52 protein-coding genes and 1 tRNA gene (2 of these 53 only partly in view) are annotated in these 57671 nt (G+C 56.4%); 22 read left to right on the top strand and 31 right to left on the bottom strand.

Annotation, left to right across the window (positions count from 1 at the left end; genetic code table 11):
* Together VJ369_RS10665 and VJ369_RS10660 are read right to left on the bottom strand one after the other, a co-directional pair.
* On the bottom strand, nt 1–480 hold the 5' portion of the coding sequence (locus VJ369_RS10665) for a hypothetical protein (protein ID WP_324092041.1). Its footprint begins 366 nt before the window's first position; only the first 480 of its 846 coding nucleotides appear in the window; the start codon lies at nt 478–480; its stop codon lies off the left edge, out of view.
* Between the two features lie 5 nt (nt 481–485).
* On the bottom strand, nt 486–1037 hold the full coding sequence (locus tag VJ369_RS10660; RefSeq protein ID WP_324092040.1) for a sigma-70 family RNA polymerase sigma factor: 552 nt from the start codon (nt 1035–1037) through the stop codon (nt 486–488).
* A gap of 497 nt (nt 1038–1534) precedes the next feature.
* On the opposite strand from VJ369_RS10660, the gene VJ369_RS10655 reads away from it, so the two are divergent.
* From VJ369_RS10655 to VJ369_RS10640, 4 genes are all read left to right on the top strand, one after another.
* Nucleotides 1535–1876: a hypothetical protein gene (locus VJ369_RS10655; protein ID WP_324092039.1), complete on the top strand. Its 342-nt coding sequence runs from the start codon at nt 1535–1537 to the stop codon at nt 1874–1876.
* 27 nt (nt 1877–1903) lie between these two features.
* The gene (locus VJ369_RS10650; RefSeq protein ID WP_324092038.1) at nt 1904–2386 is read left to right on the top strand and encodes a hypothetical protein; all 483 of its coding nucleotides are present in this window, start codon (nt 1904–1906) and stop codon (nt 2384–2386) included.
* 137 nt (nt 2387–2523) lie between these two features.
* On the top strand, nt 2524–3051 hold the full coding sequence (locus VJ369_RS10645; RefSeq protein WP_324092037.1) for a DUF1648 domain-containing protein: 528 nt from the start codon (nt 2524–2526) through the stop codon (nt 3049–3051).
* 605 nt (nt 3052–3656) lie between these two features.
* Complete coding sequence (locus VJ369_RS10640) at nt 3657–4160, top strand: hypothetical protein (protein WP_324092036.1); 504 nt, start codon at nt 3657–3659, stop codon at nt 4158–4160.
* A gap of 100 nt (nt 4161–4260) precedes the next feature.
* Here the strand turns inward: VJ369_RS10640 and VJ369_RS10635 are convergent, their stop codons facing one another.
* On the bottom strand, nt 4261–4593 hold the full coding sequence (locus VJ369_RS10635; RefSeq protein WP_324092035.1) for a hypothetical protein: 333 nt from the start codon (nt 4591–4593) through the stop codon (nt 4261–4263).
* Nucleotides 4594–4871: 278 nt separating this feature from the next.
* On the opposite strand from VJ369_RS10635, the gene VJ369_RS19185 reads away from it, so the two are divergent.
* From VJ369_RS19185 to VJ369_RS10625, 3 genes are all read left to right on the top strand, one after another.
* On the top strand, nt 4872–5273 hold the full coding sequence (locus VJ369_RS19185; RefSeq protein ID WP_414652646.1) for a tetratricopeptide repeat protein: 402 nt from the start codon (nt 4872–4874) through the stop codon (nt 5271–5273).
* Between the two features lie 694 nt (nt 5274–5967).
* Entirely contained in the window at nt 5968–6612 is a 645-nt protein-coding gene (locus VJ369_RS10630) for an ABC transporter ATP-binding protein (protein WP_324092034.1), read from the top strand.
* Entirely contained in the window at nt 6609–8981 is a 2373-nt protein-coding gene (locus VJ369_RS10625; protein WP_324092033.1) for a hypothetical protein, read from the top strand. The genes VJ369_RS10630 and VJ369_RS10625 overlap by 4 nt, the downstream gene beginning before the upstream one ends.
* A gap of 1315 nt (nt 8982–10296) precedes the next feature.
* Here the strand turns inward: VJ369_RS10625 and VJ369_RS10620 are convergent.
* The 3 genes from VJ369_RS10620 to VJ369_RS10610 all read right to left on the bottom strand — a co-directional run bounded on the left by VJ369_RS10620 (nt 10297) and on the right by VJ369_RS10610 (nt 12206).
* On the bottom strand, nt 10297–10767 hold the full coding sequence (locus VJ369_RS10620; protein ID WP_324092032.1) for a GNAT family N-acetyltransferase: 471 nt from the start codon (nt 10765–10767) through the stop codon (nt 10297–10299).
* A 296-nt stretch (nt 10768–11063) separates the two neighbouring features.
* Entirely contained in the window at nt 11064–11609 is a 546-nt protein-coding gene (locus VJ369_RS10615; protein ID WP_324092031.1) for a VanZ family protein, read from the bottom strand.
* 123 nt (nt 11610–11732) lie between these two features.
* Entirely contained in the window at nt 11733–12206 is a 474-nt protein-coding gene (locus tag VJ369_RS10610; RefSeq protein WP_324092030.1) for a hypothetical protein, read from the bottom strand.
* A gap of 140 nt (nt 12207–12346) precedes the next feature.
* Here VJ369_RS10610 and VJ369_RS10605 point away from each other — a divergent pair, with 140 nt between their 5' ends.
* Both VJ369_RS10605 and VJ369_RS10600 read left to right on the top strand, forming a co-directional pair.
* Nucleotides 12347–12829: a glutathione peroxidase gene (locus VJ369_RS10605; protein ID WP_324092029.1), complete on the top strand. Its 483-nt coding sequence runs from the start codon at nt 12347–12349 to the stop codon at nt 12827–12829.
* A gap of 239 nt (nt 12830–13068) precedes the next feature.
* Nucleotides 13069–14055, top strand: coding sequence for an NAD-dependent epimerase/dehydratase family protein (locus tag VJ369_RS10600; protein ID WP_324092028.1), 987 nt, complete (start codon nt 13069–13071; stop codon nt 14053–14055).
* Between the two features lie 140 nt (nt 14056–14195).
* On the opposite strand, the gene VJ369_RS10595 is transcribed toward VJ369_RS10600, so the two are convergent.
* Entirely contained in the window at nt 14196–15050 is an 855-nt protein-coding gene (locus VJ369_RS10595) for a phosphotransferase family protein (protein ID WP_324092027.1), read from the bottom strand.
* A 215-nt stretch (nt 15051–15265) separates the two neighbouring features.
* Nucleotides 15266–17059 carry an ABC-F family ATP-binding cassette domain-containing protein gene (locus VJ369_RS10590; protein ID WP_324092026.1) on the bottom strand — a complete coding sequence of 598 codons (1794 nt, stop codon included), beginning with the start codon at nt 17057–17059 and terminating at the stop codon, nt 15266–15268.
* Between the two features lie 163 nt (nt 17060–17222).
* Between VJ369_RS10590 and VJ369_RS10585 the strand changes: the two genes are divergently transcribed.
* The 3 genes from VJ369_RS10585 to VJ369_RS10575 all read left to right on the top strand — a co-directional run bounded on the left by VJ369_RS10585 (nt 17223) and on the right by VJ369_RS10575 (nt 19937).
* Nucleotides 17223–17297, top strand: a tRNA-Gln gene (locus VJ369_RS10585).
* Between the two features lie 137 nt (nt 17298–17434).
* Nucleotides 17435–18886: a bifunctional UDP-N-acetylglucosamine diphosphorylase/glucosamine-1-phosphate N-acetyltransferase GlmU gene (glmU, locus tag VJ369_RS10580; RefSeq protein ID WP_324092025.1), complete on the top strand. Its 1452-nt coding sequence runs from the start codon at nt 17435–17437 to the stop codon at nt 18884–18886.
* 70 nt (nt 18887–18956) lie between these two features.
* Entirely contained in the window at nt 18957–19937 is a 981-nt protein-coding gene (locus tag VJ369_RS10575; RefSeq protein ID WP_324092024.1) for a ribose-phosphate diphosphokinase, read from the top strand.
* A 108-nt stretch (nt 19938–20045) separates the two neighbouring features.
* On the opposite strand, the gene VJ369_RS10570 is transcribed toward VJ369_RS10575, so the two are convergent.
* Together VJ369_RS10570 and VJ369_RS10565 are read right to left on the bottom strand one after the other, a co-directional pair.
* Complete coding sequence (locus tag VJ369_RS10570; RefSeq protein WP_324092023.1) at nt 20046–20549, bottom strand: hypothetical protein; 504 nt, start codon at nt 20547–20549, stop codon at nt 20046–20048.
* Nucleotides 20550–20588: 39 nt separating this feature from the next.
* Complete coding sequence (locus VJ369_RS10565) at nt 20589–21014, bottom strand: DUF1801 domain-containing protein (RefSeq protein ID WP_324092022.1); 426 nt, start codon at nt 21012–21014, stop codon at nt 20589–20591.
* Between the two features lie 300 nt (nt 21015–21314).
* Here VJ369_RS10565 and VJ369_RS10560 point away from each other — a divergent pair, with 300 nt between their 5' ends.
* From VJ369_RS10560 to sufU, 4 genes are all read left to right on the top strand, one after another.
* A complete protein-coding gene (locus VJ369_RS10560) occupies nt 21315–21599 on the top strand; it encodes a 50S ribosomal protein L25 (protein WP_188684432.1) in 285 nt (94 codons plus the stop codon).
* Between the two features lie 43 nt (nt 21600–21642).
* Entirely contained in the window at nt 21643–22224 is a 582-nt protein-coding gene (gene pth, locus VJ369_RS10555) for an aminoacyl-tRNA hydrolase (RefSeq protein WP_324092021.1), read from the top strand.
* Between the two features lie 199 nt (nt 22225–22423).
* Nucleotides 22424–23725: a SufS family cysteine desulfurase gene (locus tag VJ369_RS10550; RefSeq protein ID WP_324092020.1), complete on the top strand. Its 1302-nt coding sequence runs from the start codon at nt 22424–22426 to the stop codon at nt 23723–23725.
* Nucleotides 23726–24178 (top strand): Fe-S cluster assembly sulfur transfer protein SufU, encoded by a 453-nt coding sequence (gene sufU / locus VJ369_RS10545; RefSeq protein WP_324092019.1) that lies wholly within the window; start codon nt 23726–23728, stop codon nt 24176–24178.
* A 90-nt stretch (nt 24179–24268) separates the two neighbouring features.
* On the opposite strand, the gene nhaA is transcribed toward sufU, so the two are convergent.
* Nucleotides 24269–25615, bottom strand: a complete 1347-nt coding sequence (nhaA, locus tag VJ369_RS10540) for a Na+/H+ antiporter NhaA (RefSeq protein ID WP_324092018.1) — start codon at nt 25613–25615, stop codon at nt 24269–24271.
* Nucleotides 25616–25774: 159 nt separating this feature from the next.
* Nucleotides 25775–26269, bottom strand: a complete 495-nt coding sequence (locus VJ369_RS10535) for a DUF2505 domain-containing protein (protein ID WP_324092017.1) — start codon at nt 26267–26269, stop codon at nt 25775–25777.
* Between the two features lie 227 nt (nt 26270–26496).
* On the opposite strand from VJ369_RS10535, the gene mfd reads away from it, so the two are divergent.
* On the top strand, nt 26497–30114 hold the full coding sequence (gene mfd, locus VJ369_RS10530; RefSeq protein WP_324092016.1) for a transcription-repair coupling factor: 3618 nt from the start codon (nt 26497–26499) through the stop codon (nt 30112–30114).
* Nucleotides 30115–30131: 17 nt separating this feature from the next.
* Here the strand turns inward: mfd and VJ369_RS10525 are convergent, their stop codons facing one another.
* The 4 genes from VJ369_RS10525 to VJ369_RS10510 all read right to left on the bottom strand — a co-directional run bounded on the left by VJ369_RS10525 (nt 30132) and on the right by VJ369_RS10510 (nt 33309).
* Nucleotides 30132–30614, bottom strand: a complete 483-nt coding sequence (locus VJ369_RS10525; RefSeq protein ID WP_324092015.1) for a tetratricopeptide repeat protein — start codon at nt 30612–30614, stop codon at nt 30132–30134.
* Nucleotides 30615–30868: 254 nt separating this feature from the next.
* Nucleotides 30869–31531 (bottom strand): GDSL-type esterase/lipase family protein, encoded by a 663-nt coding sequence (locus VJ369_RS10520; RefSeq protein ID WP_324092014.1) that lies wholly within the window; start codon nt 31529–31531, stop codon nt 30869–30871.
* Nucleotides 31532–31533: 2 nt separating this feature from the next.
* A complete protein-coding gene (locus VJ369_RS10515) occupies nt 31534–32412 on the bottom strand; it encodes an arginase family protein (protein WP_324092013.1) in 879 nt (292 codons plus the stop codon).
* Between the two features lie 195 nt (nt 32413–32607).
* Nucleotides 32608–33309, bottom strand: coding sequence for a GNAT family protein (locus tag VJ369_RS10510; RefSeq protein ID WP_324092012.1), 702 nt, complete (start codon nt 33307–33309; stop codon nt 32608–32610).
* 296 nt (nt 33310–33605) lie between these two features.
* On the opposite strand from VJ369_RS10510, the gene VJ369_RS10505 reads away from it, so the two are divergent.
* Nucleotides 33606–34118 (top strand): recombinase family protein, encoded by a 513-nt coding sequence (locus VJ369_RS10505; protein WP_324092011.1) that lies wholly within the window; start codon nt 33606–33608, stop codon nt 34116–34118.
* A gap of 240 nt (nt 34119–34358) precedes the next feature.
* On the opposite strand, the gene VJ369_RS10500 is transcribed toward VJ369_RS10505, so the two are convergent.
* The 4 genes from VJ369_RS10500 to VJ369_RS10485 are packed head-to-tail and all read right to left on the bottom strand — an operon-like array spanning nt 34359 to nt 37934.
* Nucleotides 34359–34610 carry a hypothetical protein gene (locus tag VJ369_RS10500; protein WP_324092010.1) on the bottom strand — a complete coding sequence of 84 codons (252 nt, stop codon included), beginning with the start codon at nt 34608–34610 and terminating at the stop codon, nt 34359–34361.
* Between the two features lie 35 nt (nt 34611–34645).
* Nucleotides 34646–35332: a deoxyribose-phosphate aldolase gene (gene deoC, locus VJ369_RS10495; RefSeq protein WP_324092009.1), complete on the bottom strand. Its 687-nt coding sequence runs from the start codon at nt 35330–35332 to the stop codon at nt 34646–34648.
* Nucleotides 35333–35365: 33 nt separating this feature from the next.
* Entirely contained in the window at nt 35366–37096 is a 1731-nt protein-coding gene (locus tag VJ369_RS10490; RefSeq protein WP_324092008.1) for a phospho-sugar mutase, read from the bottom strand.
* Between the two features lie 37 nt (nt 37097–37133).
* Nucleotides 37134–37934: a purine-nucleoside phosphorylase gene (locus VJ369_RS10485; protein ID WP_324092105.1), complete on the bottom strand. Its 801-nt coding sequence runs from the start codon at nt 37932–37934 to the stop codon at nt 37134–37136.
* A gap of 114 nt (nt 37935–38048) precedes the next feature.
* Here VJ369_RS10485 and VJ369_RS10480 point away from each other — a divergent pair, with 114 nt between their 5' ends.
* Nucleotides 38049–39461 carry an NAD(P)H-quinone dehydrogenase gene (locus tag VJ369_RS10480; RefSeq protein WP_324092007.1) on the top strand — a complete coding sequence of 471 codons (1413 nt, stop codon included), beginning with the start codon at nt 38049–38051 and terminating at the stop codon, nt 39459–39461.
* Between the two features lie 360 nt (nt 39462–39821).
* Nucleotides 39822–41210 (top strand): MFS transporter, encoded by a 1389-nt coding sequence (locus tag VJ369_RS10475; RefSeq protein ID WP_324092006.1) that lies wholly within the window; start codon nt 39822–39824, stop codon nt 41208–41210.
* Between the two features lie 615 nt (nt 41211–41825).
* Here VJ369_RS10475 and VJ369_RS10470 read toward each other — a convergent pair.
* Entirely contained in the window at nt 41826–43376 is a 1551-nt protein-coding gene (locus VJ369_RS10470; RefSeq protein ID WP_324092005.1) for an HNH endonuclease signature motif containing protein, read from the bottom strand.
* 226 nt (nt 43377–43602) lie between these two features.
* On the opposite strand from VJ369_RS10470, the gene VJ369_RS10465 reads away from it, so the two are divergent.
* Complete coding sequence (locus VJ369_RS10465; RefSeq protein ID WP_324092004.1) at nt 43603–44361, top strand: SDR family oxidoreductase; 759 nt, start codon at nt 43603–43605, stop codon at nt 44359–44361.
* A 32-nt stretch (nt 44362–44393) separates the two neighbouring features.
* Here the strand turns inward: VJ369_RS10465 and VJ369_RS10460 are convergent, their stop codons facing one another.
* The 7 genes from VJ369_RS10460 to VJ369_RS10430 form a co-directional block, all read right to left on the bottom strand.
* Nucleotides 44394–46166, bottom strand: a complete 1773-nt coding sequence (locus VJ369_RS10460; protein ID WP_324092003.1) for an acetyl/propionyl/methylcrotonyl-CoA carboxylase subunit alpha — start codon at nt 46164–46166, stop codon at nt 44394–44396.
* Between the two features lie 152 nt (nt 46167–46318).
* The gene (locus tag VJ369_RS10455; protein WP_324092002.1) at nt 46319–47617 is read right to left on the bottom strand and encodes a glutathionylspermidine synthase family protein; all 1299 of its coding nucleotides are present in this window, start codon (nt 47615–47617) and stop codon (nt 46319–46321) included.
* A gap of 5 nt (nt 47618–47622) precedes the next feature.
* Nucleotides 47623–48093, bottom strand: coding sequence for a hypothetical protein (locus tag VJ369_RS10450; protein ID WP_324092001.1), 471 nt, complete (start codon nt 48091–48093; stop codon nt 47623–47625).
* Between the two features lie 90 nt (nt 48094–48183).
* Nucleotides 48184–48822, bottom strand: a complete 639-nt coding sequence (locus VJ369_RS10445; RefSeq protein ID WP_324092000.1) for a nucleoside triphosphate pyrophosphatase — start codon at nt 48820–48822, stop codon at nt 48184–48186.
* Nucleotides 48819–52259, bottom strand: coding sequence for an MMPL family transporter (locus VJ369_RS10440; RefSeq protein ID WP_324091999.1), 3441 nt, complete (start codon nt 52257–52259; stop codon nt 48819–48821). The genes VJ369_RS10445 and VJ369_RS10440 overlap by 4 nt, the downstream gene beginning before the upstream one ends.
* A 3-nt stretch (nt 52260–52262) precedes the next feature.
* Entirely contained in the window at nt 52263–52934 is a 672-nt protein-coding gene (locus VJ369_RS10435) for a TetR family transcriptional regulator (RefSeq protein WP_324091998.1), read from the bottom strand.
* Nucleotides 52935–53090: 156 nt separating this feature from the next.
* Nucleotides 53091–54473 carry a dicarboxylate/amino acid:cation symporter gene (locus VJ369_RS10430; protein ID WP_333615170.1) on the bottom strand — a complete coding sequence of 461 codons (1383 nt, stop codon included), beginning with the start codon at nt 54471–54473 and terminating at the stop codon, nt 53091–53093.
* Nucleotides 54474–54769: 296 nt separating this feature from the next.
* Here VJ369_RS10430 and VJ369_RS10425 point away from each other — a divergent pair, with 296 nt between their 5' ends.
* Nucleotides 54770–55159 (top strand): VOC family protein, encoded by a 390-nt coding sequence (locus VJ369_RS10425; protein ID WP_324091996.1) that lies wholly within the window; start codon nt 54770–54772, stop codon nt 55157–55159.
* A 71-nt stretch (nt 55160–55230) separates the two neighbouring features.
* Here the strand turns inward: VJ369_RS10425 and VJ369_RS10420 are convergent, their stop codons facing one another.
* From VJ369_RS10420 to VJ369_RS10410, 3 genes are all read right to left on the bottom strand, one after another.
* Nucleotides 55231–56898: a DUF885 domain-containing protein gene (locus VJ369_RS10420; RefSeq protein WP_324091995.1), complete on the bottom strand. Its 1668-nt coding sequence runs from the start codon at nt 56896–56898 to the stop codon at nt 55231–55233.
* A 132-nt stretch (nt 56899–57030) separates the two neighbouring features.
* Nucleotides 57031–57249: an acyl-CoA carboxylase subunit epsilon gene (locus VJ369_RS10415; RefSeq protein WP_324091994.1), complete on the bottom strand. Its 219-nt coding sequence runs from the start codon at nt 57247–57249 to the stop codon at nt 57031–57033.
* A 44-nt stretch (nt 57250–57293) separates the two neighbouring features.
* Nucleotides 57294–57671: the end of an acyl-CoA carboxylase subunit beta gene (locus VJ369_RS10410; RefSeq protein ID WP_324091993.1), read on the bottom strand. It continues 1233 nt past the right edge of the window; 378 of the gene's 1611 nt are visible here — the last part of the coding sequence; its start codon lies beyond the right edge, outside the window; its stop codon occupies nt 57294–57296.

Here is a 57671-nt window from a genome sequence, read left to right as displayed (position 1 = left end):
CTTCTGTGTTCCAGCTGGCAGGTGGGCGAGACACATACCTGCCATATGCTCGGAAGCGGTGTAAAGCAAGACCACCCACTCACCCCGTCGTTCGGCAAGATCCAACTGAGGGGCAGAGAGATCTAGCTGGCCGCGGCAGGCAGCATCGGCTACGGCCCTATCCTGGTTGCTAATGGAACTTGGCACAGCATTCCATGACGCATACGCCGCATCGTTGTTTCCCGATCCCGGCAGAATCACCGCCGTTGCGGTGATAGCAGCCACTGCGGCCAGAGCGATAGGAGCCGCTATCCGACGTGCAGGTTTGGATCGGCGTCTCCCGATCGTACCGTTCCCCGTATTCCCGTTGTCCGGATCGACGGCGAGAATTTGCTGCAATCTCGCGTTTGCCCTGATCTGTTCGGCCTCGTCAAGATCGCTTCGGGGAGCTGAATCAAGGGGTCCAAATGCGTCTAGTTCCGGGTATTTGTTCTTAACCATGTCAGTCACTCCGTCATGAGAGATCCGGCGAGTGGCGCCGGGAAGGGGGAAGCATCAAGTTCGCGTCGCAACGATTTGCGCGCCCGGTGAAGCCGGATGCGGTAAGCCGCCGATGAAATCCCTAGTACCTGGCCGGCTTGCGACGAGGTCAGATCTTCCCAAATCGCCAGGGCAAGGACTTCTTGGTCGTCGGGGCGCAGCCGTTGCCAGGCTGAGGCTAGATCAATGCGTTGATGGGTCAGCTCGGATTCAGTGTCAGCGAAGGTAGGTGCCCGGGCTGCGATCCTGACCGCCAGCGCTCCTTGGCGTGCCTGTCCTCGTTGGTTGTTGAGCAGGCCGTTCCGCGCTGTTGCGAACAGCCAGGCCCTGGCGTCGTTATGCTTGGCGGGAATCTCATCCAAGCGCCGCCAGGCAACGAGAAAAGCCTCGTGGACGATGTCCTCCGCATGGTCTGGACCAGCCCGACGTTGGATGAACCGCAGGACATCGGTGTAGGCCAGTTCATACAGTCTGGAGAACCGTGCCTTCCGGTTCTGCTTTATTTCTGAGGTGCTCATACCTATACATGTCCAGTCAGGGCAAGTTGTTACCCCGAGGCGGGATCTAATTTATGGTTGTCCAGTTCATGGCTGATCGAAGGACGATGGACTCTCGAAGAGAGTCGCTCATTGTCGAAGTTAACGAAGACCGCCATTTCTCGGACCATCTGGGCCAGAATAGCTGGGTTGCCCCGTATTCCTAGGATCGAACTTGCCAGAAGCCACCGCATTTCTCACTTGTTCATTCCGCTGCGACGTTGCTGTCCCGCGTAGGGTTCCGCTGACGGGCTACGCCTACAGGTGACCCGAACAGCGTAGTGAAAATCTGGGGGTTCGGATTAACACTTCGTATCCTTGCCGTACTCACATTTTCAAAATGTTTCATCGGGACGAATCGTTATCGCTTCGATACGTGCGGTGTCGTTTGAACGTCGTAATTCTTCGGCTGGTGAGGATATGTTTTAAGTAGCAGGTAGCGTTTGCACTACCTGTAACTTTCAACATTCTGAGGACAAATGAAAAAGACTCTCTCGACGACCGTTGCCATTGTTAGCGCTTCACTTCTCGCGGGCACGTTTCTCGTAGCACCTGCGATGGCCGCGCCGACTGGACCTGCTCCTTCTCCCACCGAGCTTTCTGAACTCTTTGGAGCTCAACAGCAGCCTAGCAACGAAGAAATTTCGAAAAACCTCAGTAGTGCTGAACTACAGTTAATCGAGTCCGGTGTACCAGCGGTCATCTACCAAGATGTTAAAACCGGAGAAATTATCAGCGTAGAAAAATGGGTTCAGAGCAGAACCGACGTTGCACATCAGTCCACATGGTTCGTTCCCACGGAACAATCAATTAATGACTGAGAATGACGTATCCGTGAGCGGGTGCGTATGAAAGCTCCAAAGGTAGCCAACTATAGAACTGCTTCGCCTTGGTGGGCGAAACTACTGGGCGTGGTCACCTTTGCGGTAGTAATTGGATCCTATATTCAGCCGATGCTGGGTGGCTCCATGCAGCCTATTTTTATTGCCTTTGTAGTGCTTGGAGCCTACGTTTGCATTGGGGTGATAATCTCATTCAGCTTTATTGGGATGAAAGACGGGCACATTTCCCTTGGGTTGTTCCCTTTTGGAATGAGACGTCTTTCCTATACGGAGATTTCAAGCGTCGAATATGTTGAGCATGTGGACACTTCGGATTATCTCGGCGGTGGGTGGAAACGGGGGCAGGACCGTTCCAGTGTCATCCTATGGAAATCCGGTCCAGCGTTAAAGATCAAATTGACGAGCGGAAAAAGATACATAATCCAAAGTGATGGAGCCGAGATGCTGGTTGAAGCAACCAAGAAAAAGATCGCCACGAGCGGCTCGTGAAAATTTCAACGGGATGAAGACTCTCATAGGGTTCCTCGTATGGATTACTTCGAAATCTCGGAGGGTCTGATGCAACGGCCAAACATCATTTCCTTGTACGTCTGATATTAATCAACTTCAAACTGAAGGAACAGCCAATGATGAGCGTGACCGCACCGATGAGGCCACCTCGCATCTATGCAACCGGGTACTTCGTTCGAGGCCTACGCGTGGTGTCTCTCATCGTCTCAGTCCTGATTTCTGCATGGGTTGTAGCGCAGTATCCATCGATGCCGGACAAGATACCTACGCATTTCGATGTCATGGGTCAGCCCGATAGCTATGGGGAAAAATCAAGCGTACTTTGGATTTCTGGCGTCATGGTTGCAATGGCTGTCCTCACTAGTTGGGCCTCGACCAAACCAGGGTTGCTTAATTACCCCAATTTAATAACAGAGGCGAACGCGCAGTTCATCTATCGTGAAGGCGAACGCATGATGGTTTTCCTAGCAGCTGATTTGCTTCTGCTACATCTGGGTATGGCCTTATCTTGGTCAAGCGGCAACGGGCATGCACTAACGGTCGTGGGAATGATCGGCTTGCTCGTTGTTTTGGTAGTCAGCATTGTGCGCATATTTAGTGCAGGTCGGAAGACTCCTGCACCGACTGGAGACACCATCATCTAGTCCAAGGTTCCGGAAACATTCTGAACCAGAATAGTGCCCAGTTTGGCTTCTGTTCTCCGTGGTCGCAACTGTCTGTGAGTGCTGCGATGTGATTGCCATACCGAGCACGAATCGTCACAGTGTTTTGCTTGCGCCTCGGCTGGAGCTGAAGCTCATTCACATAGAATTTTCTATTTATGGGGCGATGAAGCACCAAGTGAAGCTGTGATTAGATAGAACATGCATTCTTTTCGGAAGCCCATTTACGTTACATTAGGAATCCTGTTCGCACTTTCAGGGGCAGCAGGGAGTTTCGTCATGTTTTTACAGCCGTGGAGAAGCTGCCCGGATGTCGATGATAGTTCTGCGGGCTGCCCAGCGACCTCAACAGACACGGCCGTACTCGGTTTAGCCATTGCAGTTCTGTTCGCAGGAATAATGCTATTGATCATGTCGCTCAAGTCAGAGAGAATTCCGCTCGACTCTGCCGGTCCATGGGGGAAAGTTGGCTAGGGGGCGATAATGCGTCGGCTGGGAAGGCGGAGGTCCTTGCCGGTCCTTTTCCATCCCTTGAGGGGTGTAAGCCGAGGGTGGTTCTGACTGGACTGTGTCGGTAGGATCACAGTATGAATTCTTCGCGTGAGGCTGTGCCTTCAAAGGTGCGTCTGTTTCCGGACTATGCAGACACGGTGCTGTGGTTTACCGAGCCTATTGACTATGCCACGGCGCAGCTATCTCCTGCATTGACACATGAACTCTCGCAGTGGGAACAGTCCTATTATGACGGCTTGAACCGAGATTTTGAGTGGAAATCGCCTAGTTTGGCCCATCGATTCGGTGCTGAGGGTGAACGGTTAGCGCAGCGTGTGGCTGATGAGCTTGGCGACAGGTTTGAAATTGAATTACTCGCGTTCGTGGAAGATGTGCCCGAACGCAAGTTTCGGGCGAGCGGGCCGGCTCTTAACCCTCACGCGGCCAAAGTGTTCAATGCTTTGGCTATTGAGATCAAAGAATTTGAAGAGGAAGTACTGCGCGCACAGGAGGCAACACGACGTGGAGAAAACACTGAATGGTATGCCTATGCGCCGCTATCCAATACCGTATACACGCCTCAACAACCGACCGAATAACAAATCTACTGCTGAGCACAACAAGCCAGCGGTTGAGCTGGTGATGGGCGCCGTCCCGCAGAGGGTTCTGAACAGGACAGTAATCTGTGCATCTCACGGCTTATCGAATTACACCGTGATCCAGTTGATTCCACAACTGGTAGCGCTCGAAACCGGTGACTCTGGTGGCAGTAAAGCTGGTTTCTTGACCATTGCTGGGGTCATCGGTGACGAAATGTCCGTCTCGCAATTCTCTGACTGAGTACCACCCCGGCGCGTAATCCTCCTCCGGTAATTCGTGCTCTCCGTCTAACCAATGCATTTGAGACCACATATTCTCTTGCTTGTCCCAGAAAAACGGGAACGATCGCATAATAGTGATCGAGGTGGTGAGCCACCCTCTGGTCTCTCCGCCGAGCGTGAGCTCCCAAACTGAATCACGGAATTCATCCAAGCCAGGATCCCTCGGCCAGTCAGTTTCGTCGAACCATTTCTCAATCCATCGCATGCATTAGTTCTACCAGAGCGAGTGCTGAGTCTAACTGTCGTTTACGACTGCATGTCCTGCAAGGGGTTCGGCTTATAGGAGGTCTGATCGGCTGCGGTCCGATCGTCACACAGCTTGTCCTCTGTCAGACTGATGCAAGGAATAATGCTTCTTGGGACCAGAAAATCAACGACTTTTACGAGCATACGTTTGGCGAGTCGGACCCTCCCTACGCCCTTGCAGCGATGCAATCGCTCGCTTCTGAACGAGTGCCAGGCGACGCTTCGGCTCTCTTCGAAATGTGCGGAATCCATGACTCACTCGGATTGGAACCTGAAGCAATCCAGTACTGCCGGGCGGCAATAAAGGCAGGGCTCGAAATGGAACGCGCAACACGCGTGTTCATCCGGTTGGCGAGCACTCTGCGCAACATTGGAGAGTCGGCAGAGGCAGTGACTTTGCTTGAGTTCTTTCTCGCGTCAAAGGACGACGAAGGCGCGCTCCAAACCTTAAGCGCACTCGCGTTGGACGACGCTGGCCGTTATGGAGATGCCCTGAGGACCGTTCTGCTGTCCCGTTTAGGGTTGGATTGCAAGACATTTGCCAGTATTGACGGCAGGGCTTGCATCCTTTGTCTAACTGCCTAGGTCTGGCAGGGTTATTTGGGGTAGTCGTTTCCAAGTAGCTCGTGATGGACTAGTTCTGGGCGTCGGAGTCGCGATTACGGATTCCCTGCAATTCTGAGGGAAGGAAGATGCAACGAATCGAGCTTGAGCCGTGTTCCTTGTTTGTGGACTCACATTGCTGCGCACTTAGATTACCGATTCGTTTCAGGGGAGCGTATGTGAGGTCGTAGATATATTTCCAAATGATTTTTGTGATACTTGACCCTCCTAGTCGCAGGCGATAGTCTCCTCCTATCCATCCAGACGAGGAAGTTATTATGAATAAGGTTCTCATGTTAGCGGCAGCTACCGCATCGGATGTTGGGCTCTGGCGGGTGGAGCCTTTGCGGCTGCGCCCGCAACGAATGCTGCGACTGCTCGTACCGTGAATCGTGTACTTGTCGATGACCCCGGCTGGCTTCCAGAAAGTCACAAGACTGCCGGTTGGTGCAGCTCGAATAGCCGCCACAATTAAGCCCGTATAAGCCGTGATCGGATTGCCGATTTTGAGTACCACACCTCATGGTTCACTCGGACTAACCCGACCTATAGCACCAACTTGCCGATGTTGACCCGTGGCGCTTACTACACCGTACGCAACGTCTAAATACAAATTCGTTCGGTGGCCCGCACTGTTGGTCAGTGTGGGCCATCTGTCTGTCCTGAAAGCAGAATTATGCTGACCGTTGACCACGTTTCACTGACTTACCCAGACGGGCACGACGTACTTACCGTACTCAACGATGTCACCTTTGAAGTACCTAGTGGCCTCACCGCAGTTGTTGGCCCTAGCGGAACCGGAAAATCAACGTTATTGAGGGTGATTGCCGGCCTTCAGATCGCTGACCAGGGCATGGTATGCGTCGGGGAATACTGCATTGATTCTTCCAAACATGATGCTGGAACAGCGCAGTCTATTTATGTTCCCCAAGATTTTCAGCTCGTACCTTTTCTCTCAGCAGCGGAAAATCTTCAACTCGCTGCCGAGATGCGTGGACGCCAAGTCGCTGATCCAGAGGTCCTACTGAACATTGTCGGCCTGCAGGGTCTAGCCAAGCGGGTACCTGAAGAACTTTCCGGGGGACAGCAACAACGGCTGGCTCTTGCGCGCGCTCTAACGGTTCAAGCTCCTGTGCTCTTGCCCGATGAACCGACAGGGTCGCTGGATAATGAGACGAGTCGAGGTATTGCCGCTCTTCTCAGGGAAATCGCTCACAGTGATCAGCGATGCGTGATTGTTGCTACGCACGATTCAGCGCTTGTTGATGTCGCGGATTCAGTCCTTGCCATTCGGTGTGGCAAGGTGGAAAAAATTCGATGACGAAGATCTTCACTCCTCGATATTTAGCGATCCGGATCGGCCGATACTACTGGCGATCGCTCATCCCTTTGCTTATCTGCGCATTCGTGTTCTCAGCAGCCATCAGCGCAATATCGATTGCCAAATCTTCGATAGAAAATGCTGCCGCTGCAGGTGTTGCTTCCCATTTCACGAATATGCAACATCTAATGCAGCCCACCTCCACGGAAAGTCTTCAGGCGGGGACGGAGGTCACTGGGTGGTCCCCAATATCTGATTCCAGTGCGTCCTTCAGTACGGACGCAAAGCTGGTTCAAGGAGACGTGCGTTCCTATGAAGATTCGGAACTTTCCTTCGGGCAACTCGTCGAGGGAACCTTTCCTCAAGAAGCTGGACAGATCCTGCTGCCGGGTGGGATTGCTAAAGATCTGGGATTAGCCGTCGGAGATTCTGTATCTGTTCAAGCGGCAGACAATCAACCTTTTGCCGCTAAGGTCAGTGGCCTTGTCCAGGACTCCGCGAAAATCGACGATAAACAAGCCTATCTGCTCACTTCGGTTGCCTTTCCCGAAATCAGCGGATTCCTCAGCGAAACTGATCCCTTCCTTGACGCTTCGACTACATCCTTATTCGAGCAAAAATTGTTCACATACAATTCTCTGGAATCACTGAAGAAAAAAACTATCGCTGATGCTTCCGCAACACATTTCCCGCAGTCAGGTACTTTGCTTATCGGACTATGGCTGGCGTATCTGATCGTTCTGGGGCTTGGCGTATCAGTACTTATGCGAGCTCTCAAGGCGCCTATGAAGGGGCTGGCTTCTTCTGGAGTTACCGCTCGTCAACGAACTACGCTGATACTGCTTCTATTGGGATCATCTGTGGCGGTCGCTTCACTGTTGGGAATATCCACTTCGATATCCGGGCTGTGGATCGGTCGAAGCACAGTGTCCAGCCTATTTTTACAAGCATGGTCTGGCATTAGTCTCGACGCCACCTTGATACTTCTTCCTGTGTCTTCGGTGCTGCTAGCGGCAAGCATCGGAGCTCGCCCGAAATATCGTCACAGGTCTTCCCGAATCCAGGACCTGGCGTTACGCCTCGGCTTCGATCAGCCCCGTGGAGCAGTTCTGACCTCAGTGGTCCTCATAGCGCTTTCTGGACTTGCGGTCCTCGCAGCGGCACAAAGGATGATTCCTCCGGAGTCAGCGGTCTTTATCGTAGTGACCACCCTCGCGGTTTTCCCGTGGGCTTTTTCGTCTCTACTACGTCGCTTTCTGCTCCCTCCGGCTCTAAGAAAGGCTACGAAAGCCGCCGCTGCGCTGACTCTATGCTTCGCTCTATTTGTTTCAACTTTGCTGGCTATGTCAGTCGCATTTACAGCGCGTGCGGTGCACAATGAACGCACCGCAACGGCGCATCAATCGCCGACTCTTCCTCCCGGGAGCATGGCGCTGGATTCTATTCCTGCGGATCAGGCAGACGATGTCACCGAACGCTACTTAGAAAAAGGCGGGAGCCAGCCCATCCGTTATTCCCTTCCCTTGGAAGACGTGGCTGATACTCGCATTACAAGCCCCGCAATGGCCTCGTGCATGAGTGAACACGATGAATCTGATCCTTTTACCGCCACGGACTTGTGTGGTTTAGAACCAGTGCTCAGATACGTTGTGCTCTCTTCGGATATTGGAGAGACAGTTCTAGTTTCCAGTGAACTCGTTGATGCCGGGGAAGCAACTTTCCTTTTATTTCAAGCCGGGGACAGCTTCGCCAGCAAGGAGGTCAATATTGAGAATGCTGCACCTGATGACTCACTTGTTCAGCCGTTAGCGGGGGCCGTTATCGGGAAAGATTCCTCACTTGTGGAAGAGCTGGGCCTAAAGCCTAGCGAACTTCGTCAGCTTGTCTTCACTGATTTTGGGGCCTTAGAGGGGCGCGAGCGAGCCGAGTTGAGAAGCTACATTGCACGTATTGCTCCGGGCGCGGAAATGGTGGAAATCGATGCTGATGGATCTGAGCAGCGGATGAGGTTTCTCCTTGTTTTGTCCATGGGTTCAGCTTTCCTGGCAACGGTGTGCGTTGCTACAGGAATAAGATTTGCTCTTTCGTTGATGCGTGAAACCCGTGGAGTGATGAGCTTATTCTCTGCTTCACAGAGATTGAAAAGACGCCTCACGGCTACCGTTATTAGTTTGTGGGTGGCAGCTATTGCCTCAGGTTCTGCCGGTGGACTCTTTGTCGCATGGCTTGTGAGTGCCAAGGACGGACTGGGCAGTGGATTCATTTGGGCGATCGCCCCTGGCACCGCATTTGTGGCTCTTGCCATCGGTTGGTTCTATTGGCGTTACGTTCTAAGTAACCGATCGCGAATGCAGGAGCGCTATCGTTAGGCAAAATCATTAGACGGGAGTACTTGGAATTGTTGGATTACCGGCGATTTCTTAGTCACGGTTTTCTGCCATTTGCATGATGCGGTACTAAGAGGTAGCTGTGTCGGCTCTGGCGGCCCCCTGCCCGATGTACCAATATTCTCGGAGTGGGTGTAGTTTCGCCACGTAGTTTGGGGCATTGGGTATTAAGGTGCTGGAAGCAAGCGAATGTATTGCATTTTCACCTGTCGAACTTTTCTATCAGGCGTACCCATCGGTGTTTTGATATCTGAACTATTTTGGCACTGGAGCTGAACCTTGAACAATCGGCTGGTTATGACGGGTTCTGCTCCACGGTGGGTAATGGTTTGATGAAGCCTGATCAGAACAGTCAATTGTCCAGTCAGTGTCTGGACAATTGACCATTCTAAGCAGAGGCCAGTTCCGGACCTAGGTACCAAGGCCGTTTGAGTCAGCTGGTATGTCGAAGGATTGCTCCAAAACGGGGTCGAGATGATTTCTTCAGCGTCGAGACGTACTAGCTGTTCTGAACCAGACAAGACTTAGTAGGTTTGCGTAGTTATCGACATCGGGTACTGAGCAGATTCAATACCTGTCGCACTGTGTGGTCAGTGCGGCATCCGCCTCGTTATGCTTCGGCGTTAGCCTCATGCGCAAACACGAACCGAATACCGGGACACTGAGAAACATAATGCCTGCCCGTGAAGATGCGCTTCATACAGGTGCGGACAAATAAACAAGGTATCGGTGGCACCCATGATTTTGTCTGTGGTGGCTCTCGTGAGCCTTTGGTGCCTTGGACTTCCAGGATTGGCAATCTTTACCATGGGTGCTGGGCAAGTTGCATTGAATCATGTTGCGCATTCCGGTGGGAAGGGGCACTGGCTGGCTATCGTCGCATTGATAATCGGGTATGGGACTGGTGAACTCGCGTTGGTCTCTGTCGCCACCGCAATTCCAGCTATGATCCAGTCGTATGTAGCCTGACGGTGTTAGCTATCCACAGGTTTAGGGGCGTTATTGAAGCAATCGCGCAGTTTCGATTGCCCGTCTACGATTGATTCGCTGGCCTGCTTTGCAAGTTACTGTTTGCTTCTACTAGATCTGGTTCTAGGCGCAAACTTCTTAGTCGTGACCGGCATTGGATCGGTGTTAGCTGGTCATCATTTCAGATTGATTTGTTGTGGGAGTAGTTTCACTATTTCTCGGGGACTTGCGTGAACGGACGCCAGAAATTGCACAACGGACGATTGGCTTCATGAATTCAAATTGGACACCACTGATTTAGCCGCGGTTTTCTCGTGGAAGGTTCGGCTCATCGGGCAGGCGCAATTGGGCGAACGAGGATAAGCGTCGGTCCTGACCAGTCGAGGTTGCTGTGTTCTTCCAAGGGGTAAAAGCCAGTTGCTCGATAGAAGGAACGTGTCTGGGCATACGCTTCATTGTCAAATGTCGGTCCCACGGTGTGAACCGATAGGAGCACACATCCGTCATTGGCTAGGTCTGCCGCAATCTTTTCGATGAGTGTTCGTCCAATTCCGTGGCCTCGCGCTTCTGGAGAGATTGCGATCAAGTGTAATTCCGCGGATTCTGAAAAGTGCCGGCGTATCAAAGAAACACCAATGGTAACCCCAGATTCGCGTGCGAGTACGCTCACGAACTTTTCATTGGCGGCGTCGACAATATAGTCGTCAATCGATTCCAGATCACCAAACCACTCCGGAAGTGATTCCAAGACATTCCGGACAGCGTGCGGGTCCCGTGCATATTCAATCTCAATAGGCATGCATTTGATCTTTCCATCTCACGGGTTGATTCAGCCACAAACCCTAAGTCATTGCGATGCAGAAATTTTAGCCAATAGCTCTTCCAACGGTTGCTGCGTTACAGGTCAGGACATCGGCCTTCCAGACGAGAGACCTTCACACTTCTGAGTTGGTTCCTGCCCATGGCACCTTCCCGTGGGGCGCTCAATTGCAGCGCATGCGGCCTTCGACAATCCGTACAGTCTTTTCTGCGATTGACTCTTGACGAGTGGTCAGGTGAGATACAAGGCCTGAAATTCATCTGAAAAGATGAGCTTCAGCTTGCTACTTCAGCTGCCGTGTTACGTGTATTCTGCTTGGCACGCTTCCGTAGGGCAAATGCCCCAATAGCTGTGCCCAAAACGGCCCAAACGACGTCGTCAACGCTACTAATTCTGTTAATTCCCAAGGCAAACTGCCCCGCTTCAACGGCTACCGCTAATATACCAAGCTGGAGAACTGCACGTCCCACGCTTGGCTTCACCGCAAGCATGTAGAGTGCTCCGCCGACTGCAAACAACAAGATGTTGGCGAGACCTTCTTTGATGACCGCGTAGCCAATTCCGGGCCCGTTCAAAATGAGTTCTTGGAAAGGTATTAGTGACAGAGTGCTTTGAGGCTCATTACCGAATGATGCGGGCATCAGAGTAATCAATGCTGTGGCTAAGATCCAGCCGAGGAAGATCCAGCGTAGGAACAATTTTGAGAGCTGCGTTTGTCCAGACTTAACCCGCTCCCAATTGGTGATCGTGAGAACTCCCGCGATTAATACGATTCCGATGAGGAAGAACGGAATGAGGTAGCTGAGAAGTCTGTAGTACATATCGTGCTTTCATGTTTTAATGTGCGCTGATCAAGTGCTAACGGCATTGTGGTCAGCGCTTCGTGCAACTTTGGCAAGCCACATTGAAACAGTACTGATCTTGCACGTGACATATCCATTTTGCTATTTCCCCGCGGAGGCTTTGGTCAACGCCACAGCTAATGCCCCCATACCTATCACAAACGCGATTCCGCTGATCGCATACAGGGGAGCTTCCAGTATGAACGCCGCCCCGGAATTCCAATCGACGTAGGTATCGCCTACAGAGTTCAGGTTGGCGAACGAAAAGAAAAAGTATGCCGGTGCTCCCAACGCCAGGATTCCCGCCCACAGCGACCAAGCAGCAAAATTTGGCATTATGGTCCGGGGCCACACAGTTGCCGCACCCCAAACCAGGGCAAATAATATCCCTAACGCAGCGAAGAACAAGCCGGGAATGATGTTGTATTGCTGGTCAGCTACCTTCATGTCAGCAATGGTCGTGTCCAGCGGAATCCCGCTTGCGGCTACCACTGCCCAGTCATTCATCAAGAATGCACCAAGAACGGAATAGGCGACGATTACAACGATGCCGAGAAGGGTGAGCAGTATCCGCATTAGGAAAGAGTATCAGCGGGCCGTTTATTCCGGAGTCTACGGATAGAGCTCTCGCGGGTCCAGCCCGTGCCGGTCACCGGCAACACCAATCAATCTAGCCCGCCGGGAATGTAATAGAACCGCAGGTTGCTGAATCAGGTATGAACATCAACGCCATTCCCATCGTAAAGATGGACGGAACCACGACCTCTCTGACGGACTACTCCGGGAAGGTTATCCTCGTGGTGAACGTTGCTTCCCGCTGTGGGCTGGCACCCCAATATGCCACCCTCGAAACACTGCAGCGTACCTACAAGGACCGCGGCTTCACCGTGCTGGGATTCCCCAGCAACCAGTTCCTACAAGAACTTGGAAGCAACGAGGCGATTGAGGAATTTTGTTCCACCACTTACGGGGTGAGCTTTCCGGTCTTTGACAGAGTACGAGTCAATGGCAGGAACGAGCACCCGCTGTACACCGAACTAAAGAAGACCAAGGATGCCGCCGGAAAATCGGGCCGCGTGAGCTGGAACTTTGAGAAGTTCTTGATCCTGCCCTCGGGGGAAACAATGCGCTTCCGCCCGCGGACGCTGCCCGATGATCCAGCCATTATTGAGGCTATCGAAGCCAACCTACCTGGCTAGGAGCGCGCCGCCCCAGGGACGTTGATGTCACGATGCTCTCCGGCAAAAAGTGCCCCAAAGTACTCAAATAATTCGGGCTATAGCAGGCATTTTGTCTGTTCAAACCCCAGCAGCTCCCCGTAACGGTCGGCCCGTTGCCTCAACCCGTTGGTGCAAAAAGTCATTTCTTTCTGAATCTGAAATCTGCGCTCCGCGTGAACTTTCTGTGATCGCCGTCGCTTGTGCGATTGACTGGCATCATGACACGGACACTCATCCTTGGTGGCACAGCATGGCTCGGTCGCGAACTAGCAGAACAACTAGTGGACAAAGGCGAAGACGTCACAATCTTGGCTCGCGGTATTTCAGGGACGGCGCCACAGGGGGTCACTTTCGTCGCCTCGGATAGAGACCTTCCCGGCGCGTACGACGAGGTTAAAAACGTTGTTTGGGATGAGGTGATAGAGCTGTCCTACGCACGGGACCTCGTTGCGGGTGCGTTGGAAGCCTTGGCCAATCAATCGAAGCATTGGACACTCGTTTCATCAGTGTCTGTCTATGAAAATAACACTGAACCCGGAGCCTCAGAAGACGCCAAACTCGTTGAAGCCATAGACCAAGACGACTATGCGCACGCCAAAGTTATTGCCGAGCAGATCACTGAGCAAGCAGTCGGCGACCGCTTGCTCATTGCCAGAGCCGGACTTATTGCAGGACCGGGGGACGCCAGCGATCGTTTTTCCTATTGGGTCTCACGCTTGGCCCTTGCTGGAAATGGCAAGGTTCTAGTGCCGCAGACCGATGGCCGTTATGTACAGTTCATTGATGTCCGTGATCTAGCATCCTGGCTCATCGACGCTGGTTGTCGTGGACTCACCGGAATCTACAACGTGGTTGGCAGTGAGCTCAATTTTTCGGATGTTCTGCTTTCGGCTGCGAAGGTCGCGGGGTTTACCGGTGAACTTGTCGCAGCTGACGACGCTTGGCTGAAAGAGCAGGAAGTTACCTATTGGGCCGGGCCACATTCATTGCCGCTATGGCTTCCTTTAGACGATGTTGCCTTTGCCCAGCGTAGTGGTGACCGATTCAGAGCTGCCGGCGGAATTCAACGCAGCGTGACTCAAACTCTTGAGGACGTGCTGACCGATGAACTTGCGCGCGGACTTGCCAGAGACCGTCGCTCAGGTCTCAACAGAGCCGAAGAACTTGCGCTTCTCCAAAAGATCGAGAGGTCTGAAAAGTACTAATCCTGTCCATCTCGCAGAAGATTCAATTTGCCGGACCGGGAAACCACCAACATAACGCTAACGCTTACAGGCAACAGCGTGCCGGTGGGGCAAAGCACCACGAACGACCTTTGCACGATCTACGAAGCTAGCTTTAGTCCTTAGGCGAGATTTTCGGCGAACCATTTATTGGCCCTGTCGATAGCGGCTGAGATTTCCGGTTCTGGCCTTTGAGCGATGATCAAAAAACCGAGTTGTTGGAGTCGAAAGGTATTTCGCCGGATACCGGCCAGATTAACCTGGTGGGGACTGGCGATTTTTGAGAGTTTCTGCCATCCGTGCCACACACCCAAAGACGCGAGGTCGGTGGAGCGACCACTTATGGAGGACAAATCCCAATCGAGAATTCCAGTTGCCTGTCCTCGATGCCACATGACGTTGTATCCGCCTAGATCACCGTGGGAGAAAACCTGCTCTTCGGGTTCAAGATGCGAAAGTGCCTCAATTGCTTCGCGGGCAAGATTTCTCAATGGCTGATCAATTCTCGGAATGACCTCTTCAATTTGAACGGCATACCAATTCGCGCCGCCACAGAACGATAACGGTTCATTGAGCATCGGCTGAAGTGGACCTGGATCGATTGAAGAAACTGCTTCCAGCAAACGTTGAAGTTCCTCCGGTTCGCCGTCACCGGCAGGGCAAGGAGCACCGGAAACGTATTCCGTTGCTACTGCGGCATGTCCCTCGATTTCGACTACCGGTCCGAGCGAGCGTGGCACGGCTAATCCGAGGTTGCTTGGAATTGAATCAACGACTTGTTGCCTTCGGCGAAGCTTATGAGCAGTAAACATATCTCGGGTCACTCGTATCGCCGCCTGGTCCTCCAGAAGAACAACCACATGGGCCGAACCATCATTGATGATTGTTCGTTGTGCGCGTCGAACCCGAAGCGGCAGCCCTGCAATAGCAGTCTCTACTATCGTCTCCAGCGAGACCGAACGTTCTGCTGTGTGCATTTACCGGGCCCTAGATGGATAGCCGAGAATCAGTGATTTCTTCACTAGCTTAGCGGCAGATGAACCGAACGAATTGGAGTAAGAGTCAATGATGACTTTTGAGAACGTCCTCCGGAACATCGAGACAGCGCCACAACGAAAAGTGGTGGTCCAGAAATTACTTTCCGGACCACCACTGCATTCGAAATATCTAGTTAGTGCGCCACCAGCTGTGACTAGCTGAGGATTTCGGTGAGCTCAAGCCAGCGTTCTTCAAGTTCATCAATCTGGGATTGAAGGTCGTTGATTCTGGCAGTGAGTTTGCCCAAGGCCTCGTAGTCACTCTGGTCGTGGGCGGCCATCTTGGTATGAGTCTTCTCTACCTTGTCCCGTAGCTGACCGACCTTGCGCTCATTAGCGTTCAGTTCCTTCTGAGTGGCGCGAAGCTCCGCGGCACTTAGACCCTTGGTGTTGGCAGAAGTACCGTTCGAGGACGCAGCGGCCGGATTGCCTGACCCCTTGACTCCTTCGGCGCTGCGCAACTTCAGGTACTCGTCGACGCCGCCTGGCACATGACGGAAATTGCCGTCCAGGATGGCGTACTGCTGATCGGTGACACGTTCGAGCAGGTAGCGGTCGTGCGACACGACGATGAGCGTGCCAGGCCAGGAGTCAAGCAGATCTTCCAAAGCAGCCAGCATGTCCGTATCGACGTCGTTCGTTGGCTCATCGAGGATCATAACGTTCGGTTCATTCATCAAGATCATCAGCAACTGCAGGCGGCGGCGCTGGCCACCGGAAAGCTCGTTGATCTTGGTGGACAGGTGCGCGGAGGAGAATCCCAGACGTTCCAGCAGCTGCGCTGGGGTCAGATCTTTGCCGTCCACATTAAACGTGGTGCGGAATCCAGCCAAGACTTCGCGAACGCGGTCTTCACCGATCTTCTCCAACTCACGGAACTGCTGATCGAGCACGGCCAGCTTCACGGTCTGACCGCGCTTGATGGTACCGCCGGTAGGTACTACGGTGCCTGCAATCAATCCCAACAGGGTTGACTTGCCAGCCCCATTGGCACCGAGCAGCCCGGTACGTTCGCCCGGAGCAATACGCCAGGTAAACGGCTTCAAGATGCGCTTGTCTCCGAAGCTGACCTCGGTGTCCAGCAAATCCACCACGTCCTTGCCCAGACGGGTGGTGGCCATCTTCTTCAATTCCAAGGGGTTGCGAACCGGAGGAACGTCGGCAATCAGCTGGTTGGCCGCTTCAATACGGAACTTCGGCTTGGCCGTACGTGCCGGTGCACCGCGGCGCAGCCAGGCAAGTTCCTTCTTCATCATGTTCTGGCGTTTGCCTTCGGTGACCGCCGCAATGCGGTCACGCTCCACACGCTGCAGTACATAGGCCGCGTAGCCGCCTTCAAAAGGCTCAACCAAGCGGTCGTGCACCTCCCAGGTATTGGTGCAGACTTCGTCGAGGAACCAACGGTCGTGAGTGACCACCATCAGTCCGCCGGAGTTCTTGGACCAGCGGTTGTTAAGGTGCGTAGCCAGCCAGGAAATACCTTCGACGTCCAAATGGTTAGTTGGCTCGTCGAGGATGACCACATCCCAGTCTTGGACGAGCAGTGCAGCCAAAGCGACACGGCGGCGCTGGCCACCGGAGAGCGTTGAAATTTGCGCTTCCCAATCCAGGTCTGCCACAAGTCCACCGATGACGTCACGAATGCGGGCCTCGCCGGCCCACTCGTGAGCTTCCATGTCACCTACCAGTGCGTAATGCACGGTGGAGTCTGAATCGAGGGTGTCGCTCTGGTCCAGTACCCCGACGGTTACGTCTCCACGCCGGGTCACACGCCCTGAGTGAGGTTCGATTTTGCCCGCGAGCATGCGTAGGAGCGAGGATTTGCCTTCGCCATTGCGTCCCACCAGACCGATACGGTCGCCTTCGGAAATACCGATGGTGACCGAGTCAAATACGACGTGGGTGGGATATTCGAGATGGAGGGCTTCGCCTCCGAGTAAATGAGCCACACCTCTAGTTTACGAAGCGACGCAAATCGAGAACTAGTTAACACCGATCTGGAGGCCATAGGGGAGATAATCTTTGGCTGAGGCGTTGTGCGATTTCACTCAGACTCTAGATCGTGGCAGAATAATTAGCGTACTTAACGGGCAATGCTCGTCAGGTACGTTTTCCGCCCTGGTGTAATGGCAACACGCCAGCCTTTGGAGCTGTGCATTGTAGGTTCGAATCCTACGGGCGGAACCATTTAGCTCTCAGCGCCCCTGGTGGGCGCTTTTCTTTTTGAACGCCAGTTAAGCCGATCTTCCTCATCGCGATAGACTGTCAGCGGGGTTTTATTTTGATGCCAGAAGCCTCATACTCGACTTCGCAGGAGAAAGCACTTGAGCGATCAGGTCAACGCACCAGTAGCCGTTATCGTCCTCGCCGCAGGCGCAGGAACCCGGATGAAATCGGCTAAGCCGAAGATCATGCATGAAATTGCAGGTCGTTCAATGATTTCTCACGCATTGCACGCCGCTTCCGCACTGGAACCGAAGAGCTTGGTCGCCGTAGTGCGTCACCAACGTGACCTCGTTGCAGCTCATATCGTTGAGCAGTTCCCAAGCATCACCATCGCCGACCAGGATGACATTCCTGGCACCGGCCGTGCCGTGCAGCAGGGACTTGACGCCGTAGATCCAGACCTCGAAGGTACCGTCGTAGTGACCTATGGCGATGTGCCATTGCTCACCAGTGAAGTACTGGCAGGTCTCGTGGTCACCCACGAAACGAGCAGGAACGCTGTCACCGTGCTGACCACCGAGCTGGATGACCCATCGGGTTACGGCCGAATCCTGCGTGATGAGAACGGTGAAGTTTCCGGGATCCGTGAGCAGAAGGATGCCAATGAGGCAGAGCTTGCGGTGAAGGAAATCAACTCGGGCATCTATGCGTTTGATGCAGCCATGCTGCGTTCGGCGCTGACTGAGGTCACCACCGACAACGCGCAGGGTGAAATGTACCTGACCGACGTACTGGCAATTGCCCGTTCCCGCGGCGGCCGAGTCGCGTCCTCGCAGATTGCCGACCGCTGGCAGATCGAGGGAGCGAACGACCGCGTCCAGGTTTCCAACCTCGCCCGCATCTACAACGAGCGCAAGACCGAATTCTGGATGCGCCAAGGCGTGACCATCATTGATCCGGCGACCACGTGGATCGATGCCACAGTGATGATCGGCCAGGATGTCACCCTGAAGCCAGGTACTCAGCTGCATGGCGAGACCATCATCGGCACCAATGCCGTGGTTGGTCCAGACACCACCTTGACCAACGTGGTTGTTGGCCAGAATGCTACGGTCAAGCGCACCGACGCTACCGACTCGCGGATCTCCGAAGGAGCCAGCGTTGGCCCCTTCGCTTACCTGCGTCCCGGAACCGAATTGGGTCCGGACGGCAAGATTGGCGCTTTCTATGAAACCAAGAATGTAACCATTGGCCGCGGTTCCAAGCTCTCGCACCTGGGTTATGCCGGGGATGCTGAAATCGGTGAGTACACCAATATTGGGTGTGGCAATATCACCGCCAACTATGACGGCGAAAAGAAGCACCGGACCAAGATTGGTTCGCATGTGCGCACCAGCTCGAACACCGTGTTCATCGCCCCGGTTGAACTCGGGGACGGCGCATACACCGGTGCTGGTGCTATCGTCCGCAAAAACGTCCCGGCTGGCGCACTAGCGTTGTCCGTGGCTCCGCAGCGCAACACCGAAGGTTGGACGCTGGAAAAGCGTCCGGGCACCCCTTCGGCCGATGCCGCATTCAAGTCCTCGTTGAATAACTCGGCTTCCGAATAATTCATTCGAGGAATTCATTTCCTCAGACCACCTCATACGTGATAGCGAAGCGAGCGAGAAAGCAAACCCCATGAGTGAAATCAGCCATAACGTCGATAAAAAGCTGGTTCTGGCCAGCGGCCGGGCACACCCGGAACTAGCAGCAGAAGTTGCTAAGGAACTGGACACCGAACTGCTCCCGCTGAACGCCTACGACTTCGCTAACGGCGAGATCTACGTGCGTTCGGACGAGTCGGTACGCGGCAAGGAAGTCTTTTTGCTGCAGTCCTACCCAGCCCCGCTGAACAATTGGCTGATGGAACAGCTGATCATGATTGATTCGATGAAGCGTGCCTCGGCACGCCGCATCACCGTGGTCGCACCGTTCTACCCATATGCTCGTCAGGACAAGAAGGGCCGTGGCCGCGAGCCAATCTCGGCCCGTCTGGTAGCGGATCTGTTCAAGACCGCTGGCGCTGACCGTATTATTTCTTGCGATCTGCACACCGCGCAGATCCAGGGCTTCTTTGATGGCCCGGTGGACCACCTGTTTGCCTTCCCGCTGTTGGCGGACTACATCCGTGACCGCGTGGGCGATGACCCAATCACCGTGGTCTCCCCAGACACCGGTCGTGTGCGTGTGGCTGAGCAGTGGGCCGAACGCCTTGGCGGCGCCCCACTGGCATTCGTGCACAAGTCCCGTGACTTGACCGTGCCTAATATGGCCGAGTCCAAGACCGTCGTAGGCCAGGTTGCCGGCCGTACCGCGGTACTGATCGATGACATGATCGACACCGGTGGAACCATTGCAGGCGCAGTGCGCGTACTGAAGGAAGCCGGCGCGAAGGATGTCATCATCGCGGCGACTCACGCGGTCTTCTCGGATCCTGCCGCGCAGCGTCTGGCCGAGTGCGGTGCCACCGAAGTTGTGGTCACCAATACCCTGCCAATCCCAGAAGAAAAGCGCTTCGCAAACCTCACGGTACTGTCGATCGCTCCGATGCTGGCACGCGCCATCTCCGAGGTCTTCCACGAGGGTTCTGTCACGAACCTATTCGACGGCCGCGCCTAGCAGTTCTCGTTTCGCAAGCCTATGGCCGGCACCTTCGGGTGCCGGCCATAGGTCTCTGAACTAGCTTTTATAACACTGATTCCCGGCGGTCATTCCGAGATGATCAGGCTAGCTACCAGCGACAAAAATGAAATGGTCGTTGGGGGAGAAGCGGTGTTCGTCGGTGCATCGGTAGCCGCGGAGCCACTGTTGGCCATCGACTGTACGAAGATAAAATCCCTTGGGGAAATCATCGTCGCCCAGTGCCACAGAAGCTACCGTGAGCGAACTTTCCGGAGCCTTCCCAACGTTGAGCACGCTGTGCTTGGACGTGGGTTGTTCCCTATAAGCCAGGCGTAAATATGGGCCCGCGGTCACCGGGCACAAACTTAGAGCATGCCGCCTCGCGGCAGAAAAAACGTCAGCTAAGGATGCTCCGTCGTTCAAGCCCAGATCCGCGAGTCTGCGGGTGGCAAATTTCTTCACCAAGGGAGCTTCCATGTGATCGAATACCGGATGCTGCACTAGCTGGTTGGCAAACTCGTTAAGCTGAATTTCTCGGCCGCGTAATTTCAATTTCAGTGCGCTCCGGCTCAACCCGCCAATAGCGACCGCTTGCAGCCCAGCGCTCATCTGATCTCCTCTTTTGGCTAATGCGCCACCACGAGTAAGTTACTGACCCGCCTCGGTGAGGGCCAAGGCGTAAGAAGCCGCCAGTAGCTCGCGCAGTGCTTCGAGATTAACTTTGGATAAGCGGCCTAGATAGAGACATGCTTTGCTGGCTTTGTGCGGGCCAAGCGCGCTAAGCAGCTCTGGCCATTTTGCCGCGAAATCACTCTGCAGATAAATAGTGTGTTTTGCAGAACCTGGCGCAAACGCCATCAACGGTGCGTGTCCACTATGCCCGCTGTCGTAACGGTATTCGTAATCACCGAAACCGATGATGCGCTCCGCCCAGATAACCGGAGGCAAGCCAGTGATTTCCTGGAAGAGTGCCAGTAGCTGCTCGGCTTCGTCACGACGTGTGCCTGGGGCCCGGGAGAGCACCTCGGCAACGGGCATTTCAGACGGTGACATCACTGGTTGTTTGGCGCTCATATGTTCTCCTTTATATTGGATGGCTTGAGGCCACCGAAGATTGATCTTTCCTGCCACCCTACCGGGCATTGTTGCTAACGCTCCCGGGGTCTTTCGCAGTTGTGGTGTAGGGTACAGATTTTTTACTCTCGCCCGCTTGCTGGTAGAATTTCTACTTGTGCTCAGGCGAGGGAATCATCTTTTTTGATGTGACCGTTATCGACAAGGCCGGAAAAGCTCTTTCATCTCCAGATGATGGATGCTTCCCAGGTCCACGCAGGGCGTAAAAAGAAGCATTCAATCACTATAAGGAGATTCATCATGGCATCTGTCAACCTTGACGCCGTAGTTCGTTCCGATTTCGGCAAGGGCGCAGCCCGTCAGGCTCGTCGCGACGGCCTGATCCCAGCAGTAATCTACGGTGCAGGCTCCGAGCCACAGCACATCTTGCTGCCAATCCACGAGACCACCTTGGCTATCCGTGACCGCGGCGTTCAGCTGGTTCTGAACATCGATGGCAAGGAAGTCAAGACCTCCATCAAGGACATTCAGATCCACGCAATCAACCGCACCGTTGATCACATGGATCTACTGATTGCTGCGTAAGTTCGGTCCTCGGAGCGAATACAGCTTTTAGTAGCTAAAACATATGAGTAGTGATACTTGGCTGGTAGCCGGGCTCGGGAATCCTGGGCCCGGCTACGCTGGCAATAGACACAATGTCGGGCAGATGGTGCTCGACGAATTGGCAAAACGCGTCGGCTCGAAATTTAAAACCCATCCATCGCGTGCCCAGATCATTCAGGGACGCGTAACAGTTGGTGGACCACGCGTGGTGCTGGCCAAACCCATGACCTACATGAACGTTTCCGGTGGTCCGGTGGCGAATCTCGCAAAATTTTTTGGAATTGGTGTCGAGAATTTGATCGTGGTGCACGATGAAATCGACATTCCTTTTGACACCGTCAAGCTCAAACGCGGCGGGGGAGAAGGCGGCCACAACGGACTGCGCGATATCTCTAAGGCCATGGGCTCCAAAGACTACTTGCGAGTTCGCGCAGGTGTTGGACGGCCCGCCGGTCGCATGGATACTGCCGACTGGGTATTGCAGGACTTCTCCAAATCAGAGAAACAGAATTTGCCTTTTTTGATCGATAATTCGGCTGACGCCGTGGAACTGTTGATGTCCTCCGGTTTAGAAGCCGCACAGGGAAAATTTCACACATCGTAAAGTGGCTTAGCCACAGCGCTCGGTGCACTACCCCTAGTGGGCGGTGCGACGGGCGCTGTTCTTTTCGGATGAGGCATTGCTTACTAAGGCCTAACTTAGATGAGATTCGCGATCTAGAGTGGAATAATTAGCTAATGTACCCATTGCCTAATCGCCAAAATTGCGCGGGCAAACCATATCCATCACCTCGGAGGACCAAGTGCACACGGTAATCGGTCACCCAGAAGCAACAGAGGCGCTCTCTCTTTCAGAGGTAGAGCGCATCAAAGCAGACTTCGAAATCCTGGAGCACCAAGTCAACGGCACGGATCTCGTATATCTGGATTCTGGAGCGACGAGCCAAAAGCCTCGTTGCGTTTACGAAGCCGAACAGCACTACTACGAGAACGCCAACTCTGCAGTGCATCGTGGGGCCCATAGCCTTGCGGTGGAAGCCACCGATATTTTTGAACAGGCCCGTGAAACGGTAGCGAAGTTCATCGGTGCGTGCAGCAATGAACTGGTATGGACCTCCAACGCCACCGAAGCGTTAAATCTCATCTCCTACTCCATGTCGAATGCCTCGCTCGGCCGCGGCGGGGAGGAAGCGCAGCGCTTCCGTTTGGGGGCCGGCGATGAAATTTTAGTCACAGAACTTGAGCACCACGCAAATCTCATCCCCTGGCAGGAACTGGCTTTTCGCACCGGAGCAACACTGCGCTACGTCCCGGTCGATGAACAGGGCGCACTGCGCTACGAGATGCTTGATGAACTAATCAACAGCAAGACCAAGTTGGTGGCCTTCACCCACGTATCGAACGTGTTGGGAACCATCACCGATGTGGCACGTTTTGTTTCTGCTGCCAAAGCGGTAGGCGCATTGACCGTACTGGACGGGTGCCAGTCGGTCCCGCATATGCCGATCGATGTGAAATCTTTGGACGTAGACTTCATGGCGTTCTCCGGTCACAAGATGCTAGGCCCCACCGGCATCGGCGCCTTGTATGGCCGTGCTGAACTGATGGACGCGATGCCTCCGTTCCTCACCGGCGGTTCGATGATTACCGTCGTTGACATGGAACACGCAGAATTCCTCCCCTCTCCGCAGCGTTTCGAAGCAGGAACCCAGCGTGTGGCACAGGTGCACGGATTGGCTACCGCCGCCAGCTATCTGGATGAGGTCGGCATGGATCGCATAGCCAGCTGGGAAGAACACCTCGGCGCGATGCTCTTTGAAGGACTTTCAAACCTTGAAGGTGTCCGCGTTTTTGGACCCTCAGGCATTGCCCGTATTGGCACGGTGCCTTTTGAAGTGATCGGAGTGCACCCGCATGATGTGGGGCAGTACCTGGATTCACGGGGTATCGCGGTGCGTGTGGGACACCATTGTGCCCAGCCGCTGCACCGGGCCTTAGGCGTTTCCGCCACAACCCGTGCGAGCACCTACCTGTACAACACCGAGCAAGACATTGCCGCACTGATTGAGGCTGTTGCCTCCGTGCGTGAATACTTTGGAGTCTAAATGAATGAATTAGATCAGCTGTACCAGCAAGTAATTCTCGACCATGCGAAGCGGCGCATCGGGTCACCCCTGGTGGACCCTGCAGCCGGTGAGCTGCATGGTGAATCGCACCAGCACAACCCGATCTGCGGAGACCAGATTCGAGTCCGCGTGGCAGTTGGTGAAAATGATCATTTCACTGCGATGAGTTGGGAAGGCGACGGCTGTTCGATTTCTATGGCTTCCGCCTCGGTGCTCAGCGAGATGCTTCCGGAACTTACCAAAGACGAGTTTCTGGACAAGCTGGAAGTCTTCCGTGAAATGATGCGTTCGCGTGGCACTATGGTGCCCGATGAAGAAGTGCTCGAAGACGCTGCTGCCTTTGTGGGGGTCTCTAAATTCCCTGCACGAGTCAAGTGCGCAATGCTCGCTTGGGTTGCGGCAGAAGCTGCCATGCTCGGCGCAAGCGCCTAAGCAGGCCAAAACCCAGCAACCCAGTATTCAAAATAAAACGGCTTTGGCCTTCACGCGAGTGAAGGCCAAAGCCGTTTTATTGTCAGCGGGTTATTTGTCGTCCGCCTGATAAACATCTGGAATGCCGTCCTGGTTATCGTCACGCGATTCCCGGGCAGCGATCTCCTTATAGCGGCGGTTACGTGGAACCAACCAGATGGCACCTAGAATCGCGGCGACAAATGAACCAGCCAAAATCGCGACCTTCGCATGTTCGTAATGCGCCGACTCCAAGCCGAATGATAGTTCGGAGACCAACAGCGAGACGGTGAAACCGATACCGGCCAGCAGCGTCACCCCGAAGAGGTCACCCCATCGGGCGTCCTTGTCCAAAGAAGCCTTAGTGAACTTGGTCAAGAGCCAGGTAGAGCCCATGATGCCTATCGGCTTGCCGAAGATCAGGCCCAAGACAATTCCCCAGAAGACCGGATCTGTGAGCAACCCTCCGCTGCCCTTGTCGGGAGAAATGACTGTCACCCCGGCGGCGAAGAAAGCGAAGATGGGGATGCAGAAGCCTGAGGACAGCGGCCGGAAGCGGTGTTCAAAGCGTTCCGCGAGACCGATTCCTTCGCGGCCATCGGTGCGTTTTACTGGCACGCAGAAGCCCAGAACTACACCGGCAATTGTTGCGTGAATACCCGAACCAAAGACGAAGATCCAAGTCAAAATGCCCAGCGGCAACAGGATCAGCCACGCGGCCCAGGCCCGCTTCGCGAAGAACTTGCCAAGGTATCGCGCAAGAATCGTGAAGAGAATAATCGGAATGATGGCCAGCCCGAGGTATTCAAATTTCAGGTCATCGGTGAAAACAACGGCGATAATGACGATGGCAATCAGGTCATCAACCACGGCAAGAGTCAGCAGGAAAATACGCAGGGAGGCCGGTAACGCCGAACCGATGACCGCGAGGACCGCGACGGCAAAGGCAATATCCGTCGCCGTGGGAATAGCCCAGCCACGCAGTAGCTCGGTGCCTCCACCGGACCCGGCGGCAATGGCCACGAAGATGAGTGCAGGAACTAAGACACCACCAAAGGCAGCGGCCACCGGAACTGCAGCGGTTTTGATGTTGTGCAGGTCGCCAATGGCGAATTCTTTCTTCAACTCCAAGCCGGTCAGGAAGAAGAACACCGCTAATAGGGCGTCTGCGGCCCAGTGGCCGATGGAGAGATTCAGATCTACACCGAATAAGGTGGGTCCGAAGTGGAAGTCACGCAATGCAAAATAAGAATCTCGCATGGGGGTATTGGCCCAGATCAGGGCCAGGATTGCACCGGCAATGAGAACCATGCCGCCGACTGTTTCTTTGCGCAGGATATCTCCGATACGCACAGATTCTTTGTAACTTGGGCGCGAAAACAGGTTCTTTGGCGAACCCGAAGATGGCGTTTGAGTCATAGCTAAACTCGCTTACTTCGTTAAATGACAAATTGTTCGCCGACCAGACTTCCCGGCACACCTATATTCCACCCTAACGTGAAACGTGGTTGGAACCACAAATCCCGGGCCAATGCATCTTCACATTGTCCCGGGAATTTGTGCTGAATTACGGCTTGCTTACTTAGAAAGCCATTCGTTGACCTGTGCGGCCTGCATGTTCAGCGCCTTGCCCAGGTAGGGCTCGGCAGCCGAAGCAATTTTGCCGCCAATGAACGGAATCGACGAAGAAACCTTCGCATCAATTGCGAAGTTGGTGCTCTCACCTTGCGCTTTCAAAGCTTCAGTTCCGGAAACAGTCACCGGGACACCTGCCACGGTGATCTTCACGGTCGCCGAACGGTTACCTGCAGCATCCGGTGCGCTCCACTGCTCAACCTGAGTGACGTCGATGGAGGCACCAACAAACTTGCGGGCAAAGTCTGGCACCCGGTCGGTGGGTAGCGCACGGACAGTGGTCAGGGTAAATGCCCCTGCGGTGTCACCTTCCACGGTGAAGCTGCTTAAGCTGCCTTTGGCGAGCGAGGTGAGGTGCTCGGCGAAACCGCGGTCGGCCAGGGTCGCGATGACCTGGTCCGCGCGGTGGGCGATCTGTGTGCTTGCGTTCAATGCCATGAATGCGAATCCCAATCTAAAAAGGTTCGGCGGTCGTGCGGAACAAACTTAGGTTCCGTGCCGTTTCTGGTCGGTATTAACCCTATCTGCTCCCACCGGTTAGGTAGGCTAGGAAGGCAACATAAAACAGCATATTGGCATTGCGCCGACCGCGGAAAGAATTTGCGGTCGCTGTTTGTGGTGCGCCACGTAGCTGTTTTGCCTTCAATGAGAGGAACTTTTGCAACATGAGCCTATCCGGACTTCATGATTTCCTGCGCGAGGAACCGTCATTTAGGCGAATCCAGCAAAGCGCCTCCCAACCCTTTGCCATGCGTAGCGAAGAATTAGAGATTGCCGCCCCGCAAGGTATGCGCGCCATTCTTGGCGCGCACGCAACCGAAGGACTCATCGCGGGGAACAACCACGCGGTGATGCTCATTGTCACGGCCACAGGACGCGAAGCAGAAGAAGTGTCGGCCTCATTGAGCGCCTATATGCCACAATCTCAGATCGCCGAGTTCCCCTCCTGGGAGACCCTGCCGCATGAACGGCTCTCGCCGCGGAGCGATACGGTGGGACGCCGGCTGGAGGTTTTACGCAGGCTCAACGACCAAGACCCGGACCTCAAAGTCATCATTGCCCCCATTCGCGCCGTGCTCCAGCCCTTGGTGGCCGGACTCGGCCAGCTGCGTCCGGTGCTGCTGGAGCTAGACGCCGAGCCGGGTTTTGAAAAAGTCATCCGGGATTTGGCAGCGGCCGCCTATGCACGCGTGGATATGGTGACCCACCGTGGCGAGTTTGCCGTACGCGGTGGCATTATTGATGTGTTCCCGCCGACGCTTGAACATCCGATACGTATCGATTTCTTCGGCGAACAAATCGACTCCATGCGCTACTTCTCGATCGCTGATCAGCGTTCGTTAGATGGTGCGGGCCCAGCAAAAATTATTGCTACCCCCTGCCGTGAAATGCTGATTACCCCACAGGTAATGGGCCGTGCCGCTAACCTGAAAGCACATTTCCCAGCGGCCACTGAAATGCTCACCAAAATTGCCGGCGGTATCGCGGTAGAGGGAATGGAATCATTGGCCCCGCTGCTGGTCGATGAGATGGTCCCACTGCTGTCATTACTTCCGCAGTCCTCCATTGCCTTGGTTATGGAACCTGAACGCGTGCGCACCCGTGCCCACGACCTCAATGAGACCAACGCCGAGTTCCTCGCCGCCGCCTGGGCTTCAGCTTCCGATGGGGCGGCCGCACCTTTGGATCTAAGCACCGCGGAGTCTGGGCGAAAGCTCGCCTCCGGCGATTTTGCGTCGCTGGCGCAAACAGTGGAGAACGCCAAAAACGCCCAGGTCTCTTGGTGGTCATTAACCTCATTGGGTGCCGATGAGGATCTGGACCTAGGCGCGGCGATAATCCGCGTCGAGGCACGCGAACCACGCGGATACCAAGGCGACGTCGAGGCGATGATGGAATTCATCTCCGGCCGTATCAAAGACCAATGGCGGATTGTTGTTGCCACCGAAGGCCCCGGCCCGGCAGCTCGGCTCTCCGAGCTATTCCAGGAATACCAGATCCCTGCGCACCGGGTAGAACTGCTCACGCAAGCCCCCACCGCCGGCCTGATAGAAATCACCCAGGCTACCGCCGGACGCGGGTTCGTCTTTGAAGCGCTGAAATTCGGGTTGCTCACCGAGGCCGACCTGCTAGGCCGCTCCAGTGCCTACGGAAATCGTAAAACCCGTAAGCTCAGTGCCAAGCGCAAGCGCAACGCCGTGGATCCGCTGTCCCTGCAGGCCGGGGACTACATCGTGCATGAACAGCACGGTATCGGTAAGTTCGTGGAATTGGTCGCGCGTAAGGTCGCTGGTTCGTCCAAGGATTCCAAGCGGGAATACCTGGTGGTGGAATACGAGCCGTCTAAACGCGGGGCACCGGGGGACCGGCTCTTTGTCCCCATGGAACAGCTGGATCTCATTACCCGGTATGTGGGCGGTGAAGCTCCGAGCATGTCCAAGATGGGTGGATCGGATTGGGCGAGCACCAAGTCCAAGGCGCGCAAGGCTGTCAAGGAGATCGCCGGAGATCTGATCAAGCTGTATTCGGCGCGTATGGCTAGCCGCGGCCACGCCTTTGGCCCTGACACCCCGTGGCAGAACGAGCTGGAAGAAGCCTTCGCGTATGTGGAAACCCCGGATCAGCTGACGGCTATCAACGAAGTTAAGCAGGATATGGAACGCGAGGTTCCGATGGACCGGCTCATCTCCGGTGACGTCGGCTTCGGCAAAACCGAAATCGCGGTGCGTGCGGCCTTTAAGGCAGTACAGGATTCAAAACAGGTTGCCATCCTGGTACCCACCACGCTGCTAGCCTCACAGCACCACCAGACATTCACCGAAAGATACTCGGGATTCCCGCTGCGGGTACGTACCCTTTCACGTTTCCAAACCGCCAAGGAATCCAAGGAAATCCTTGCCGGGCTCAAAGACGGTTCGGTAGACATCGTCATCGGTACCCACCGGTTGCTGTCCAAGACCGTGCAGTTCAAGAACCTCGGGTTGGTGATTATCGATGAGGAGCAGCGCTTCGGGGTAGAACACAAGGAAGAGCTGAAGAAGATGCGCACCAACGTGGACGTGTTGGCCATGAGCGCCACACCGATTCCGCGAACCCTGGAAATGAGCCTTACCGGTATCCGTGAGACCTCCACGCTTGCCACCCCGCCCGAAGAACGCCATCCGGTGCTTACCTTCGTCGGGCCGCGCAGCGACAAGCAGATTTCTGCCGCCATCAAGCGCGAGCTGATGCGTGATGGCCAGGTGTTCTTTGTGCACAACCGGGTATCGTCCATCGACCGGGTTGCCGCCGAATTGCGCGAGCTGGTTCCCGAGGCCCGCGTTGAAGTGGCTCACGGCAAGATGAGCGAAACCCGGTTGGAGCGGATCATCCAGGATTTCTGGGAGAAGAAATTCGACGTGCTGGTGTCCACCACGATCATCGAGACCGGGCTTGATATTTCTAACGCCAACACATTGATTGTGGACCGGGCAAATAACTATGGCTTGTCCCAGCTGCATCAGCTGCGCGGCCGTGTGGGCCGTGCCCGCGAGCGTGCCTACGCATACTTCCTCTGGGACGTGGAAAAGCCCTTGGGCGAGGTAGCGCTGGAACGGCTGAAAGCCGTCGCCGCGCACAACGAACTGGGTTCCGGCTACCAGCTGGCCATGAAGGATCTGGAGTTGCGTGGGGCGGGCAATATGCTTGGTGGCGAGCAATCCGGGCATATTGCCGGGGTCGGCTTTGACTTGTATCTGCGTCTTGTCGGCGAAGCAGTCGCAGACTTTAAGGGTGAGGGCGAAGAAGACACCGCCGAGATGAAGATTGAGCTCCCGGTGAATGCTCACCTGCCGCATGAGTACGTACCTGGCGAGCGCTTGCGGTTGGAGGCCTACCGAAATATTGCCGCCGCCGAGAGTGCACAAGCGCTGGCCGAAGTGCAAGAAGAATTCGAGGACCGCTACGGCAAGCTTCCGCAGCCGGTAGAGAATCTGATGCGGGTGGCGGCGTTACGTGTGCGTGCCAGGGCCTTGGGGTTGCGTGATATTCAGCAGATCGGTAACCATATCAAGGTGTCTCCGGCGAAGATTGAGGATCTTCCGGCCAGCCGTCAGGTGCGTTTGGAGCGTCTCTACCCGGGAGCCGTTAATAAGCCTGCGCTCAACGCGATCTTCATTCCGAAGCCACGCACCTCTCCGGTTGGCGGACGGGACCTCGCGGATGAAGCGATCCTTGAATGGGCCGAGCGTCTGCTCTACGGGATCTTCGAGCCTGCTCCGGTGGTGCCGAGCAACGCTAAGTAGCCGGTGGCGGGCGCCGATTAAATGGTGCCCGCCAGCTCCTCGGCATACTCATGTACCGGACGCCCATAGAGGCTGAGGCTGGGTGCCAGCGTCTGCAAAGCTATGCGCAGCGCCTGCTGGGGCTCTCCTGCATCGTGTAGGGCGAGCGCCAGGAACGCCTGAGCATCGCGGTACACGTGGCTTGGTACCTGGATCAATTGCAGTAGTTCCACTGCCTGGCCGGCCTCGCCTAAGTTGCGCAGCGTACTGGCTAGTTGAATGCGCGCTTCATCCAGTTTTTCTGGCTCAAGTCCGGTGGCTATCGCCGCCCGGTAGGGTTCCACGGCTTGGGCTTCTTCGCCGAGATAGTCGTGCAGTGAGGCTCGCTCAAAAAGTACCACCGCGTCGCCGGCAGACCGCTGAGCGAGTAATTCTTCGAGTTCCACACGTAGCTTCTGAGGACTTTTCCCCTCGGCGCTGCGCCAGAAAGCCTCGACTTGTTCATTGAAGGTGCGGATCATAAGACGAGGCTAGTGCCTGTCATGGGGGTTTGGTGAAGAACTACGCGAAAATCACGCTAAGGAAGTTCGTACCGAAAGATTCGTTCCTGTGACACCAAAAGGCGGTTCGTAGATTTGCGTAAGCGGAACGTTCACTGGGATGGTAATGAACGCTTGGGGCAGTGGAAGCTTTACGCCGGTTCTCCGAATCGATTCGGATGCAGCAGGGCGGTATTAGTGCCGGACCTCGCAAGGGCGGCGCTGCCGGCCCGCCGTCACTGGATGCTGGGCTGCCCGGCCCTCAGTGCAGCAAGCCAGCTTTCCCAAGCGGGCCGAAGCAGCGCGGTCAAAGCGTCATAGCCTCCGGCTCCTGGATGGGCCCCATCGCCCTCGCGCACCTCGCGCCGCCAAACATCATGGTCCTGCATCTGCTTCACGACACTCACGTACGGAACGGACTGACGAGCGCATTCAGCCTCCAACAAGGCATCTAGGGAAATGATGCGTTCATTGTGCGCGTCGTCGTCAACCGCTGGCGGACCGACCATCAGGACGGGCCACCCCGACTTGCCGAACTGCGTCAAAAGCTCACGCAAATGGGATACCGAGGCTTCGGATGCGACCCGTGATGCACCGGATTCAAACGTGGTGTCGTTGACGCCGAAAGACAACACCACACCCGCATGGCTTCCGGCAGGAAGCCGAGGCGTGCATTCGGCCCGGAAGCGGCGGAGGATGTCGGCGCTGGTGTCTCGTCTGATGCCCAGGTTGTAGGCGGTCAGCGCATGTCCTTGTTCATGGCTGCGCGCTGCCAAGCGTCCGGCCCAGCCCAGGTGTCGGGCGTCGCCGACTCCGGCCACGAAGGAGTCGCCGATAAAGCAGACTCGCACATCCGGGTCCGGCTGCTCCTTAAGATCCTTGGTATTCGCCTGGACCACGTTCATCCCTCCTGGGATTCGTTGTTGTTGCGGCCTTGAACGGTGATGCCCAACGCGTCCAGCACTGGCCAGAGTGTTGACGGGTTGTGGTCCACACCGGGCACGTATTCAGTGATACCGACACCCACAAGGTTGCCCCGGGTCCGAAGTCTATTGATCACCGCGACCAAAGTGGTGATGTCCAATCCACCGGGCTCGGGAACAGCCACGGCGGGCCACACCGTGGGGTCCAGGACGTCCAGGTCCAGGTGCACGTAGAGCGGTGCACCGTCGGGCAGCCACCGGTCAAGGAGCTCTTCGAGGAGGTCCGGTTCGTTTTGCAGTTGCTCGGGGTTGATTACTGGCAGCTCGTGTGCGGCAATGAATGCTTGCTCGGGAGGGTCCATGGAGCGGGTGCCCAGGAGCGCGCATCGTTGCGTAGACAGGGTGGTGGACGGGACCAAGTCCGGGTGGCCCTCGCCGAAGAGGGTGCGCAGCGGCATGCCGTGTGCTTGTCCGCTGGGGCTGGATTCCGGCGTGTTCAAATCGGCGTGGGCATCGATCCACACCACGTGCAGGTCCGGGTGGATCGATGCCATATGCGACACCGAGGCCACTTCCACGGTGCAGTCCCCACCCAGGGTTAGTAGGCTGCTCGGCCCAAGGGCCCGCAAGTTATTCGAGGCCGCGACCAGGTGGGCATCGACGGCATCGTGGCTTTCGATCAATGAATTGTCCCCGTTGTTCGCGTGCGTATCGCGTGTTCCAAGGTCCGGTTCGACGATGTGTCGCACGGTCGATGGCGCGAGCATCTCGGCCAGACGAGTGGCGCCCTGCGCAATCCCGGGCTCGCCGCTGCCTTGCCATAACGGCACCACCAGCTGAAGGTCCCAATTGGTCACTTCGATCCCCACCTCATCTGTTGCAACCGGGTTCGGTTATTCTCATGCTAGGGCAGTGCCCGATGCTGACTGAATTCGTGAGTACGCAAGTGACGGTGGTTTTTCCAGGGACGGCGTCCCTGAACATCTCAGGGTCTAAAATAAGGGCTCGCCATCCGCAAGCGGAACCTCCTGCGGGCAGTCGAAGGGCTGGGCCTAGAGAATAACGCTGGTTTGGGTTCCGACGTATTCGAATCCTGCCCGGAGCGCCGTGCGAATCGAGGCGGTATTGTCCGTGCGGGCTCGCCGCTGCGGGATGAGACCGCAGTTCATTGCTTGTTCCATTGCGATTGCAACCGCATTGGAACCGAGCCCAATTTGCCGCTTTTCGGGAGCTGTGAGGACTCCGAGGTGAGCCAGTTTTCCTTCCCATATGTCGTATCCGGCACCTGCCAGTGGTTGTGGTCCATTGTCGCAATTGCTGAGTAGGACAAAGGTACTCTCCATCTCGCTCAGGCCTACTTCCGCCGAATCGTCGGGAAGGCAGATGTTCTCCAGTGCGATAGCGTGCTCTTGCTGGCGGCTCGCTGTTGTTAGGTGACTTGTGAGCGTTGGAGGTGTATCGCAGTAATACAGCTCCGCTTCGCCGAGAGCTTGGCCGCCATATGGATCGCTGATTTCCATTAGTTTCGCATGACTGGCAAGTTCGGCGTCCGCCAAGTTTTGGGCTGCTTCTATCGCCCAGGAGGGGCCCACTAAAATCCCAGTTCCGAACAAAGAAACAAACATGAGCAGGGCACTATCGTCCTTTTCGCGATACACCCGATTGCCTTGGATTTCCAGAGCCGCCGGGGGGACCCCAAGGATCTGTGCCCAGGCTAATTGAATACTTGTGATGGTGCTGGATTTTAGCTTCATCCAGAAAGACTAGCGGATTCGAGAAGTAAGGATTACTTGACGAATTTCAAGGAAAGAACGTGAATAATGATCCCGGTCAAATATCAATGAACCCCAATTTGGTTGCCTAGCAGTCTACCTGAATTTGGATGGCATGCTCCTTTGAGTCTCATGCCCAGCCAAGAATTTTCACATTCCCGTAAGACGGTCCTCCACGGAACACACCGGCCTCTGACATGCATCGTTGATATCGTGGGCCGCAGACTGTTCCGTATAGGGTGTACGGTGACGGGGCCTTTTGCGACACACTGAACTGCATGTCTAAACTGATGGTCGGCTATGCCCGCTTGTCCACGGGAGCGCCAGACCTCACCTCGCATTGTGATGTTCTGACAGCCCTTAGAATCGAGCCTGACCGTGTCTATGTTAACTGTGGTTTTACCAGCAAAAACAAAAATCTCGACGGACTTCGCGAAGCCCTCGCCGCTTGCCGAGCCGGAGATACTTTCGTCGTGACCAAGCTAGACCGTCTGGCCAGGTCCGCCCGAGGTGCCCACGAGATTACCGAGGAGCTCGCCAGACGCAAAATCAAACTCAGCATCGGCGGCTCCGTCCATGACCCCTCTGACCCCGTGGACAAGCTGCTGTTCAACGTCCCCGCGATGATCGCCAAGCCCAAAGCTCACCGTGGAGCACACCAATGCGAGGTGCGCGACGCAGGCAAACACACCACGGCCGAAATGGCCGCGCTCCTCTTTATCAGTCGATCCACCATCTACCGGGCCGTTGACCGGGGCCAAGGCAAGAAAACCAGCACAACCGCTCTCTGACCCCTACCTGTCACCACTGAAAAATGACGTGCTCTCACGGCTGCCCGACACAGTAAAAGATTTACACGGACTTTAACTTTTCTGCGAGCCCTATCCACCCTAGGAACGACACCGGGAAGTCGTTAGCGTTAATTTTCGTACAGGTCTTCAGGCCCCGTCATAGTCCCGGGCAAGAGCAGGACACCCGGTTAACGAATGGTGGGGAGGCCTTTCGGCCTCCCCACCATGCTCAAGCGATAATTACCGGGCCGCGTTTGCGGCGGCGGCCTCTTCAATGGAGTCCGCACGACCCATCAGGTGCATTGGAATCGCAAAGGCCAAGAAGCACAGCGCGAAGCATGCAATGGTTGGCCACCAAGCGGTCTCCAACGTCCAGTAAGACAGGGCGTAAAGACCGGCAGCGAACATCACCGTGAAGATTAGGGTATTGACGATGTTGCCAACGAGGCGGCCTTCACCTGAGTGGGCGGTGTTCTTGCCGTTCGAGTACACTTTTTCTCCTTGAGGAAACGAATGGGTGCGGGATCTTAGTAAGCGGATCCGCTTTGCTCTCCCTCTAGGATAGCAACTCCTGAGCTGGAACCCAGACGTGTTGCGCCGGCAGCAATCATGGCCCGCGCGGTTTCAACGCTGCGCACGCCGCCCGAGGCCTTGACTCCGAGATCTGGGCCGACGGTTTGACGCATTAAGGCCACGTCTTCAACGGTCGCGCCACCGGTGGAGAAACCGGTAGAAGTCTTCACAAAATCTGCTCCGGCGGCCTTGGCTGCCTCGCAGGCCAGCACCTTAGCCTCGTCGGTGAGCAGGCAGGTTTCGATGATGACCTTCAAAATGGCGCCACCCTCATGGGCTGCCTGTGCAATGGCGAAGATCTCGTTGACCAGGGAATCACGATCTCCGCGCAATGCAGCGGCCACATCGATGACCATGTCGATTTCATTGGCTCCGTCGGCTACCGCGGTGCGGGTTTCAAAGACTTTGGTCGCGGTGGTGGAGGTGCCCAGCGGGAAACCAATAACCGAACAAGTTAGTACGCTGGACTCGGCCAGTTCGCGCGAGACGGTTGATACCCACAGTGGGTTCACGCAGACTGATTTAAACTCGTACTTCTTCGCTTCCGCGCAGATCGTGATGATCTGTTCGCGGGAGGCATTCTGCGCTAGCAGGGTGTGGTCAATGTAGCCAGCGATTTCGCGAGCACTTAATTCGGACATCGTGATCCTCTTTTGTTCGTTCGTAGGTTCGGATTAGTTTGTGAGGAATGCTTCAAGTTCAGTCTTGATCGCTTGGCACTGCGCCGTGGCACGTGCCCGGGCCGCCGGAACGTCTGCCAGATCCTCGGCGTGCTCCACGGTTTCCAGATAGCATTTCAGTTTTGGCTCGGTACCCGAGGGGCGCACAATAACGCGTGCGCCGGTGAAGGTGTGGAGCACCATGGCGTTGGTGGCAGGCAGCTTCTCGGTGCCTTGCGAAAGGTCGGTGACCTCGGTGACCGCCGCTCCGGCCAGCTGCTCCGGAGCCTGAAAGCGGATCTTGTCCATCAGCACCGGGATCTGCGACAGGTCGGTGAAGCGCATCGAGAGCTGGTCGGTGACATGCACGCCATGTTTTGCTGCGAGCTCGTCTAACCTGCCCTGGATACTGTTTGAACTGGCCTTCAGCTCCGCCGCCAGGTCTGCGAGAACTAACGCCGCGGACATGCCGTCCTTGTCACGCACTAGCGAAGGGGCTACCGCGTAGCCCAGCGCTTCTTCGTAGCCGAACCCGAGGTTTTCCACGCGCGCGATCCATTTAAAGCCGGTGAGCGTTTCCTCATGTTCTCTTCCGCTGTCCTTGGCGATAGCCGCCAACATGCGAGATGACACGATGGAATTTGCCAGCTTCTGCTCGGCCGGGAGGATGCGCGAAAGCTGGTCTCCAAGCAACCAGCCGACCTCGTCGCCGCGCAGCATCCGCCAAGCGCTCCCGTCGTGAATGGCTGCGGCGCAGCGATCTGCGTCCGGGTCATTGGCAATGACCAGATCCGCGCCGAGCTTGCGGGCTAGCTCAAGGGATAAGTCGATGGCCCCTGGCTCTTCGGGGTTAGGGAACTTCACGGTTGGGAAATCTGGATCCGGATGTTCCTGCTCGGGGACCATATGTACGTCGCTGAACCCGGCGTTGCACAGTGCTAAACGCATGGTGTGTCCACCGACGCCGTGCATCGCGGTGACTACCACCTTCAGGTTCTTTCGTGCGGCGGCAAGTGATTCGCCGGCGCGCGGAATAACGTTGCCAATTGAATCCAGGTAGGACGCTTCGATATCGCCGTCTTCTGCGGCTCCCGGCAGCACGATCCAGCCCGAGTCGGCGCGTTTAATGTCCGCTACGGGTTGATCTGCATCGATCAACGCGGCAATCTGTGCGTCGATGGGGGAGACGATCTGTGCGCCGCGGCCTACCTCGTCGGCGACCTTTCCACCGACATAGACCTTATAACCGTTATCGCGCGGCGGATTGTGGCTGGCAGTGACCATGACGCCGGCCTCGGCGCCAAAGGTGCGTACCGCCCATGCGAGCACGGGCGTGGGCAGAGCCGAAGGCATCAGCAATACCTCGAATCCGGCCGCGGTAAACACCGCAGCCGAATCCGTGGCAAACACATCCGAGTTATAACGTGCGTCAAAACCGACCACCACCTTAGGGGTGTACGCCCCGGCGGCACGCTCGGACAGAAAGCGCGCAATTCCGTCAGCGGTGCGCATCACCACTACCCGGTTCATCCTCATGGGGCCAGCACCAAGCTCGGCACGCAACCCGGCGGTACCGAATTCAAGTACTCCGCTGAAACGGTCGGCTAGATCTTCTAATGCAGGTCCGTCGCCGGACTCAACGTTGGAGATCAGTGCACGGAGTTCTTGAGCGGTGGCCGGATCAGGATCTTGAACGGCCCAGTCGGTTGCCTGCGCGAGCAGTTGGTTTTTCTCGGTTTGATTCATCGTTTTCCTTGGCTCTACAGGTGAAAGTGTTTCTCGCCTAGAGGCGGGCGATGATTTGTGCCAGTAACTTGGAGATGCGTGGACCGGCGGTCTGACCGGCTTCAATGACCTCTTCATGGCTTAGCGGAATGGGGCTGATACCGGCAGCCAAATTGGTGACCAGCGAAATGCCGAAAATTTCCATTCCAGCGTGGCGGGCGGCAATGGCTTCCAATGCGGTGGACATGCCTACCAGATCGGCACCAATGGTTTTGGCGTACTGCACCTCTGCCGGGGTTTCGTAGTGTGGACCGGTGAACTGTGCGTAGACGCCCTCGTCCAGGGTTGGGTCAACGTCACGGGCAATATCACGCAGGCGTGACGAGTACAGGTCGGTCAGATCCACGAAGGTGGCTCCTTCCAACGGAGAAGCCGCGGTGAGGTTGATGTGATCGGAGATCAGAACCGGGGTGCCCGGGGTCCAATTCGGGTTCAACCCACCGCAACCGTTGGTCAACACCAGCTGGGTGCAGCCGGCGGCCGCTGCGGTACGGATGGGGTGCACTACCGAACGCACACCACGACCCTCGTAGTAGTGTGTGCGCGCGCCAAGGACAAGAATACGTTTACCCGATTCGGTCAGAATCGAAGAAATAGTGCCGCGGTGGCCGGGTACGGCCGCAGCGTGGAAGCCAGGGATGGTGGTGGCATCGAGCGTGTGGGTTCGCTCGCCAATTAGCTCAGCGGCTTCGCCCCAGCCGGAGCCGAGGACCAGAGCAATATCGTGCTTTTCGACGTTAGTTTGCTCGGCAATTACCTGGGCGGCTTGTGCCGCCAACGCCTGTGGGTCATTTTGCATATCATTCACGTGAAATACGCTACCGGTAGGTAGCCCCTTTGTCAGGTGGAACCGGTGGCATATGGAGGAAATTCACTCGATCGTGATGTGCGCAAAAGCTGTGCATGGGGAACAATGGGAAATGTGAGCGCAGATCCTAGGAATAAAGCAACCCGTTTAGTAATCCTCGGTGGTGGACCAGGTGGCTATGAAGCCGCCATGGGAGCCGCCCAACTAGGTGCCAATGTCACCGTGGTGGAACGTGCAGGGATGGGTGGTTCGGCGGTGCTAACCGACGTCGTACCCTCAAAAACCCTCATTGCCACCGCTGACGCGGTACGCCGTGTCCAGCACGCGGAAACCTTCGGTGTCCACATCGAGGGCATCGATGACGCGCAAACCGACTTCTCGGTGGTCAACCACCGATTGCTGGAACTCGCCAAGGAGCAGTCCAGCGACATCCGTACCGGCCTGGAGCGTGCCGGAGTGCGTATTGTGGTCGGCGAAGGCCGTCTCCTAGACCGCAAGAACATCGCCGTAAGCCACCCGGATGGTTCGGAGCAGACCATCGAAGCAGATGCAATTCTGCTGGCAGTCGGTGCCCACCCGCGTGAACTACCTACCGCCAAACCAGATGGCGAGCGCATCTTCAACTGGACTCAGATTTACAACATGAACGAGGTGCCAGAGCACCTGATCGTCGTTGGTTCCGGTGTTACCGGTGCCGAGTTCGCTTCTGCCTACAATCTCCTAGGCGCCAAGGTGACCTTAGTCTCCTCGCGTGATCGTGTGCTTCCGGGCGAGGATGCAGATGCCGCGGCGGTACTGGAAGACACCTTCAAAGAAAACGGCGTCAACGTTGTCTCGCAGGCTCGCGCCGAGGGTGTTGAGCGTAAGGGCGATAAGGTCTTCGTCTCGCTGGCAGACGGCCGAGTCCTTGAAGGAAGCCACTGCCTGATTGCAGTGGGCGGTATTCCTAACACCGAAGGTCTGGGACTGGAAGAAGTTGGCGTACAGCTGACCGAGTCTGGCCACATCAAGGTTGATGGCGTTTCGCGCACCACCGTGACGAACATTTACTCGGCCGGTGACTGCACCGGTGTCTTCGCATTGGCATCGGTAGCGGCTATGCAGGGACGTATCGCCGTAGCTCACCTGCTAGGCGACTCGGTGAAGCCATTGGATTTGAACCTGGTCTCCTCAAACGTCTTTACCTCCCCGGAAATTGCCACAGTTGGTGTTTCCCAGCGGGCAGTAGCCGAAGGCAAGTACCAGGCCAACATCATCAAGGTGGATCTGAACACGAACGCTCGTGCCAAGATGATGAACGTTGAAAAGGGCTTCGTGAAAATCGTTTCACGCAAGGGTTCGGGAACCGTTATTGGTGGCGTTGTCGTTGCACCACGTGCCAGTGAGCTCATCTTCTCGCTTGCGCTCGCCGTGCAAAACAGCTTGCACGTAGATGATGTCGCGGAAACTTTCTCGGTTTACCCATCTTTGTCTGGTTCGCTAGCTGAAGCTGCTCGACGGTTGCACCGCCGCATGTAGTTTCACCCGTTCCGGGCAAAAGCCGGGCTTCCTGATTTGATCAGGAAGCCCGGCTTTTTCGTTTCAGGTGCCGCAGCGGTCAGCGCTGCCAGCCACGTTCAAATTTGGAGCAATTTTTGTGAAGCGCTTCACACGCAAGGGTGTTTTTGGTATAAGCGGCGCCGGGATCTGAAGTTCGTCAGTCTCATTATTCGGACGTGTATTTTCAGCAAGTCAGCGTCCGAACTCAAGGGGAAAATGATTTGACGAAAGAAATATGTCCGAATGTTGGACACAAATATCCACATGCTGGTCAGTTCGTCGTACCATTATTGAAGTCATAAACGAGCCTTTATTCGCATCTTAGAAGGAGCCGCCAGCATGTCGCAGGCTAACCAGACAGTAGCGCCAAAGGAAAACACCAGAGGCCGCGTGCTGTTCGCCAGCATGATCGGCACCACCGTCGAATTCTTCGACTTTTATGCTTACGCCACCGCGTCGGTATTAGTTTTCCCCACGCTGTTCTTCCCTAACGCAACGCCTATTAACGCCATCTTGTCCTCCTTTGCCATCTTTGGTGTGGCATTCGTTGCGCGCCCGCTTGGCTCCATAATCTTCGGCCACTACGGCGACAGGTTGGGACGTAAGGGAACTCTGGTTGCGTCATTGCTTTTGATGGGTATCGCTACCTTCCTGATGGGCTTCCTGCCTGCTGCGCAGGGGCACTGGACGATCCTCGCGCCGCTGGCTTTGGTGATTTTGCGTTTCGCTCAAGGCCTCGCGCTTGGTGGTGAATGGTCTGGCGCGGCATTGCTGGCCACGGAGAACGCTCCAAAGAACAAGCGAGCTATCTACGGCACTTTCCCGCAATTGGGGGCGCCGGTCGGCTTTATCCTTTCTAACCTGATCTTCGTGGTCCTGCAGACTACTTTGACCGCAGAGCAGTTCTTAGCATGGGGCTGGCGCGTACCGTTCTACTTCTCCGCCGTCATGGTGGTCATTGGCCTGTGGGTGCGTTTGAAGCTCGTTGAATCCTTGTCATTCCAGAAGGTGCTTAACGAAAAGAAAGTTGTAAAATCACCTTTCTCGGTCACGATGAAAAACCACTGGCGCCCAACTCTGGCCGGTACCTTCATCATGTTGGCTACCTACGTGCTGTTCTACCTCATGACCTCGTTCACCCTGACATACGGCACTACAGCCTCATCCGTTGAACAGGGGGAGGCTACTGCGAAAGCGGCCGGCAAAACCTTTAACGCTGAAGGATTTGTTCCAGGCCTGGGAATTGACCGCCCAACCTTCCTGACCATGCTGATTATCGGTGTCGTATTCTTCGGTATTTTCACCATGGTCTCGGGGCCGTTGGCCGAGAAATTCGGCCGTCGCAAGTTCTTGATTTGGGTTACCATCGGGATTCTAATTTTCGGTTTAGCCTGGACGCTGTTCTTCGGCCCTGGACAAGCTGCAGCGATGGCAGGTCTGATTGTCGGTTTCACCCTCATGGGTCTAACCTTCGGTCCGATGGCCTCATATTTGCCAGAGCTTTTCCCCTCCAACGTGCGTTACACCGGATCAGCGGTTGCTTACAACCTGTCCTCGGTCATTGGTGCAGCCCCGGCTTCGTTCGTGGCAATCGCATTATGGAGCGCTGGAAATGGCAACACGATGGGCGTGGGCATCTACCTGGCAATTGCCGCAGTGCTCACCTTGGTGGCGCTGTTCCTTACCCGCGATACTAAAGATGTAGATATGGAAGAATTCGTCGAGTAATAACGGCTGGAAATCTTCAAGATGGCGTGTAATGCAGTCCGTAAGGATTCGCACTGCACGCCATCTTTCATTTGTCCTTAGGTAAGGCTGGAGGGCAAAACGGCCGCCGTGGTTCTGCGGCGGGTTCAGAGAATTTCGTGAACAAAAATTTCATTCACTTCCAACGCCAGGTTCGAACTAACAACCGGGACTGAAAGCCCAACCGGTTGTTATAGATAGAGGAGAAGGACCGCTGACAAAAATTTCGTTCGGGGTAGAAGCTGGGAACTGGTACCGCATGCCTCAGCGAAGTGCCTGAAGTAAGCCGCCTGCACCGGCCTTAGGCAACAACAAGGTTATAAGATCCCGGCCAGATAAGTGAACGAAATTTTCATTCACTTATGCAGCTTTCAATCAGGACCTTAACGCCCTGACATTGACTGAGTTTTTCGTTCAGTCAAAGGGATGTCTAATCAACCGGCTAACAACACTCGACGAACCAACCACCACCTCGGTTCAGTAGACGCAAACCACTGAAACATAGGGGTGAGAACAAAACTCGAAATAGGTGATGTGATCCTGCGGCAGTGACTGAAAAATTCAGTCACTCAACGATGTTTCAAGAACAGCCAGCCTCTAGCTGGCTAACCGTTCAGGCGGATCAGTTGGATCAGAGTACCCCAGCACCCTACGCACCTGATCAGTCATCCCCACCTCCAACAACGGCGTCCGATCATGAATATGCTCAAAACCAGAAACATCATCCACCCCGCCCGGCACCGACACATAATTCAGCCCATGCGGAGTGCGCCAACACACCGACCCATCAGGCCGGCCAATCGACTGCCACCCCAACGCATGCTTGAACATCTGATGCCGCTTGCACAACAACTGCGAATTAGCACCACTGGTATGCCCGCCTTTAGCCCATTCATCAATATGATCCACCTCGCAACTCTGCGCGGTACGCCGGCACCCAGGGAAACGGCAGCACCGGTCACGGACCATCAGCAAGTCTTTCAACGCCACCGACGGACGATACTTCTTGCGTCCCACATCAATCGCCGCCCCGGTCCACGGATCGGTGAGCACCCGCAGCATCGACGGCGCATCCTGCGCCAGGCGCAACGCCACCCCTATCGGAATCGGACCATACCCTTCAAGCTCAGCCAACCCCCGGTGAGGATTAACCAGTGCTTCCACCGCCGGGATGGTCACCACAACCCGCGGCTTCAACGGTGTCCCACCAGTATCCGGCCACCCATCTATGAGAGCGTCACACAGAATATCTGCCTCACACTGCGCCTGGGTCCGGGTATCGTCGGGATCGACGTCGTGGCCGGCGAAAGCTTTCACCGTGTGATAAATCGAGTACACGTCCTGGGCTGGCGCGTACAGTTTCAACGCGGCCATCCCGTCAGGTTCATCCCACACCGTCACGCACCGTGCGTCTTTCGCAGATTCGTGCCGCTCAGCCGCCGAAACAGGATCCAATTTACGGTGCAGCCGGCGGGCGCGCTGGCTGAAGCTCGCATCACTGGCGGTCTTGGCGACCGGCAACAGTGAGTGCTCCATCCGGGCGATGTCCTGGGGCGCCAGGTCTTGGGTTTGCTTTACCATCTCCTGGGCGGCTTTCGTGGTGATCAGCCCGCGCGATAACGCGTTCAACGTGTCGGGGCAAAGGTAGCGCAGCCCTTTGGCGGTGAACAGTTTCGACCGTGTTTTCTCGACCGTTTCTCGTAAGGCGACGGCCGCTTCAGCGACGAAGCTGGAGGTGATGATCTGGTCGCTGGCCGGGTCCACGCCGTAGTAGTGGGCGCTGATGCGCTGGTCGCGTTGCTCCTGTGTTTCACCTGCCGGGGCGGTGCTGGCGGTGTCGGCAGCGTATTCAGCTGCTGCGTGGGCGACGAGTTCGATGCTGTCGGTGAGGATTATCGCTTCTGCTGCGTCGAGGGCACGGCGCAGGTAGGCGATGGCTTGCAGCTCGGTGAGTCCTTGGCTGGGGTCGGTGCGTGGGGGTCCGTGGTAGAGGGTGGAGGCCAGTTCCAGGACTTGCGCGAATTCGTTGTCGTGTTCAATCGCGCTAGTTAATGGCCCGTCGAGGTGGGAGATGTTCCTGGTTCCTGGCGGGTTCAGCGGTAGACGGTGTTCGTCGTCGTCGTTGGTGAATGCATGCTGGATGCTCATAGTCTATTTTCCCGTGTGGTACCGACATTTTGGCGGGGTTTTCACGGGCTGTGGACTACTCGGAAAGGAAATTTTAACGTGTAATTTGAACAGAAGGTTATTCGACTTTTTGATCCACAAATGTGTGAATCATTGCGAATCAATCTTGGCCCGACGTAGAGTCTGAAGAGGAGTAAAGAGCCTCATTTTTATAGTGGCATGCAAGACCCCAAGATAGGTTAAGCCCATGAAAATCGCTATCGCAGGTGGAACTGGGACGATTGGCCGTCAAGTCGTTTCGGCGGTTGAATCAGCCGGGCATGTTCCTTTGATTCTGTCGCGACGCACTGGAATCGATGTGGTGGCCGGTACCGGGCTGATCGATGCGATGAGTGGTGTTGATGCAGTCATTGATGTGTTGAGCACCCCCAGCATGCGCACCAGCACCGCAGTGGAGTTCTTTACCCGTGCCACCAAAAATCTACTGGAAGCAGGACGTCAGGTGGGGAGTACCCACCACGTTGCACTATCGATAATTGGTGCGTTGGCTGTCGACGCACAGTACTACGCAGGCAAGGCGGCCCAAGAACGTTTGCTGATGGACCAGACAGGCGGATACTCCTTGCTGCGTGCCTCGCAGTTTCACGAGTTTGCCGGACAACTGACGGTGCGGATGGGAATCGGGGCGTTGCACTTTGCCCCACTCATGCGTTCGCAGCCAGTTTCCAGCGCCGAGGTCGCCGCTGAACTGGTCCAGCTGGCGACGGGGGAGCCGCAAGGAGTGGTCGCAGATCTGGCCGGACCTCGTGAGGAGCGAATGGCGGAGTTGATGCGCGCCCAGCTGGCACACGATGCCGGGCGGGCCAAACGAGTCATCGAAATACCATTACCCGGACCAATGGGCCGTGCCATGCGTGATGGCTCGTTGCTTCCCGGCCCGGGCGCGCGGCTGGGCAGCGAGACCTTTTCCGGCTGGTTAAACGCACAGAGACGTCCAAACGCTTAACGTTTGAACGCCCCTGAACTAGCGGTGGGTACTTAGTCAGCTTCGATGATCGAGGCGATCACCGCTCCGGAAGACAGCGACTCCCCGGGGCTCACTTCCAAGCCTTGGACGGTACCTGCACGGTGTGCGGTAATCGGCTGTTCCATCTTCATCGCTTCAAGGACTACGATCAGCTCTCCGGCGGCGACGGTATCTCCGTTGGCCACCGCAACCTTCACGATAGTTCCCTGCATCGGCGAGCGCAGCTCTGCGCTGTTGCCGGCGGCCGCAGCCCCGGCCTTGCGTCCAGGCTTACGCTTCTTCTTGGCACCCTTGTCTGCGTTGGCCGATACGGACCCCAGCGAGGAAGGCAGTGTGACTTCCAGGCGCTTGCCAGCAACCTCTACGGTCACCGAGGTGCGTTCGTCGGCTTCTTCCGCTTCTGCCATGGGCATTGGGTGCGGTTCAATGACGGTGGCAAATTCGGTTTCAATCCAGCGGGTGTGGACCGTGAATGGGCCAGATTCTGGAACGAACGCGGCATCTGACATGACCGCGCGGTGGAATGGCAGCACCGTTGCCATACCTTCGAGCTTAAATTCTTCCAGCGCACGGCGTGCACGGGCGGCGGCGATCTCGCGGGTGGCGCCGGTGACGATCAGCTTGGAGATCATTGAGTCAAAGTTTCCTGAGACACTCTCTCCGGCTTCGATCCCCGAATCCACGCGAACGCCAGGACCGGTAGGCAGATTCATCTTGGTGATGGTGCCGGGGGTTGGCACGAAGCCGCGGCCGGCGTCTTCGCCATTGATCCGGAATTCAAAGGAGTGGCCGCGGACCTCGGGGTCGGTGTAGCCCAGTTCCTCGCCGCGGGCGATGCGGAACTGTTCGCGCACCAGATCAAGCCCGGTGACTTCCTCGGAGACGGTGTGCTCCACCTGCAGCCGGGTATTGACCTCGAGGAAGGAAATGACGCCGTCTTGTCCGACGAGGAACTCACAGGTGCCGGCACCTGTGTACTTTGCTTCGCGCAGGATTGCCTTGGAAGATTCGTAGAGCCGGGTGACCTGCTCTTCGCTCAGGAAGGGAGCCGGAGCCTCCTCGACGAGCTTCTGGTTGCGACGCTGCAAGGAGCAGTCGCGGGTGGAAATGACGACCACGTTGCCCTGGCTATCGGCTAGGCACTGGGTTTCGACGTGGCGCGGAGCGTCCAGGAACCGTTCGACAAAGCATTCGCCGCGGCCAAAGGCCGCAATGGCTTCACGGACTGCGGACTCGTACATCTCGCCGATGTCCTCGCGGTTGCGAACTACCTTGATTCCGCGGCCACCGCCGCCGTAGGCGGCCTTGATGGCCAGCGGCAAACCGAATTCGTCGGCAAAAGCGTAAACTTCGTCAGCCGAGGCCACGGGATCCTTGGTGCCGGGAACCAGCGGGGCGCCGACCTTTTCAGCGATATGGCGCGCCTTGACCTTGTCACCAAGCTGGTCAATGGCCTGTGGGCTTGGCCCAATCCAGGTCAGTCCGGCGTCGATAACCGCTTGCGCGAAGTCGGCGTTCTCGGCCAGGAATCCGTAGCCGGGGTGTACCGCGTCGGCACCGGAACGCTGCGCGATGTCCAGAATCTTCTCGATACGAAGGTAGGATTCGGCGGCCGTGGTGCCGCCCAGTGCGTAGGCCTCATCGGCCAGTCGCACGTGCAACGCATCGCGGTCCGAATCGGCGTAGATAGCGACCGACTCGATTCCTTCGTCGCGTGCCGCACGGATAATTCGCACTGCAATCTCGCCGCGGTTGGCGACTAGCACCTTCGTCAATGGATTCATGGGTGAACCTTGTCTTTAAAAAGTTACGGTTTCTCACCTAGGAGCCTATCGGTTTTGTGGGAACTATATGTACTTATCCGCAAATTCCGGGGTGTTAGACCAAAAATTTTAGAGGGTTCCTACAAAAACGTGGGCTATTTAATCTGCACGGACTAGCGAGAAATGACATGCGGGATGAAGTTGGCGAAATTATCGGTAATCGGTCCCTGACTTTCACGCACCGCAAGACCAGAAGGCTCGCCATCGATCATCCAGATGCCCAGCACCGTGCTGACGTCCGTCGCTTCATCCTCGCGGCGGAACACCGGAGGCAAGGCGAGCTCTTGAATGATGAACCCCTCCTCGCCATAACCTTGAGCCTCACCTAGTGTGAGGCCACCGTCTGGCAGGTACATGGTGATGTCGGCACCTTCGCGGCTGAGCAACGGCTTGCGCACGTAGCCAAGGTGTTGGATGTAGTACGGAGCCTGGCCATCAAACCATGCAGGGAGCAGGTATCGGGAGCGTTCTGGATCTGCGCCGAAGAGCTTCCAGAGCACCGGCAAGATCGCCTTGGTGCTCCACAGCATCTTGTACGGTGGTTCGATCCAGATGGTGCCCCCACGGTAGCTGGTACCGTCGAATCCCGAGTCACGCATATCTTCGAAAAGCTCATCGGCATTTTCGCTGTGCACCATATGCTCCCAGGGGTAGAGCTTAAAGATGACTTGGATGTGCGGGCCGTTTTCGCCCGCGCAATAGCGTCCCTGCTCATCGACCCAGAGATTCTCGATATAAATGGTTTCGGTCTGGTATCCGGCCGCGGCGCAGGTATCACGCAACACCAGGGTATTCATCTGGTCCTCGTGGGAGGTATCTTCTTCGCTGCAGGCGAAGTAGACGGTGGGCGCTGCGCCAATCTTGCGGGAGATAATTTCAAGGTTCCGCTGCCAGGCCGCCACCAGATCCTCATACATATTGGTCCACTGGCTGGAACCTAGGTGCGGCTGATCCTCGAACCATTGCCACTGCACTAAGGACTCAACCAGTGAGGTGGGGGTGTCGGCATTAAACTCGTAAAGTTTCGGGATGCGCTGATCCGGTTCGCGGTGGGTCAGCCCGCCGAAGCGGAAGTCGAAACGGCCGTAGACCGAGCCGCAGGCCGGCTCTTCGTTCCAGCTATCGCGGATAGCGCGCATGGCGCGGTGCGGAATGCCAAAGCGTTCCAGATCCGCGGCGCCGGCGGGGGAGAGCAGGTAGTCGCCGGCTTCTTCCAGCATCGAGAACACCGCGGTGGCTGCCTGGTGCAGCACCTCGATTTCTTGAGGGGTCAACTCGTAGTAGGCGTCATCACGCCAGTATCTGTAGAGCTGGGGTGAAGAACTGTGGGCATCATCGTGTGTGTACACCAGCCCCGCGGCTTGGACCTTGGAAAGATAGTCAGGGCGTGCGGTGGTCATCTTGCGTTGCACTGTGCTTAGCCTCCGGTGTGTCCGCCGCCGAAGCCACCGGAATGACCGGTGCCGCTGCGCTGTTTGTTGCTGGAGCCAAACCCTGCCGGTTTTCCGGTGGAGGCCGAATAGCCATTACGGAACGTGCCAGATAGTCCAGCCTTGCTCCGGGCAGCACTGTCTGTGGTGCTGAAACGCTGCGTGGACTGATTAGGATCAAGCCTGGTGCCCGGGCGCAGTCCGCCGGCGTAGCGGCCAATCATGAAGAACATGAGTGCGGTGCCGATACCCGAACCGCCATGGTGCGCCGAGGTGCCTTCAGCGTCATTGCACTGCTCTTCGTCAACTACGACGTTATCTTGATCAACACAGTAAACCGTGTCTTCAGGGGTGGATTCGAAGCCTGAAGTAGAACCGGCATCCGAAGCGCAACTGGATAGGACTAAAGCCGCGGCGGTGGCCACTGCGGGCAAGGTGAAACGTCGTTGGACACTCAATGATCTAAGTTCTCTCGGTCTGGCGGGTAGCGAACGGCGCCTGACGCAGGGGATGCTGCGCCAAGCGCCGTTCAACAAGATGTATAGAGATTATTTCCACAGCTCGGTGATGCTGATACCTGACTGGGCGAGCAATTTGCGAAGCACAAAAATATCGAGACCCACCACGTTTTGGAAATTGCCTTCGATGGATTCAATAAAGGCCGAGGCTAAGCCGTCAATGGTAAACGCACCGGCGCAAGGCAACGGTTCTCCACTGGCCACGTAAGCTTCGATTTCTGTGTCGCTCACGGTGGCGAAGTGCACCGTGGTCGATGAGATCTCGCCGGTAGCAGAGTCCGGGTTGGCGGTATCGATCAGCCAATGACCCGAATGCAGGATCCCGGTAGCACCGCTCATTTCTTGCCAGCGTTCGCGGGCAACCTGTGCGGTATGAGGTTTTCCGTAGGCCACGGAATTAAGCTCGAAGACCGAGTCGCAACCGAGCACTAAAGTACCCTCAAGCTGGGCATCCGCGGCGACATTTTCTGCCTTCGCTTTGGCCAGCAGCAGCGCCGTGGCCGACGGGCTTTGCGGCCCATGCTCCGACTCGGCAGCGCTCAGCGCCGCATCTTCATCTACCTGGGAGACCTGCGTGGTGAAAGCCAAGCCGGCGTCGCGCAGCAACTTCTGCCTTCCGGCACTAGCGGAGGCAAGTAGCAGTCGCGGCGTGTTCATCGTGGCGCTCATACGCTGGCGGTCTCCTTGGTGGGGTTGTGAGCTGCGTTTTCTTCGGCCTTGCGTTCAAGCATTGCGTTCAGCTTAGCGCCTTCAACGTCAACGTCTGGAAGGATCTTATCCAGCCACTTGGGCAGGTACCATGCCTTGTCGCCGAGCAGGTGCATGACCGCCGGGATCAGGGTCATACGCACCACGAAGGCGTCAAAGAGCACGCCGGTTGCCAGCGCAAAGCCCAGCGGGCGGATCATCGACAGGTGCGAGAAGATGAAGCCGGCGAAGACCGCAATCATGATCAGCGCCGCCGCGGTGACCACCGGGGCCGCCATGGAGAACCCAGAACGCACCGCATCACGCGCCGATACACCGTGGGCGTAATGCTCACGCATCGCCGAAACCAGGAACACCTGGTAGTCCATGGCCAGGCCAAAGAGGATACCGGTGAGCAGGATCGGCAGGAAGCTGAGCAGCGGACCAGGGACATTGACGTCGAAGGCCGAAGACATCCAGCCGAACTGGTAAACCATCACACTGGCGCCGAAGGCGGCAGCAAGTGATAGCAGGAAACCGCCGGTGGCCAGCAGTGGCACAACTACCGAACGGAAGACCAGCAGCAGCAGGATCAGTGACAGTCCCACCACGATAGCTAGATATGGCGGCAACGCGCTGGTGACCTTTTCAGATACATCAATCTGCGCCGCAACCTGACCGGTGACAGCGATCTTTGCTCCGGTGGCGTCGGTGAACTTTCCGGCGTTGTCACGCAATTCGTGGACCAGCGCCTCGGTCTCGGCCGAGGCCGGACCGCCCTCCGGGATCACCTGAATGGCGGACAGCGAGCGGTCATCGGTCATGGTGACCGGGATGGCTGCCACCACTCCGTGGTACTCGCGCAGCATGTCGGCAATGTCCAGGGACTTGGTATCTGCCTGGCGCTGGGAGAGCCCCTCGGGCAGATCAGCGAGCACCAGCAGCGGGCCGTTGTAGCCGGCGCCGAACTTGTCACTGGTCTGCTGGTAGGCCTGGAAGGCTTGCGAATCCGCGGCTTCGGCGCTGCCATCGGGCAGTGCGGTGCGCATCTGTGAGACCGGCAGTGCAATTGCTCCGAGCACCACGATCACCAGCAGGGAGACCGGAATCGCGATCTTGGTAACCATGCGTACCCAGCGTGCCGAGATCGGTTCCTTGGCCACCGGTTTTTTCGCGTTCTTCCGGGCACGCTTGGAGACCAGTTTGTTACCGGCGAAGGACAAGAGGGCCGGCAGCAAGGTGATGTTCAGCAGTACCGAGCAGAGCACGGTGAAGGCCGCGGACAACCCCAGTACGGTCAGGAACGGCAATCCTGGTACGGCCAGCGCGGCCAGCGCGATGATGACCGTCAAACCTGCGAAGACCACCGCGTTGCCGCTGGTGCCTACCGCACGGGCAATGGATTCGCCCACCTCCATGCCGGACAGCAGCTGGGTACGGTGGCGGTGGATGATGAACAGGGCATAGTCAATACCCACAGCCAGGCCCAGCATCAACGCCAGCGCTGGGGTAATTGAGGCCATCGAGAACATCGAGGAGAAAGCCAGCGTGGTTCCTACGCCTGCGCCTACGCCCAGCAGTGCCAGGAGCAGTGGCAGTCCGGCCGCGATAAGCGTGCCGAGCATGACCAGCAGCACCACGGCGGCGATGACCACACCGATGATTTCTGCGGTGCCAAAGACCTCGGAAATATCCTGCAGGATCTCCTTGGAGAAGAGTACTTCAACCCCGGTGGCCTGCGGGCCTGCGGCAATCGCGGTGATGGCTTCACGGTCCGAGGCGGTCAACGCGTCTGTTTGAATGCGGAAACTGACCTGGGAGACGGCGGTGGAGGCATCGTTGGAGACGAAGCGCATGTCTCCGCTGGCGCCGACCTGACGGGAGGCGAACTCTAGTTCTGCGCGTCCGCGTTCAAGCTCCTTTTCGCCGGTGACGATTTCTTTTTCTCCGTCTTCCAGCTCCTTGGTCTTTTCCTTGAGCGTGGTCTCAGAGTCGCGCAGCTGCTTTTCTGCGGTCACCAGCTGGGCCTTGCCCGCTTCGAAGGTGGCTTTTTGCTTGTCGAACTGTGCCTGTCCGGAGTTCAATTCTGCACGGCCGGACGCAAGCTGAGCCCGGGCTTGGGCAAGTTTTGCCTTATTCGCATCAAGCTCTTTTTTGCCCGAGGCCAGCTGGGTTTTTGCCTGATCAAGCTGCTTTTTTGCGGCAGTAAGCTGGCTGCGGTTGGCTTCGAGGTCTTTGCGTCCCTCGGTGGCTTTTTTAGCGCCGGCATCCAGTTCCTTACGGGCGCCGTCTAACTGCTTGAACCCCGACTGTGCCTGGGCAATCTGTTTCAGCGCGGCGTTGGACTGCGTCTTGCCTTCGGTCGCTTTGGCCTTGGCAGCGGTGAGTTGGTCAAGACCTGCCTGCATGACTTGCAAGGTGGCCTGGTGCTTAGCAATATCTGCTTCGTTGCCCTCGGCTTCGGCCTGCTTCAGCAGCTGCTGAACACCGGTGATTTGGGTGTTCAGTTCCGAGATTTGCGGCTCGATGGTTTTAAGACCCTCTTCGGCCTTCTCTAGACCCTCGGTGGCCTGCTTTTTGCCGGCGGCTAGTTCCTTTTCCACGGCACTGCGCGACTTGCCATCGAGCAGCTGTTTCAGACCCTGCTGGTATTCCTTCTCGCCCGCGGCGAGCTTGGCATCGGCCTGATCAAGTTGCTTTTCTCCGGCTGCAAACTGGCTGTTGCCTGACTGGTACTTCGTCAATCCAGCGTTGTACTCTGTCAGACCTGACTGGTATTTTTTTTCGCCGGCATCAAATTGTGCCTGCCCGCTTTTCAGTTGGGCCTCGCCTGCGCGCAGTTCGCTCCAGCCGTCGGCCAGTTTCTTTTCTGCCGCGTCAATCTGCGGCTGGGCATCCTCGATTTCCTTGGTGCCGTCAAAGAGCTGGGACCACCCCTGGGTGATCTTCTCTTTACCATCGGCCAGCTGCACCTTGCCATCGGCTATCTGTTTTTTAGCCTTGTTAAGTTCTTGCTGCCCGTCGACCAGTTTCTGCTGAGCCTTATCCAGTTCCGGTTTAGCATCATCAAGCTGCTTTTGCAGGTCGAAGGGACTCATGGCTTCGACAACCTGTGGGTGCAAAGCCAGCTGCTCTAAGGAATCCTGGATCGCGGATTTTTGATCTGCATTCAGTGCCCGGTTGGAACCTTCACGGAAAACGATGGTGCCTTGGCCGCCTGCCAAATCAGGCAGCTCTTTTTTCATCCGGTCCATGGTGCGCTGGGTTTCGGTGCCCGGCAGGGTGAAGGTATTAGAAAGCTGTCCCATGAAGAGGGAGGCACACACGCCGATGGCGATGAAGACTGCAATCCACATGGCTAGCATGCGTAGACGGTTTTTATGCGCCCACGAGGCGAGGCGGTAGAGGTATGTAGCCATGGCTTAGTCTTCCTGAGGCGAGGTTGAGGCAGTTAGGAGCAGCGAGTTAAAACCCGCGTCGAGCGTTTCCATGGCGCGGGTAATCAGCCGGTGGAAGGATTCGATGAGTTCATCGGAGATCTGCAGTCCCGAGGCGCCAGGCTCGGGAAGCTGCTCAATCCAGGTATCGAAGGCCGCCTGTCCGGCGCCCAAGGTGGCGTGCGTGAATACGCGGATCGAGTAGGCATCTGCCTGTGGGTAGCGGGAGACTATTTTCGCGATGACCTCGCCGGTGGCGCTTTGCCAGGCGATGAAATTTGACGGGTAGCAGCCGCCGCTGGCCTGCTGGCGGAGATAAGCCCCAAATTGGGCGACCTGGCCTAGAAGTTCGGTGGCCCGCTCGGATTGAAGCGCGCGCACCACCGCTTGCATCAGCGGAAGATGCTCGGTCAGCGGCGATAGCGTCTCCACCATATGTTCGAGCACCGCATGCAGCGGATAGGAGAGGATGGCATCCACGGAGGGGAAGTAATTAAACAGCGTGCGCCGGGAGATGCCGGCGGCTTCGGCGATTTGGGTGGCAGTCATGGCGGTGCCGTGGCCCTCGCGCAGCAGCTGCAACGCCGCATCGACGATCGCTTGATGCGTCGCCTGCTTATTGAGTTCGCGGCGTGTGCCGGTACTTTGAGAAGTCACATAATTACACTACGTGCAAACTTGCACGCTGTGCAAAATGAAAACTGTGTTCTGCGCCACGGGTTTGGCTGTGTATTAAAACCAAGCGGCCAGCACGCACCGCGATGGGTGAATGCTGACCGCTTGGATACTCCGGTCACTAAACCGGGGGATGAACTAGCTGGTGACCGAGGTTGCTTCAGGCTGGCTGGCAGTTGCCGCCACGGAGTCGTCGGCGAAGGGATCGCCATTACGCGGGGCGTTGTAGAGCTCCATGTCCAGGATGCCCTCGCGCTTGGCGACGATAGTTGGCACTAAGGCCTGACCGGCGACGTTCACCGCGGTGCGGCCCATGTCGACAATTGGATCAACTGCGAGCAGCAGACCCACACCAGCCAATGGCAGACCCAAGGTTGAAAGGGTCAAGGTCAGCATCACGACGGCGCCGGTGGTTCCGGCGGTAGCGGCCGAGCCCAATACCGAAACCAAGGCGATCAGCAGGTAATCGGTGAGGCCAAGATCAATGCCGAAGAACTGCGCGACGAAGGTCGCGGCAATGGCCGGGTAGATTGCGGCGCAGCCGTCCATTTTGGTGGTGGCGCCCAATGGCACTGCGAAGGAAGCGTAAGCCGAAGGCACGCCAAGATTGCGTTCGGTGACCCGCTGAGTCAACGGCAGCGTGCCGATCGAGGAGCGCGAAACAAAGCCGAGCTGGACCGCAGGCCAAACTCCGGAGAAGTACTGCTTAATTGACAGTCCGTGGCTGCGCACCAAGATCGGGTACAGCGCAAAGAGGACGAGGGCCAGACCAATGTAGATGGCTGCGGTGAACTTGCCCAGTGCGCCGATGGTGTCCCAGCCGTAGCTGGCTACCGCGTTACCGATCAATCCCACGGTACCCAGTGGGGCAATGCGGATGATCCACCACAGCACCTTCTGGATGATCGAAAGCATTGAGGCGGAGAATGCGAGGAATGGTTCGGCCTGTTTGCCGACCTTCAACGCTGCAATGCCCACGGCGATGGCGATGACCAGGATCTGCAATACGTTGAAGCTGATCGAGGTGGTAGCGACGTCCTCGGCCATCTTGGTGCTGGCGCCAAGGCCTAAGAAGTTTGCTGGGATCAGGCCGGTGAGGAAGCCGAGCCAGTCCCCGGTCTTGCCGTCGTATTCGGCCGGGGCACTCTGGCCGGTATTGGCTCCTGGTTGCATGAATGCGCCCAACCCCATGCCGATGGTCACCGAGATCAGTGCCGTGATGCCGAACCAGAGCAGGGTCTGCCACGCGAGGCGTGCGGCATTGGTGACCTGGGCCAGGTTTGCGATGGAAGCGACCACGGCGAAGAAGATCAGTGGAATGACAGCGGTGCGCAGCAAGGCTACATAGCTGGATCCAATAATCTGCAGTGCTTCACCCAGGGCGTTGGGTGCGTCGGCGGTGCTGCCGGTGTACTTTGCGACTAGGCCGAGGATCAGACCAACGATCAACGCAGCAATAATCTGCGGACCGAAGCTGGTCATCCAACGAGGCAGTCTCGATGATGGTGCGGAGTTAGACATGAGTAAAACGGTAGGCGGGAAAAGCAGAACCATTGCAGTTAATGTTACGCAACATGACGCATAGCGGATATTCCAGTGAAAGAGTGACTTTTTTGTGTGAAGGGTCACTGAAATGAGCCGGATTCTAGAGAAATATTGGAATAAACCGGTGCATAGTTTCCTTGATGCAGCTGCGCTCCGGGAAGGGTGCGGGCATAAGAAGATCTAAGTTGATGGCTTTTGGGTACCAAATATGCATTATCTGAAGAGCACCGGAACCGCCGAGGAGCAATCAGCGCAACAACATGGAGGGCTACATGAAGGTTTATATCACCAGTGTCTTGGTTGATGATCAGGCCAAGGCCGAGAAGTTTTACACCGAACTACTTGGCTTTGTGAAGAAGCACGATGTACCAATGGGTGAATATAAGTGGTTGACCCTGGTTTCGCCAGAAGACCAAGGTGGAGTCGAGATCTTATTGGAACCGGCGGCGCATCCGGCCGCGCGCCCGTTCCAGGAGGCTCTGTTTGCCGATGGTGTTCCGCTGACCTCATTTGCGGTTCAGGATCTGCAGGGCGAATTCGAAAGATTGTCAGCCTTGGGCGTGAGATTTACCCAGGAACCAACGCAGATGGGTCCGGTGAGTACCGCGGTATTTGATGACACCTGTGGAAACTTGATTCAGCTCTCCACCTATACGCCGTGAGGTTTAGTGGTTAAATCTGTTGGCTGCCAGAAGATCTGACAGCCAACAGAGTTGATTTGCCCGGTACCGGATTAGTCTAATAACGCGCGGTTAAGCGTATCGAGCCCTACAGATCCAAGCCTCAGCGCGCGGGTATGGAAATCCTTGAGGTTAAAGCTATCGCCTTCACGCGCGGCCACCTGGTCGCGTGCCTGTTCCCACAGGCGCTGCCCAATCTTGTAGCTCGGAGCTTGGCCCGGCCAACCCAGGTAGCGGTTGTATTCGAAGTCCAGCTGCCCCTCGGAGATATCCAGATTCTGTTTGAGGAATTCGTAGCCGTTGTCTGAGTTCCACGTGCCGGTGCCCCACTGGGAAGGTACTTCTAATCCAAGGTGTACGCCGATATCAAAGACTACGCGGGCCGCACGCAGCCGTTGCGCATCGAGCATGCCCATGTAGTCGCCTGGGTCGTCGAGGTAACCCAGCTGGTGCATGAGGCGTTCGGAATATAGCGCCCAGCCCTCGCCGTGACCGGAAACCCAGCACAGCAGCCGGCGCCAGCTGTTGAGCGTATCGGCCTGCAGCTGAGCGGTCGCTATTTGCAGGTGATGGCCCGGAACACCTTCGTGATACACGGTGGTCAGCTCAGCCCAGGTGGTGAACTGGTCCTCGCCAGGAGGGACTGACCACCACATCCGTCCGGGGCGTTCAAAGTCTTCGGAAGGACCGGTGTAGTAGATCCCGCCGTCTTCGGTCGGAGCAATCATGCATTCGATACGGTCCATTGGTGCAGGAATCTCAAAGTGCACGTCGCGTAGTGCCACGATGGCCGCATCGGCTTTTTCCTGCATCCATGTCTTAAGCGCGTCGGTGCCGTCAAGGGTGCGTTTCGGGTCGGCGTTGAGGATCTTCTTGGCTTCTTCGATGCTGGTTGCGGGTTTGATCTTTTCGGCCACGCGCTGCTGTTCGGCGATGATCGCATCCAGTTCGGCTACGCCCCACGCGTAGGTTTCTTCAAGATCTACTGCAGAGCCTAAGAAGCGGCGCGACATCAGGGAATAGTATTCGCGGCCCACTGCATCGGCCTCGCGTGCTTGGGAAAGCAACTCATCTTTGAGTACCCGTGCGAGCTTTTGATACGCATCCTTTGCCTGGTTCGCCCCAGCTTCCAGCGAAACCGAAAGGGACGGATCCAGGGCAGCTCCAGCGCTAGCTAACTTGTCAAAGAATCCACCGTCTTTGGCATAGTCTTCGCATTGGCCAATGACGATATTGACCTGACGCTTGGCGGCGACCAGTCCCTTGGATGCGGACTCGCGCAGCGATGAGATGTATCCATCAATGGCTTGTGGAACGTTAACTAGTCGCATGCCGATAAATTCGAAGTCCTCCACACGCTCTTGTGGCATGAGGTCAAAGATCGAACGGATTTCCTGGGCGGCGCAGGCGATGTTATTTAGTTCTGTGCGACCCGAAAGCGCGATCTCTAGATCTAATCCAAGCCGTTCTTGCATGGCGTCAAGAGTGACCGTATCGATGTCATCCTGGGGTGTGGAGGTCTCTAGCGCTGCGAGGGTTTCGCGCAATAATTCGATCTGCGCTTCGGTTCCCTTGGGCGAGTAGTCAGAATAAGCGGCTTCGTATCCGGGTAACCCGAATGAAACACCGTATTCCGGGGTAAGCTCCAGGGTCCTAGCAAAGAAGTTTTCGGCAATGGTGTCAATCTGCGAGGGTGAACGCTGCGCTGCGGGAGATGTCATGTAGCTAACAGTAATTGATATGAAAGATTTGTTGAAGACTTTTAGGTTTTTTGCTGGAAGCTACTTCTTAAAATGAAATTTCCCGGTGATCTGCCCAAAGGTAGCTCACCGGGAAATTGCGGGTCGAATCATTTAGCGTCGGCCCAGGCTCCAGCCCAAACGGGGAGACAGCGCGCGCCGTTTGCGAAGTCGAGTCATACGCTCGGGTACCGCAGGAGCTTCGGGCTCTTCAGGCCCGGCGCTGCCCATGGCGGTGAGCAGGGCGGTTACCGCCGCGAGTTCTTCGGCGGTGGGTTTACCCTTGGTCACCTGAATCTGCGCGGCCGCAGGTGCGGTGCTTTGCTCGGTCACTGGCTACTCCTTCAAAAGTGAATGCTGGCTGCGGAATCCCGGCTTTACAGCGGGATATTGCCATGCTTCTTTGGAGGCAGGGTGGCATGCTTCTCACGCAGTGCGCGCAATCCGCGGACTAGCTGCAGGCGGGTTTCGCTCGGTGCGATGACCGCGTCAATGTAGCCAAGCTCGGCAGCCTGATAAGGATTAAGCAGCTCTGCCTCATAATCCTCAATGATCTGCCTGCGGCGCGCCTCGACGTCTCCGCCCTCGGCTTCCACGGCGGCCAGATCGCGACGGTAAAGAATATTGACCGCGCCCTGTGCGCCCATCACGCCAATCTGCGCGGTAGGCCACGCCAAGTTCAGGTCCGCTCCAAGTTTCTTGGAACCCATCACGATATACGCACCACCGTAAGCCTTGCGGGTGATCACGGTGAG

Origin of the sequence: Glutamicibacter sp. (assembly GCF_035257265.1) — a bacterium.
GTDB lineage: Bacteria > Actinomycetota > Actinomycetes > Actinomycetales > Micrococcaceae > Glutamicibacter.
The sequence above is the reverse complement of the archived record's forward strand: the minus strand, read 5'-3'. Positions and strand labels throughout refer to the sequence as shown.

What these genes read in the sequence shown, in the direction of transcription:
- VJ369_RS10605 (WP_324092029.1), top strand. Translation starts at nt 12,347, where the DNA reads ATGAACATCAACGCCATTCCCATCGTAAAGATGGACGGAACCACGACC.
- VJ369_RS10535 (WP_324092017.1), bottom strand. Translation starts at nt 26,269, where the DNA reads ATGGCATTGAACGCAAGCACACAGATCGCCCACCGCGCGGACCAGGTC.
- VJ369_RS10465 (WP_324092004.1), top strand. Translation starts at nt 43,603, where the DNA reads ATGAAAATCGCTATCGCAGGTGGAACTGGGACGATTGGCCGTCAAGTC.
- VJ369_RS10460 (WP_324092003.1), bottom strand. Translation starts at nt 46,166, where the DNA reads ATGAATCCATTGACGAAGGTGCTAGTCGCCAACCGCGGCGAGATTGCA.
- nhaA (WP_324092018.1), bottom strand. Translation starts at nt 25,615, where the DNA reads ATGACTCAAACGCCATCTTCGGGTTCGCCAAAGAACCTGTTTTCGCGC.
- VJ369_RS10630 (WP_324092034.1), top strand. Translation starts at nt 5,968, where the DNA reads ATGCTGACCGTTGACCACGTTTCACTGACTTACCCAGACGGGCACGAC.
- VJ369_RS10610 (WP_324092030.1), bottom strand. Translation starts at nt 12,206, where the DNA reads ATGCGGATACTGCTCACCCTTCTCGGCATCGTTGTAATCGTCGCCTAT.
- VJ369_RS10475 (WP_324092006.1), top strand. Translation starts at nt 39,822, where the DNA reads ATGTCGCAGGCTAACCAGACAGTAGCGCCAAAGGAAAACACCAGAGGC.
- VJ369_RS10490 (WP_324092008.1), bottom strand. Translation starts at nt 37,096, where the DNA reads ATGAATCAAACCGAGAAAAACCAACTGCTCGCGCAGGCAACCGACTGG.
- VJ369_RS10660 (WP_324092040.1), bottom strand. Translation starts at nt 1,037, where the DNA reads ATGAGCACCTCAGAAATAAAGCAGAACCGGAAGGCACGGTTCTCCAGA.
- VJ369_RS10650 (WP_324092038.1), top strand. Translation starts at nt 1,904, where the DNA reads ATGAAAGCTCCAAAGGTAGCCAACTATAGAACTGCTTCGCCTTGGTGG.
- deoC (WP_324092009.1), bottom strand. Translation starts at nt 35,332, where the DNA reads ATGTCCGAATTAAGTGCTCGCGAAATCGCTGGCTACATTGACCACACC.
- VJ369_RS10420 (WP_324091995.1), bottom strand. Translation starts at nt 56,898, where the DNA reads ATGACATCTCCCGCAGCGCAGCGTTCACCCTCGCAGATTGACACCATT.
- VJ369_RS10575 (WP_324092024.1), top strand. Translation starts at nt 18,957, where the DNA reads ATGAGTGAAATCAGCCATAACGTCGATAAAAAGCTGGTTCTGGCCAGC.
- VJ369_RS10655 (WP_324092039.1), top strand. Translation starts at nt 1,535, where the DNA reads ATGAAAAAGACTCTCTCGACGACCGTTGCCATTGTTAGCGCTTCACTT.
- VJ369_RS10615 (WP_324092031.1), bottom strand. Translation starts at nt 11,609, where the DNA reads ATGTACTACAGACTTCTCAGCTACCTCATTCCGTTCTTCCTCATCGGA.
- VJ369_RS10485 (WP_324092105.1), bottom strand. Translation starts at nt 37,934, where the DNA reads ATGCAAAATGACCCACAGGCGTTGGCGGCACAAGCCGCCCAGGTAATT.
- VJ369_RS10565 (WP_324092022.1), bottom strand. Translation starts at nt 21,014, where the DNA reads ATGAGCGCCAAACAACCAGTGATGTCACCGTCTGAAATGCCCGTTGCC.
- VJ369_RS10620 (WP_324092032.1), bottom strand. Translation starts at nt 10,767, where the DNA reads ATGCCTATTGAGATTGAATATGCACGGGACCCGCACGCTGTCCGGAAT.
- VJ369_RS10625 (WP_324092033.1), top strand. Translation starts at nt 6,609, where the DNA reads ATGACGAAGATCTTCACTCCTCGATATTTAGCGATCCGGATCGGCCGA.
- VJ369_RS10425 (WP_324091996.1), top strand. Translation starts at nt 54,770, where the DNA reads ATGAAGGTTTATATCACCAGTGTCTTGGTTGATGATCAGGCCAAGGCC.
- pth (WP_324092021.1), top strand. Translation starts at nt 21,643, where the DNA reads ATGAGTAGTGATACTTGGCTGGTAGCCGGGCTCGGGAATCCTGGGCCC.
- VJ369_RS10470 (WP_324092005.1), bottom strand. Translation starts at nt 43,376, where the DNA reads ATGAGCATCCAGCATGCATTCACCAACGACGACGACGAACACCGTCTA.
- VJ369_RS10595 (WP_324092027.1), bottom strand. Translation starts at nt 15,050, where the DNA reads ATGCACACAGCAGAACGTTCGGTCTCGCTGGAGACGATAGTAGAGACT.
- VJ369_RS10600 (WP_324092028.1), top strand. Translation starts at nt 13,069, where the DNA reads ATGACACGGACACTCATCCTTGGTGGCACAGCATGGCTCGGTCGCGAA.
- VJ369_RS10440 (WP_324091999.1), bottom strand. Translation starts at nt 52,259, where the DNA reads ATGGCTACATACCTCTACCGCCTCGCCTCGTGGGCGCATAAAAACCGT.
- VJ369_RS10570 (WP_324092023.1), bottom strand. Translation starts at nt 20,549, where the DNA reads ATGAGCGCTGGGCTGCAAGCGGTCGCTATTGGCGGGTTGAGCCGGAGC.
- VJ369_RS10480 (WP_324092007.1), top strand. Translation starts at nt 38,049, where the DNA reads ATGGGAAATGTGAGCGCAGATCCTAGGAATAAAGCAACCCGTTTAGTA.
- VJ369_RS10505 (WP_324092011.1), top strand. Translation starts at nt 33,606, where the DNA reads ATGTCTAAACTGATGGTCGGCTATGCCCGCTTGTCCACGGGAGCGCCA.
- VJ369_RS10445 (WP_324092000.1), bottom strand. Translation starts at nt 48,822, where the DNA reads ATGAGCGCCACGATGAACACGCCGCGACTGCTACTTGCCTCCGCTAGT.
- sufU (WP_324092019.1), top strand. Translation starts at nt 23,726, where the DNA reads ATGAATGAATTAGATCAGCTGTACCAGCAAGTAATTCTCGACCATGCG.
- VJ369_RS10510 (WP_324092012.1), bottom strand. Translation starts at nt 33,309, where the DNA reads ATGAAGCTAAAATCCAGCACCATCACAAGTATTCAATTAGCCTGGGCA.
- mfd (WP_324092016.1), top strand. Translation starts at nt 26,497, where the DNA reads ATGAGCCTATCCGGACTTCATGATTTCCTGCGCGAGGAACCGTCATTT.
- VJ369_RS10640 (WP_324092036.1), top strand. Translation starts at nt 3,657, where the DNA reads ATGAATTCTTCGCGTGAGGCTGTGCCTTCAAAGGTGCGTCTGTTTCCG.
- VJ369_RS10560 (WP_188684432.1), top strand. Translation starts at nt 21,315, where the DNA reads ATGGCATCTGTCAACCTTGACGCCGTAGTTCGTTCCGATTTCGGCAAG.
- VJ369_RS19185 (WP_414652646.1), top strand. Translation starts at nt 4,872, where the DNA reads ATGCAATCGCTCGCTTCTGAACGAGTGCCAGGCGACGCTTCGGCTCTC.
- VJ369_RS10645 (WP_324092037.1), top strand. Translation starts at nt 2,524, where the DNA reads ATGATGAGCGTGACCGCACCGATGAGGCCACCTCGCATCTATGCAACC.
- VJ369_RS10525 (WP_324092015.1), bottom strand. Translation starts at nt 30,614, where the DNA reads ATGATCCGCACCTTCAATGAACAAGTCGAGGCTTTCTGGCGCAGCGCC.
- VJ369_RS10430 (WP_333615170.1), bottom strand. Translation starts at nt 54,473, where the DNA reads ATGTCTAACTCCGCACCATCATCGAGACTGCCTCGTTGGATGACCAGC.